At 63.2% G+C, this 55,209-nt stretch carries 56 protein-coding genes and 1 tRNA gene (2 of these 57 only partly in view); 20 read left to right on the top strand and 37 right to left on the bottom strand.

Translation table 11 applies throughout. The annotated features are described in order from the left end of the window. Positions 1-995: the 3' portion of a hypothetical protein gene (locus NMQ14_RS11625; RefSeq protein ID WP_257096334.1), read on the top strand. 40 nt of this gene lie to the left of the window's left edge; only the last 995 of its 1,035 coding nucleotides appear in the window; its start codon lies off the left edge, out of view; its stop codon occupies positions 993-995. A gap of 251 nt (positions 996-1,246) precedes the next feature. Here the strand turns inward: NMQ14_RS11625 and NMQ14_RS11620 are convergent, their stop codons facing one another. The 4 genes from NMQ14_RS11620 to NMQ14_RS11605 all read right to left on the bottom strand — a co-directional run bounded on the left by NMQ14_RS11620 (position 1,247) and on the right by NMQ14_RS11605 (position 5,307). Beyond that, positions 1,247-1,759: a four-helix bundle copper-binding protein gene (locus NMQ14_RS11620; protein WP_257096329.1), complete on the bottom strand. Its 513-nt coding sequence runs from the start codon at positions 1,757-1,759 to the stop codon at positions 1,247-1,249. 108 nt (positions 1,760-1,867) lie between these two features. Next, complete coding sequence (locus NMQ14_RS11615) at positions 1,868-3,097, bottom strand: PEP-CTERM sorting domain-containing protein (protein WP_257096326.1); 1,230 nt, start codon at positions 3,095-3,097, stop codon at positions 1,868-1,870. A gap of 521 nt (positions 3,098-3,618) precedes the next feature. Beyond that, on the bottom strand, positions 3,619-4,608 hold the full coding sequence (locus tag NMQ14_RS11610) for an Ig-like domain-containing protein (protein WP_257096324.1): 990 nt from the start codon (positions 4,606-4,608) through the stop codon (positions 3,619-3,621). A gap of 153 nt (positions 4,609-4,761) precedes the next feature. After that, entirely contained in the window at positions 4,762-5,307 is a 546-nt protein-coding gene (locus NMQ14_RS11605) for a cold shock domain-containing protein (RefSeq protein ID WP_257096322.1), read from the bottom strand. 177 nt (positions 5,308-5,484) lie between these two features. On the opposite strand from NMQ14_RS11605, the gene NMQ14_RS11600 reads away from it, so the two are divergent. The 3 genes from NMQ14_RS11600 (at position 5,485) to NMQ14_RS11590 (ending at position 7,728) form a co-directional block, all read left to right on the top strand. Further along, positions 5,485-6,165, top strand: a complete 681-nt coding sequence (locus NMQ14_RS11600) for a hypothetical protein (protein WP_257096318.1) — start codon at positions 5,485-5,487, stop codon at positions 6,163-6,165. Between the two features lie 121 nt (positions 6,166-6,286). Further along, entirely contained in the window at positions 6,287-7,099 is an 813-nt protein-coding gene (locus tag NMQ14_RS11595) for a mechanosensitive ion channel family protein (RefSeq protein ID WP_257096315.1), read from the top strand. 98 nt (positions 7,100-7,197) lie between these two features. Continuing rightward, complete coding sequence (locus NMQ14_RS11590) at positions 7,198-7,728, top strand: hypothetical protein (protein ID WP_257096312.1); 531 nt, start codon at positions 7,198-7,200, stop codon at positions 7,726-7,728. A 58-nt stretch (positions 7,729-7,786) separates the two neighbouring features. On the opposite strand, the gene NMQ14_RS11585 is transcribed toward NMQ14_RS11590, so the two are convergent. The 3 genes from NMQ14_RS11585 to NMQ14_RS11575 all read right to left on the bottom strand — a co-directional run bounded on the left by NMQ14_RS11585 (position 7,787) and on the right by NMQ14_RS11575 (position 10,052). Continuing rightward, positions 7,787-8,404 carry a hypothetical protein gene (locus NMQ14_RS11585; RefSeq protein ID WP_257096310.1) on the bottom strand — a complete coding sequence of 206 codons (618 nt, stop codon included), beginning with the start codon at positions 8,402-8,404 and terminating at the stop codon, positions 7,787-7,789. Between the two features lie 338 nt (positions 8,405-8,742). After that, complete coding sequence (locus NMQ14_RS11580) at positions 8,743-9,492, bottom strand: anti-sigma factor (RefSeq protein ID WP_257096308.1); 750 nt, start codon at positions 9,490-9,492, stop codon at positions 8,743-8,745. After that, positions 9,492-10,052, bottom strand: a complete 561-nt coding sequence (locus NMQ14_RS11575) for a sigma-70 family RNA polymerase sigma factor (RefSeq protein WP_257096306.1) — start codon at positions 10,050-10,052, stop codon at positions 9,492-9,494. The genes NMQ14_RS11580 and NMQ14_RS11575 overlap by 1 nt, the downstream gene beginning before the upstream one ends. 178 nt (positions 10,053-10,230) lie before the next feature. Between NMQ14_RS11575 and NMQ14_RS11570 the strand changes: the two genes are divergently transcribed. Beyond that, positions 10,231-11,151 carry a metallophosphoesterase gene (locus tag NMQ14_RS11570; RefSeq protein ID WP_257096303.1) on the top strand — a complete coding sequence of 307 codons (921 nt, stop codon included), beginning with the start codon at positions 10,231-10,233 and terminating at the stop codon, positions 11,149-11,151. 2 nt (positions 11,152-11,153) lie between these two features. Continuing rightward, positions 11,154-11,513, top strand: a complete 360-nt coding sequence (locus NMQ14_RS11565) for a cupredoxin domain-containing protein (protein WP_257096301.1) — start codon at positions 11,154-11,156, stop codon at positions 11,511-11,513. A 231-nt stretch (positions 11,514-11,744) separates the two neighbouring features. Here the strand turns inward: NMQ14_RS11565 and NMQ14_RS11560 are convergent, their stop codons facing one another. From NMQ14_RS11560 to NMQ14_RS11510, 11 genes are all read right to left on the bottom strand, one after another. Beyond that, positions 11,745-12,197: a cupin domain-containing protein gene (locus NMQ14_RS11560; protein ID WP_257096295.1), complete on the bottom strand. Its 453-nt coding sequence runs from the start codon at positions 12,195-12,197 to the stop codon at positions 11,745-11,747. Positions 12,198-12,284: 87 nt separating this feature from the next. Continuing rightward, positions 12,285-12,839, bottom strand: a complete 555-nt coding sequence (locus NMQ14_RS11555) for a TetR/AcrR family transcriptional regulator (protein ID WP_257096293.1) — start codon at positions 12,837-12,839, stop codon at positions 12,285-12,287. A gap of 668 nt (positions 12,840-13,507) precedes the next feature. Beyond that, positions 13,508-15,061: a hypothetical protein gene (locus NMQ14_RS11550; protein WP_257096291.1), complete on the bottom strand. Its 1,554-nt coding sequence runs from the start codon at positions 15,059-15,061 to the stop codon at positions 13,508-13,510. A gap of 314 nt (positions 15,062-15,375) precedes the next feature. Continuing rightward, positions 15,376-16,089, bottom strand: coding sequence for a transposase (locus tag NMQ14_RS11545; RefSeq protein ID WP_257096289.1), 714 nt, complete (start codon positions 16,087-16,089; stop codon positions 15,376-15,378). A gap of 463 nt (positions 16,090-16,552) precedes the next feature. Then, positions 16,553-16,741, bottom strand: coding sequence for a hypothetical protein (locus NMQ14_RS11540; RefSeq protein WP_257096286.1), 189 nt, complete (start codon positions 16,739-16,741; stop codon positions 16,553-16,555). After that, entirely contained in the window at positions 16,731-17,723 is a 993-nt protein-coding gene (locus NMQ14_RS11535; protein WP_257096284.1) for a hypothetical protein, read from the bottom strand. The genes NMQ14_RS11540 and NMQ14_RS11535 overlap by 11 nt, the downstream gene beginning before the upstream one ends. Positions 17,724-17,876: 153 nt before the next feature. Next, complete coding sequence (gene cynS / locus NMQ14_RS11530; RefSeq protein ID WP_257096278.1) at positions 17,877-18,320, bottom strand: cyanase; 444 nt, start codon at positions 18,318-18,320, stop codon at positions 17,877-17,879. Between the two features lie 30 nt (positions 18,321-18,350). Beyond that, complete coding sequence (locus NMQ14_RS11525; RefSeq protein ID WP_257096275.1) at positions 18,351-19,214, bottom strand: ABC transporter ATP-binding protein; 864 nt, start codon at positions 19,212-19,214, stop codon at positions 18,351-18,353. A gap of 16 nt (positions 19,215-19,230) precedes the next feature. Beyond that, positions 19,231-20,082 carry a nitrate ABC transporter permease gene (gene ntrB, locus NMQ14_RS11520; RefSeq protein ID WP_257096273.1) on the bottom strand — a complete coding sequence of 284 codons (852 nt, stop codon included), beginning with the start codon at positions 20,080-20,082 and terminating at the stop codon, positions 19,231-19,233. Continuing rightward, a complete protein-coding gene (locus NMQ14_RS11515) occupies positions 20,079-21,440 on the bottom strand; it encodes a CmpA/NrtA family ABC transporter substrate-binding protein (RefSeq protein ID WP_257096271.1) in 1,362 nt (453 codons plus the stop codon). Before NMQ14_RS11515 ends, ntrB begins: the two co-directional genes overlap by 4 nt. A 23-nt stretch (positions 21,441-21,463) precedes the next feature. Then, entirely contained in the window at positions 21,464-22,258 is a 795-nt protein-coding gene (locus NMQ14_RS11510) for a DJ-1/PfpI family protein (protein WP_257096269.1), read from the bottom strand. A 214-nt stretch (positions 22,259-22,472) separates the two neighbouring features. On the opposite strand from NMQ14_RS11510, the gene NMQ14_RS11505 reads away from it, so the two are divergent. Continuing rightward, positions 22,473-23,147, top strand: coding sequence for a PEP-CTERM sorting domain-containing protein (locus tag NMQ14_RS11505; RefSeq protein ID WP_257096267.1), 675 nt, complete (start codon positions 22,473-22,475; stop codon positions 23,145-23,147). Positions 23,148-23,500: 353 nt separating this feature from the next. On the opposite strand, the gene NMQ14_RS11500 is transcribed toward NMQ14_RS11505, so the two are convergent. Beyond that, positions 23,501-23,767, bottom strand: coding sequence for a hypothetical protein (locus NMQ14_RS11500; RefSeq protein WP_257096264.1), 267 nt, complete (start codon positions 23,765-23,767; stop codon positions 23,501-23,503). Between the two features lie 178 nt (positions 23,768-23,945). On the opposite strand from NMQ14_RS11500, the gene serS reads away from it, so the two are divergent. The 3 genes from serS (at position 23,946) to NMQ14_RS11485 (ending at position 26,735) form a co-directional block, all read left to right on the top strand. Further along, positions 23,946-25,226, top strand: coding sequence for a serine--tRNA ligase (gene serS / locus NMQ14_RS11495; RefSeq protein WP_257096262.1), 1,281 nt, complete (start codon positions 23,946-23,948; stop codon positions 25,224-25,226). A 100-nt stretch (positions 25,227-25,326) separates the two neighbouring features. Beyond that, positions 25,327-25,416: transfer RNA gene (locus tag NMQ14_RS11490), tRNA-Ser, on the top strand. 362 nt (positions 25,417-25,778) lie between these two features. Beyond that, positions 25,779-26,735 (top strand): methyltransferase domain-containing protein, encoded by a 957-nt coding sequence (locus tag NMQ14_RS11485; protein WP_257096260.1) that lies wholly within the window; start codon positions 25,779-25,781, stop codon positions 26,733-26,735. A gap of 34 nt (positions 26,736-26,769) precedes the next feature. On the opposite strand, the gene NMQ14_RS11480 is transcribed toward NMQ14_RS11485, so the two are convergent. Further along, on the bottom strand, positions 26,770-28,920 hold the full coding sequence (locus NMQ14_RS11480; RefSeq protein ID WP_257096258.1) for a PAS domain S-box protein: 2,151 nt from the start codon (positions 28,918-28,920) through the stop codon (positions 26,770-26,772). 288 nt (positions 28,921-29,208) lie between these two features. On the opposite strand from NMQ14_RS11480, the gene NMQ14_RS11475 reads away from it, so the two are divergent. After that, positions 29,209-29,448 (top strand): hypothetical protein, encoded by a 240-nt coding sequence (locus tag NMQ14_RS11475; RefSeq protein ID WP_257096257.1) that lies wholly within the window; start codon positions 29,209-29,211, stop codon positions 29,446-29,448. A 4-nt stretch (positions 29,449-29,452) separates the two neighbouring features. Here NMQ14_RS11475 and NMQ14_RS11470 read toward each other — a convergent pair whose 3' ends face one another. From NMQ14_RS11470 to NMQ14_RS11460, 3 genes are all read right to left on the bottom strand, one after another. Continuing rightward, positions 29,453-30,649 carry a GTP-binding protein gene (locus tag NMQ14_RS11470; RefSeq protein ID WP_257096256.1) on the bottom strand — a complete coding sequence of 399 codons (1,197 nt, stop codon included), beginning with the start codon at positions 30,647-30,649 and terminating at the stop codon, positions 29,453-29,455. A gap of 84 nt (positions 30,650-30,733) precedes the next feature. Further along, positions 30,734-31,381: a DUF1826 domain-containing protein gene (locus tag NMQ14_RS11465; RefSeq protein WP_257096255.1), complete on the bottom strand. Its 648-nt coding sequence runs from the start codon at positions 31,379-31,381 to the stop codon at positions 30,734-30,736. A 78-nt stretch (positions 31,382-31,459) separates the two neighbouring features. Next, entirely contained in the window at positions 31,460-32,299 is an 840-nt protein-coding gene (locus NMQ14_RS11460) for an all3515 family Zur-repressed PEP-CTERM protein (RefSeq protein WP_257096254.1), read from the bottom strand. 133 nt (positions 32,300-32,432) lie between these two features. Here NMQ14_RS11460 and NMQ14_RS11455 point away from each other — a divergent pair, with 133 nt between their 5' ends. Beyond that, positions 32,433-33,278 carry a PEP-CTERM sorting domain-containing protein gene (locus NMQ14_RS11455; protein ID WP_257096249.1) on the top strand — a complete coding sequence of 282 codons (846 nt, stop codon included), beginning with the start codon at positions 32,433-32,435 and terminating at the stop codon, positions 33,276-33,278. 17 nt (positions 33,279-33,295) lie between these two features. On the opposite strand, the gene NMQ14_RS11450 is transcribed toward NMQ14_RS11455, so the two are convergent. Beyond that, complete coding sequence (locus NMQ14_RS11450) at positions 33,296-35,410, bottom strand: TonB-dependent receptor (protein ID WP_257096246.1); 2,115 nt, start codon at positions 35,408-35,410, stop codon at positions 33,296-33,298. A gap of 143 nt (positions 35,411-35,553) precedes the next feature. On the opposite strand from NMQ14_RS11450, the gene NMQ14_RS11445 reads away from it, so the two are divergent. Beyond that, positions 35,554-36,270 (top strand): PEP-CTERM sorting domain-containing protein, encoded by a 717-nt coding sequence (locus tag NMQ14_RS11445; RefSeq protein ID WP_257096243.1) that lies wholly within the window; start codon positions 35,554-35,556, stop codon positions 36,268-36,270. A gap of 31 nt (positions 36,271-36,301) precedes the next feature. On the opposite strand, the gene NMQ14_RS11440 is transcribed toward NMQ14_RS11445, so the two are convergent. The 4 genes from NMQ14_RS11440 to NMQ14_RS11425 form a co-directional block, all read right to left on the bottom strand. Further along, a complete protein-coding gene (locus NMQ14_RS11440; protein WP_257096241.1) occupies positions 36,302-36,733 on the bottom strand; it encodes a Fur family transcriptional regulator in 432 nt (143 codons plus the stop codon). An 86-nt stretch (positions 36,734-36,819) separates the two neighbouring features. Beyond that, positions 36,820-37,521: an HAD family phosphatase gene (locus NMQ14_RS11435; protein WP_257096239.1), complete on the bottom strand. Its 702-nt coding sequence runs from the start codon at positions 37,519-37,521 to the stop codon at positions 36,820-36,822. A gap of 15 nt (positions 37,522-37,536) precedes the next feature. Continuing rightward, complete coding sequence (hda, locus tag NMQ14_RS11430) at positions 37,537-38,226, bottom strand: DnaA regulatory inactivator Hda (protein WP_257096397.1); 690 nt, start codon at positions 38,224-38,226, stop codon at positions 37,537-37,539. Continuing rightward, positions 38,226-39,311 carry an AI-2E family transporter gene (locus NMQ14_RS11425; protein WP_257096238.1) on the bottom strand — a complete coding sequence of 362 codons (1,086 nt, stop codon included), beginning with the start codon at positions 39,309-39,311 and terminating at the stop codon, positions 38,226-38,228. The genes hda and NMQ14_RS11425 overlap by 1 nt, the downstream gene beginning before the upstream one ends. A 172-nt stretch (positions 39,312-39,483) precedes the next feature. Here NMQ14_RS11425 and purM point away from each other — a divergent pair, with 172 nt between their 5' ends. Continuing rightward, positions 39,484-40,539 (top strand): phosphoribosylformylglycinamidine cyclo-ligase, encoded by a 1,056-nt coding sequence (purM, locus tag NMQ14_RS11420; protein ID WP_257096236.1) that lies wholly within the window; start codon positions 39,484-39,486, stop codon positions 40,537-40,539. Positions 40,540-40,678: 139 nt separating this feature from the next. On the opposite strand, the gene rpmG is transcribed toward purM, so the two are convergent. The 3 genes from rpmG to radC form a co-directional block, all read right to left on the bottom strand. After that, positions 40,679-40,846, bottom strand: a complete 168-nt coding sequence (rpmG, locus tag NMQ14_RS11415; protein WP_069037771.1) for a 50S ribosomal protein L33 — start codon at positions 40,844-40,846, stop codon at positions 40,679-40,681. Positions 40,847-40,896: 50 nt separating this feature from the next. Next, positions 40,897-41,133 (bottom strand): 50S ribosomal protein L28, encoded by a 237-nt coding sequence (rpmB, locus tag NMQ14_RS11410; protein ID WP_069037770.1) that lies wholly within the window; start codon positions 41,131-41,133, stop codon positions 40,897-40,899. A gap of 65 nt (positions 41,134-41,198) precedes the next feature. Then, positions 41,199-41,876 carry a DNA repair protein RadC gene (gene radC / locus NMQ14_RS11405; protein ID WP_257096235.1) on the bottom strand — a complete coding sequence of 226 codons (678 nt, stop codon included), beginning with the start codon at positions 41,874-41,876 and terminating at the stop codon, positions 41,199-41,201. Between the two features lie 45 nt (positions 41,877-41,921). Between radC and coaBC the strand changes: the two genes are divergently transcribed. The 3 genes from coaBC (at position 41,922) to NMQ14_RS11390 (ending at position 44,148) form a co-directional block, all read left to right on the top strand. Further along, positions 41,922-43,124, top strand: a complete 1,203-nt coding sequence (coaBC, locus tag NMQ14_RS11400) for a bifunctional phosphopantothenoylcysteine decarboxylase/phosphopantothenate--cysteine ligase CoaBC (RefSeq protein WP_257096234.1) — start codon at positions 41,922-41,924, stop codon at positions 43,122-43,124. 7 nt (positions 43,125-43,131) lie between these two features. Continuing rightward, entirely contained in the window at positions 43,132-43,581 is a 450-nt protein-coding gene (gene dut, locus NMQ14_RS11395) for a dUTP diphosphatase (RefSeq protein WP_257096233.1), read from the top strand. A 183-nt stretch (positions 43,582-43,764) separates the two neighbouring features. Beyond that, positions 43,765-44,148 carry a cytochrome c gene (locus NMQ14_RS11390; protein ID WP_257081617.1) on the top strand — a complete coding sequence of 128 codons (384 nt, stop codon included), beginning with the start codon at positions 43,765-43,767 and terminating at the stop codon, positions 44,146-44,148. Between the two features lie 135 nt (positions 44,149-44,283). Here NMQ14_RS11390 and aceB read toward each other — a convergent pair whose 3' ends face one another. Beyond that, positions 44,284-45,909, bottom strand: coding sequence for a malate synthase A (gene aceB / locus NMQ14_RS11385; RefSeq protein WP_257096229.1), 1,626 nt, complete (start codon positions 45,907-45,909; stop codon positions 44,284-44,286). 300 nt (positions 45,910-46,209) lie between these two features. Here aceB and NMQ14_RS11380 point away from each other — a divergent pair, with 300 nt between their 5' ends. Beyond that, positions 46,210-47,160, top strand: coding sequence for a LysR family transcriptional regulator (locus NMQ14_RS11380; RefSeq protein ID WP_257096223.1), 951 nt, complete (start codon positions 46,210-46,212; stop codon positions 47,158-47,160). Between the two features lie 87 nt (positions 47,161-47,247). On the opposite strand, the gene aceA is transcribed toward NMQ14_RS11380, so the two are convergent. The 4 genes from aceA to clpS all read right to left on the bottom strand — a co-directional run bounded on the left by aceA (position 47,248) and on the right by clpS (position 52,132). Then, positions 47,248-48,546, bottom strand: a complete 1,299-nt coding sequence (gene aceA / locus NMQ14_RS11375; RefSeq protein ID WP_257081620.1) for an isocitrate lyase — start codon at positions 48,544-48,546, stop codon at positions 47,248-47,250. Positions 48,547-48,955: 409 nt separating this feature from the next. Next, positions 48,956-49,552: a ribonuclease E activity regulator RraA gene (rraA, locus tag NMQ14_RS11370; protein ID WP_257096220.1), complete on the bottom strand. Its 597-nt coding sequence runs from the start codon at positions 49,550-49,552 to the stop codon at positions 48,956-48,958. After that, the gene (gene clpA / locus NMQ14_RS11365; protein WP_257096211.1) at positions 49,552-51,822 is read right to left on the bottom strand and encodes an ATP-dependent Clp protease ATP-binding subunit ClpA; all 2,271 of its coding nucleotides are present in this window, start codon (positions 51,820-51,822) and stop codon (positions 49,552-49,554) included. Before clpA ends, rraA begins: the two co-directional genes overlap by 1 nt. 1 nt (position 51,823) lies before the next feature. Further along, positions 51,824-52,132: an ATP-dependent Clp protease adapter ClpS gene (gene clpS, locus NMQ14_RS11360; protein WP_069037761.1), complete on the bottom strand. Its 309-nt coding sequence runs from the start codon at positions 52,130-52,132 to the stop codon at positions 51,824-51,826. Positions 52,133-52,517: 385 nt separating this feature from the next. Between clpS and NMQ14_RS11355 the strand changes: the two genes are divergently transcribed. Further along, positions 52,518-52,721 carry a cold-shock protein gene (locus tag NMQ14_RS11355; protein ID WP_069037760.1) on the top strand — a complete coding sequence of 68 codons (204 nt, stop codon included), beginning with the start codon at positions 52,518-52,520 and terminating at the stop codon, positions 52,719-52,721. Positions 52,722-52,828: 107 nt separating this feature from the next. Here the strand turns inward: NMQ14_RS11355 and icd are convergent, their stop codons facing one another. Continuing rightward, positions 52,829-54,073 (bottom strand): NADP-dependent isocitrate dehydrogenase, encoded by a 1,245-nt coding sequence (icd, locus tag NMQ14_RS11350; protein ID WP_257096209.1) that lies wholly within the window; start codon positions 54,071-54,073, stop codon positions 52,829-52,831. Between the two features lie 198 nt (positions 54,074-54,271). On the opposite strand from icd, the gene aceK reads away from it, so the two are divergent. After that, positions 54,272-55,209, top strand: partial view of a bifunctional isocitrate dehydrogenase kinase/phosphatase gene (gene aceK / locus NMQ14_RS11345; protein ID WP_257096207.1) — the 5' portion only. Its footprint extends 841 nt past the window's final position; only the first 938 of its 1,779 coding nucleotides appear in the window; the start codon lies at positions 54,272-54,274; its stop codon lies off the right edge, out of view.

Raw genomic sequence — 55,209 nt, 5'->3', positions numbered from 1 at the left:
GCACGGCGCGGCATTCCACCTGCCTTGCCCTGTTTCTGGTCGGCTGTTGCGCCGGTGTCGCGCACGCCGAGATCAACGTCGACGCGCTGAGGCTGAACGCCCTGGTAACGCAGGAGGTCGGTACCAGCGCGAGCAACATCACCTTCACGCGCCGGCAGAATGTCTCGTCGAGCGAGCTGGAGTTGCACCCGATGCCGGTCGATGCGCACCTCGAAGCCCCGGCCTTCACGCCGCCCGCAGGCGCACCCGGCGACACCGGGTGGGCGCCGGCCTTGCTGGACGCCTACCAGAGCGCGGAGGGTTTCAACACGACGCGGGTCAGCGGCCGCTTCGCCAACGGATCGGCCTACAACCGCATCAGTTCGCGCACCGAATGGAATCTGTCGGGTTTCGTCGTGGTACCGATCGGCCTGACCACGACCGCCCGGCTCGACTACCTGCTGTTTCCGGGGCTCGCCGGCCTCAGCAGCAACTTTTCCGGCCCTTACGGCGAGGTCGGTTTTCGCTACGAAATCACACTGTTCGCCGACGGTTCGGAACAGTTCAGGCTCGACTCGTCGGTGGTGCTGAGCCGCAGCCAGGGCTCGCTGCAGCCGGTACTCAATGCGACGGGCGTATTCGCCGGTCTGGCAAGTCAGGGTGGCGAAGTGCGCGACTCCGTGACCTATCAGACCGTGGCTACCGAGGCGTATCTGGGCAACGCTGCGCTCGGCACCTTCATCGACCAGACCGAGTTTTCGCTGACCTACATCATGGAGTCGTGGGTCACCTTGCCGGGCTATGAAAACGCAGGCTTCGCCAGCGTCGGTGACCCGTTTGCATTACGCAGCGATGCGGCAGCAGAACTGCAGCGGGTATTCCCGGGTGTCGATCCGGAGGCGATTTTCGGCGTCACGACCGCGCCGGTTCCCGAGCCCGCTCACATCGCCCTGCTGTTGCCTGGGCTTTGGGTCGTGCTGCGTGCGGCCCGACAGCGCAGAGCCACCGGCTGCTGAGTGCAACGCCGGCGGTGATGGAGGGCCTGTGGGTGCGGAGATCCACTGCCGGCCATGCAGCGCACTTTTGTGGGAGCAGCAGCCTCGCCGCGATACGCACTCTGCACAACGACGGTCGCGGCACTGATCGCGGCGAGGCCGCCGCTCCCACAGGGCCGGCAGTGGATCGCTGCGCCGACATGGGCCGCTCCACCAGACACTGCAAATCCGGAATCCGTGCCCCTGGCGGCTGCAGCCGGCCATCGATCAGCTCAGGTCAGCGCCTTGCACGCCTTGATGCAGTCCTGGCAGGCATCGAAGCAGGCCTTGCATTCTGCGTGATGATCGACGTGCGGCTTGCACGCGTCGGCGCAGCGGTTGCAGCCTTCGAGCGCCACCGTCGCGGTGGCGACCAGCAGCGGTGAATTCTGGGCCGCGAGGCTTTGCAGTGCCGTGCACAGCGCGAGCATCTGGCTGACCGCCTTGGCGCAATCGCCCATACCCTTGTCGCCCTCGGACAGCAGGCGGATGCAGTGCTCGCGGCACACTTCACCGGTCGAAATGCAGGTACTGGTGGATGCAATAAGCTTCATGTGGGGCGTCGACGCCACTGAGGCCTTGCCGCCGTGATGGTGGTGGTCGTGCGCGGGGTCGTGCTGGGCAAGCACCTTGCCCGACAGGCCCGCAGCCGTCGCGGCGCCGAGTGCGCCGATCAGTTCCCGTCTGTCCATATCAGATCCTTTTTTAATGGTATGGCCGTGCGCCGATGCCGACGGCGCACGCATCTTGACCGTCCTCGACGGCGTGCAGAGCCAACGCAGCCCGCGAAGTCGACGTCGCCCAGTCTACGTGACAGTGTCGAAGAAGGGCGCCCCTGAAAACGCCCGCAAGGCTCAGTGATGCGTCGCCTTCCTACGCCGGCGACCTGCGCAGCCGGCCATGACCGCCAGACCCGCCAGCATCATCGCCCAGGTGCCGGGTTCGGGCACCGGCGTGAGCGAGGTGGCCGCGAACTTGAGACCGCCGAGGCGCTCTGCCACGAAGATTTCCGCGCTGTCGGGGCCGCTGGTGTTGATCGTGAACGTCAGCTCGCCGGTCCGGCCGGCAAAGCTGGAAATGTCGATGTTGAGCAGGTTGATTTCGTCGGTCAGGTAGTCATCGCCGCGAAAGCTGGCCAGCGTCTGCCCGTCGAAGGCCACGTCCAGCACGGCACCGACATTGTTCTGCGTGAATGCGAGCGGCACGTCCATGGTCGGGGCGTCGGGCAGCGTCGCGGTATAGACCAGAACGCCGGGCGATGCGGTATGGACCGAAATGCCCTCGAATATCACCTCGCCCCGGATGCCCGTCCCGCCATTGCGGCTTCTCCAGAACAGCTTGCGTTCGGTTGGCGTTGCGTGCTCCCACTTTTCCTTCTGATGCTCGAGAATCGCGCGCTTGATGGCGCCTCCAATGCTGAAATCCGTGGCATTGACGTTGTCAAGCCAGCCCAGAAACCGGTCGAATGCGCTGTCGACCCGGTAATTGACGGTGTATTCGCTCTTGAGTGCCAGGGTGCCGGTCACGCTGCCCCGGACCTGCGACACGGCGAGCGGGCGGCGCGGTCCGTAGCCATACCTTGGCAACAGCGTGGCTTCGGACGAGTCCGTGAACACGATGGTACGGCTGGCATCTTCTGAAAAGATCATCTGAATACTCGACAGGTACGGCTGCGAAGTCGTCTGAGTGAATATTTCGGCGCCGCCGGTGGCACCCAGATCCGATTGCAGCACCACCGTGCCGGCCTGGGCGCTGTAGACGAGCGAGGCCGGAGGCAAGATGGCGCTGATTTCAGCAAACAGTGCGACACGTTCTGTATTCGGCGGCGCCACGGCCAGCTCGCCGCGCACGCCGAGCGCCAGGACCTTCATCGTCAGCGATGACGACAGATACCGGGCAAAGGCGTTCTCTTCGGCGATTGAGACCGAAATCAATTCCTGCCCCGGCTGAAAGTTGATCGCGTTGACGAGGCTGTAGACGCCGTTGACGCTGATGTCGATCGATGTCGCCGCGCGGGCGCTGCCGCAGACGGCCAGCATGGCTACAGCCAGCATGCCAAGTTTCAGGTTTGTTCTAGTTTTCATGGGTCGCCGGGTGCCGTTGGGAAGACGGATGGAACGTGCGCGACATGCCCCGCCGGCACGGCGCGCTGCAGGATATGCAAACGGAGCGAGGTCACGTATGGACATCGCGGTTGGGAGAACGGGGACCTCAGAGGCAGCCAACAGACTGCTCCAAAGCCGCAGGAAAACCGGGCTGCCGCGGTCGCAGCGACCGGGAAGCGAAAGAAGCGGAGTCAGGGCATGGTGTTCGCGCGACCTGAAGGGCTGACGCGCCCATGGCTTGGCATGAGGTACGGCACGCCACTTGCGGTCGCTGCCCTCCGCTCACGCTTCGTCATGGTTGCGCCCCGTTTAATATCGAAATCGCCGGATGCGCATGAGCAAGAACCACGCCCCGCGTCGGGGCTGATGAATAGCGGTGTTGAATCAACGGCGAGCCGTGGGCGGGCCATGTCGGTCAAGGCCGCCCTGTAAAGAATGCCGACACGCCACACGCGCCGCAGGGCGGCGTGGCTGAACGTTGCTCGGCCCGGGCAGCGCGCTCAGGTCGCCGCGCGGCGCCGACCCACGAATCCGACTGCAGCCAGCCCGGCCAGCATCATTGCCCAGGCGCCCGGTTCCGGTACCGCCACCACATTGATGTTGACCAGCGCCGAGCTCGAGCGGCCGAGTTCGTCGATCGAGTAGTACTGGAAGGTCGCCAGTCCGGCAAAACCCGGATCGGCGATATAGCGGAAGCTGCCGTTGGTGATCACGCTGTCCAGCGTGCCGCTGCTCGGATCGAAAAAGCTCGAAACCATGACTTCGCCAATGCCGCCCCGGTCGTTCGCCAGCAGGCCGGGTGCGAGGATGTCGAGCGTGCCCCCGCTGAGTACCGTGAAGGTGTCGTCGAACGCCACCGGAATGGACGCGGCGGTATCGATGAACACGGTGGCGCTGGCGCTGCGGCCCAGCTCGTCCTCGGTGCGGTAGCTGAAGCTTGCCACACCGGCAAAGCCATACTCCGGGGTGTAGCTGAAGCTGCCGTTGGTGACCACGCTGTTGAGCGTGCCTGAGGTGGGGTCGAAGTAGCTGGTCACGATCACCTCGCCGATGCCACCGCGGTCATTGGCCAGCAGGCCGGGCGCCGAAATGTCGAGGGTCAGGCCGCCCAGGGTGTAGTAGTCATCGCGTGCCTGGGGCAGGGTGGTGCTGGCATCGATCGTCACCGTGGCGCTCGACTGGCGGTCGTACTCGTCGACGATGAAGTAGTCGAAAGTCGTGATGCCGGCAAAGCCCCGCTCGGGTGTGTACAGGAAGGCGCCGTTGGTGACCACGTTGTTCAGCGTGCCCGACCCCGGGTTGAAGAAGCTGCTGACGCTCACGCCGGTGCCGCTGTCATTGGCCAGAATGCCGGGCGCCGAAATGCTGAGCGTGAGGCCGGTCAGTTCGAACAGATCGTCGCGCGCCACCGGTTCCGGCGGCAGCGTGACGGCGAAGGCATTGAAGGTGCTGCACGCGAGCAGGCTTGCAAGGACGGTGGTTGTTTTCATCAGTGGGCTCCCGGTGGCGCAAGAGATCGAGATGACCTCCACGAATCCCGATCATCTTTGGCAGGCATGCGGCCAGCAAGCTGGGCATGACGGGCGGCGTGAGCGAATTCGCACCGCCGGAAGGACGATGGCGCAGGCTGGACCGACTTCAGCTCAGAAGCTGCACCATTGCTCCTCGCACGGCACGCCATCATGGTCACCGTCCATCTTCGTGTCCGGACAGTTCTTGATGAAGAAGGTCGCCTCGTCGCAGGACGTCATCTGACTGCAGTGCTGGCGGCCGTCGCAGCGGAAATTCGCCGACGGAGCCGGCGGCGCGGTTCCATTGATGCGTTGCACGAGGTGCGTGTCGATCTGGCCGTAGATGAGGTAGCCGCCGAATCCGACGGCCGCGAACAGCAGCAGATAGCCAAACAGACTGGTGCCTTGTCGCTCCGGGCTGCGCGAAGAAGAGGGGCGACGCGCCTCGTACGCCGGGGAGACGACGCGGCCCGGGCGCTCGACCGAAACCGCGCGCTTGCGGCCCTGCGCATCGGTCTGCACCTCAAACAGCAGTGTTTCACCGTTCATCGGCCGGCGCCCGTCGCGCGGCAGGGCGGAGATATGCACGAACACCTCGTCGCCGCCGCGGGTCGGTTCGATGAACCCGAACCCACGGTCGTCGTTCCACTTCGCGAGCTTGCCTTCGATTCGTGCCATAACGATCCGCCGGGTTTCCGTACGCCGCTGAATGCATGAGATCGGAATTATGCTTCAAGGATCGGTCTCTGCGCCTGAGCCGTTCTGCCCGGCACGCCGGGCCGCTGCAGCGCTGCGCACCGCCTGCCCTTCGGGCATCATCTGCGGCGCCCGCCTCGCTCCGAGATCGAACCTGCCATGCATCCATTGCTGATCGTCCTTGCCGTCGCCCTCCTGGGCGTGGCGCTGGTTTTCCGCTTCCGCTATGTCGCGCTGCGCCGGGAAGCGCATATCCGCCAGGCCGAACTGCCCAAGGGCCTGTTCGAAAAGCTGCGTGCGCGTCACCCGCAGCTGTCGCTGAAGGACTGCCAGCTGGTGGCGAACGGGTTGCGGCAGTTCTTCCTCGCGCATCTGAAGAGCGGCCGCAAGTTCGTGGCCATGCCCAGTCAGGTGGTGGATGACCTGTGGCACGAATTCATTCTGTGCACGAAGAATTACGACACCTTCTGCCGCCAGGGCTTCGGCCGCTTCCTGCACCACACGCCGGCGGTGGTGCTGACCGACGACCGGCTGAAGAACGCAGGCCTGCGCCGCTGCTGGTGGTTCGCCTGCCGCGAAGAGAACATCGACCCGCGTGCGCCGGGCCGCCTGCCGCTGCTGTTCGCGCTGGACGCCAAGCTGAACATCGCCGGTGGCTTCAGCTATGTGCCGGACTGCGGCGGCGTGCGGCGCGCGGGCGCAGACAGCGGCGGCAGCACACCGTATTGCGGCAGCGACTTCGGCAGCGACGGCGTTGACGGCAGCACCGATGGCTTCGGCGACGGTGATGGCGGTTCGGACGGAGGCGGTTGCGGTGGCGGTTGCGGTGGCGGCGACTGAGCGCTGCCACTGCACACCGGATGCGGTGCGCATGAAGCCGGACCCAAGGGGATGCTAAGCTGAGCGCGCACCGCGCGTCGCGGCGAGGGGTACTTCATCTTCGGATTCAAGGGGACGCATCATGAACATGGAAGTGATCTGGACTTTCCTGAGCACCCAGGGCGCAGACTTCGCCCTGAAGATCGTCGGCGCCATCGCGGCCTGGATCATCGGCCGCTGGTTGATCAGCATCGCGGTGTCGATCGCCGGGCGGGCGCTGCAGCGCGGCCAGAAAATCGATGCCACGCTGGCGCAATACCTCAAATCGATCATTTCGGTGCTGCTGACCCTGGTCCTGGTGCTCGCCATCCTGGACATCTTCGGCATCAAGACCACCTCGTTCGCCGCGCTGCTGGCCGGTGCCGGCCTGGCCATCGGCGCCGCCTGGAGCGGCATGCTGGGCAATTTCGCGGCCGGCCTCTTCCTGCAGACGCTGCGGCCCTACAAGGTGGGTGATTTCATCAGTGTGGGCGGTGTGACCGGCACGGTGAAGGAACTGGGGCTGTTCGCCACCACGATACTGACGCCCGACAACGTGCTCACCGTGGTCGGCAACAACAAGGTGTTCTCGGACAACATCCAGAACTACAGCGCCGAGCCCTACCGCCGCGTCGATTGCGTGGCCAAGGTGGCGAACAGCGTGAACGTGCAGGACGCCATCGCCCGGCTTCGCCCGGCCATCGCGGCCATCGCCAACGTGAAGGACAGCCCGGCGCCGGACATCGAAATCGTCGAGTTCACGCCGGAAGGCCCGAAACTGTGCGTGCGGCCCTACACCCACAACGATCACTACTGGCAGGTGTATTTCGACACCCACAAAGCCATCGTCGCCACCTTCGGCGCCGCCGGCTACCCGGTACCGGAAACGCCGGTCGCCCATCGCGTGATGCCTTGAGCGATGTCGGCCGCGGTGCGCCGGACCGGCCGTCGACGGGCGCCGTGACAGCCGGTGCCGTTGTGCCCCTATCCACCTGCTTCCGAAGAAAGTCACCCATGAAATCAGCCATCGTGCTCGTTGCCAGCGTCCTTATGCTGTCGGGCTGCGGCTACGCCGTGAAGCCGTATGTCGCCTCGCCCGACAATGCCGCGGCGCTGAAAGCGCTCGACTTCCCGCCGCTGGCGGTCGGCGCCTTCGAATCGGTTCCGCCCGGCCTCAAGAGCATCAACTGCCACATCAGCAACACCGTGTCGGCGGATCCCGGTTTTGCCGCCTACGTGCGCGCGGCCCTCATCGATGAACTGAGCCGCAGCGGGCGATTCGATGCGGCGTCACCGCGGGTGCTGACCGGGCGTCTCGACGTGGCCGACTTCAACTCCAGCGTCCTGCTCGGCAAGTGGGTGCTGTCGCTCACGCTCGCCAACACGCGCGGCGACACGCTGGCGGTTTCGATCACGCACCCCTTCACCGGCAACATCAGTGCCGACAAGGGCTGCGAAAGAAGTGCCGCCGAGTTCGTGCCCGCCGTGCGCGCACTGATCGCCGAAGCGTTCCGGCACCCGAAGTTCGCCGCACTGGCGAAGTGATCCGGTCTGGCGCCCGCCTCCGTGCGACGGCGGGGCCGGCCCGGCGAAACAGGTGGCTTCAGTGGCCGGCGTCGGGCATGCAGTCGTCCATCGGATCGAGAAGCTCACCGTGCAGCAGCGCGATCGGCGATTTCCAGTACAGATCGACGTTGTGGAAGGGGTCGGTCAGTATCTTGCAGGCCCAGGCGAAGCCCCAGGACGGGCCGCGCAGCAGTGAAAGATGCACAGTGCGCAGGGCAAGACCCGCGACGCCGAGGCACAGCCAGGCGATGCCGGTGTCGTGGGCGAAGCCGGCAAAATCGCGCGCCGGCTCGATCATGCCGAACAGGTCGGGCCGCAGCTGCAGCACGACGGGAATCGACAGCCAGACGCCGATCAGCACGCTCTTGCGGTGCATGTTGTAGCCGGCCTTGATCGATTCCTTGTACGCGTAGCTCACGTCGTGGATGGCGTCGTGACCGCGCGGCTCCCAGAAGATGTGCCCGGACTGGCGCGTCACCATGCCCACCAGCCAGCCCACCAGGCCGGCCGTGGCCGGGTCGGTGAACAGCAGCGCGTAGGCGTACAGGAAGCTCACCGCGCTCACCAGATGCAGGGTCTGGTTGATGCGGCTCTGGTGGTAGTAGCGATGGTCGTCCAGGCGCAGCGTGCGCACCTTGTCCATGAATCGCGCCATGAGTACGGTCTCCCGGGAAGTCGATGACAGGCGGCACGATTGCGCCCGCCTGTTACCGTCCGGCGACCGCAGCATTGCAGAGAGTTTGCAGTCAGGCTTCGTTTGCGGCAGATCAAAGTCGGGCGACGAAGTTCGGCTGCAGCAGCGGGAATCGCGGCGAGCTGTAAACCGGGGGACAGACCCGGTGCCGTCAAGTCAGCGATTTCAGATGTTCTGTTAGGTACTGAAAAGCCATGGCGACCGACGGCCCCTGTACGCAGACCATGACCCTCCTGGGCTTAACTGAACGGCATTGGGTTTGTCCTCCATTGCCCATGATCAGATCCGCATCAAGGTCGCTATCCTCCTTGCCGCGCGATACCTGCAAAGCGTTCCAGTTCATCCAATTTAAGATCGGAAGCCGCCCAGAAATTCATTCCATGGACCGACCAACTTACGAGGTTATGGCCATTAAGGGTGAGTGATCGCGGCAGTTCCCCTCCATCGGTACCGGGCCAGACAAAGAGATTGATGGTGTGCAGCCGGTGCCGGTAGACAAGCACCGCCACGGCTTGCTTGTTGAGATAATCCAGGCGTCCGCCCACCAGCGGAAAACCCTCGGCCGTGTGATCGAGCACAGGCGGGGAAAAATCCAGTTTGCCATTGAACCAGGGCTTCACCGTGTGTTGATCCGAGGATGCGACATCCGACAGGTGATCGGCTTGCAGGGAACGAACATGGCTGTCCAGCACTTCTCCGGCAAGCTGCTGATACGGCGTGGGCACGGCGAGGTAAAGATTGACACTCCACACCACGGCCAGCAGCGAGGCGAACACCGCGCCAGCGCTTAGCCAGTTCCAGTGTTTAGTGGCTGGCGCAAGCTTTTGCTCCTTTGGCAAGGCCTCTGCAACGCGAGCCACAAGGCGAGCCGGTGCAACATGGTGAGGCGCCTTCGCCTTGATGAGGGTGCGCAGACTGTCGAGTTTTGCATGTTCCCTCCGGCAGTCGCCGCAGACATCCAGGTGATCCGCGACCGCTATGAGATCGGACACATCCAGTTCCTGATCGATGTAGGCTGGAAGCCTTTTTAATGTCTGTTTGCAGTCCATCACCGCTCCTGTTCATGCGCTGTCAATAATTGCGCAAGACGCTTGCGGCCGCGCGCAAGCCGCGACATCACCGTGCCGATAGGCAAGCCGATAATCGCGGCAATCTGCTTGTAGGTCATATCCTCCAGCTCGCGCATCACCACCACTTCGCGAAACTCCAGAGGCAAGTCCTCGATCGCCGCCCGTACCTGGCGCTGCGTCGCTTGCAGCATCAATGCCGCTTCAGGTGGATTGCCCGCGTGTCGCGCGTGTCCATCGTCATCGGCGCAATCGTGCGCTTCTTCGTCGAACGGGACGCATTGCGCCTGGGCTTGCCGGTATGCGTCGCCGCCATAAAAAGTATTGCGAACAATGGCCAACAGCCAGGCTTTGCCGTTCTCGCCCTGAAAACTGCCGAAATACTTGTACGCCCGCAGGCAGGCCTCCTGCACGATATCTTCAGCGTCCAGATCGCTGCGCGTCAGCCAGCGTGCCAAGTTGAAGGCGGCATTCAGATGAGGCATCACGAGCGCCTGAAAGCGCTTTTCCTTATCTGGCTGGTTCTTGTCTGTATCGGTCACACAGCCTTCCGGGCGAGGGGTCGTTTACAGACATACCGGTTCAGCGAGAGCTTTATTCCCGGCAGCCGTGAATGGAACACGTCTTTTTTCTCCCCGGCCGAAATCGGGAATAAACAGGAGGCGCCATCGGTACTGCATGTACTGGTCATTCGATCAGCGTCAATCATGGAGAATACCGATGAACAAGCCCATCAATCGACGTGAGTTTCTACGGCTGACCAGCCTGGGCGGCGGGGTCGTCTTTGCCTCGGCGCTAGGCGGTTGCAGCTTCGGCGGCCAAGCCCGCGCGGCAGGAACGGCCGCAGGTGCAGCCATCGATGATTTCCATTTTGTGCAGTTGTCCGATACGCATTGGGGCTTTGAGGGCGCGCCCAATCCCGATGCGCACGGCACCCTCAAGAAAGCAGTGGCGGCGGTCAACGAGCTTGCACATTCGCCGGATTTCATCATCTTTACGGGTGATCTGACGCACACGACCGATGATCCGAAGCAACGGCGTGTACGCATGGCGCAATTCCGTGAAATTGTCGCGGGGCTGAATACGCAGAAGGTGCTGTTCATTCCTGGTGAACACGATGCCTCGCTGGATCGTGGCGAAGCCTACAAGGAGTTTTTTGGCGATCTGCATTACACCTTCGACCACAAAGGCACGCACTTCATCGCGCTCGACAACGTGTCCGATCCCGGAGCCAGCCTTGGCGAAGCGCAGCTGGCATGGCTTGCCGCGGACCTCCAGCAATTGCCCAAGGACGCGAGAGTCGTGGTATTCGCCCATCGTCCCTTGTTCGACCTCTACCCCAGCTGGGACTGGGCAACGCGCGATGGCGCGAAGGCGATCGAGCTCCTGATGCCTTATTCCAATGTGACGGTGTTCTACGGCCATATCCATCAGGAGCACCATCATGTGACTGGGCATATCGCCCATCACTCGGCCAAATCGCTCATCTTCCCGCTGCCCGCGCCGGGATCGCAACCCAAGCGCACGCCGCTGCCATGGGATGCCGAGCACCCCTACCGTGGACTCGGCGTCCGTCAAGTGCGAGCCGAAAAGAAACGCGACGCGTATGCCATCACCGAGTTTCCGGTGCGGAAAGGTTGACCATGGCCATCAATCACAAACGCCGTTTGCTGATGACCGCCACGGTTGCCTTGGGCGCGGGAGCGGTCGTCGCGAAGGAGAACTCGACGCCCCGTGTCATCAGAATCGTTTCCCGGAAGTTTGAGTTCGTTCCTGACACGATCCATCTCAAGACAGGTGAAACTGTCGTGCTTGAGCTGACGGCTGAGGATGTGGTGATGGGTCTCAATGCCCCGGGCCTCAAAGTGCGCTCCGACATGATCCCCGGCATGGTCACGCACCTTCAGGTTACCCCGGAAAAAGCGGGTCGATTCGATTTCTACTGCGACGTATTCTGCGGCTCAGGTCATGAGGAAATGACTGGGGCGATCGTGGTGACCTGAACATCGGAGAATTAACGGAGAAATGACTCAACGGCATCGGGGACAGACCCGGTGCCGTCAAGTCAATCCGCAACGGCATCGGGTCGGTTCCTTATTGCGCCATCATGACTGCAGCTCCGCTGAAGGATAGGGCCGGACGCAAGCATGCGTCGCGCGCCATGGCAGGGCCATCGCCGGACCGGCGCGGCGCGTCCCGCGGTTGCGCCGGTCCGGCCTCCATCCCGAGCGCGCTCAGGCCCAGGCGGGCGCCTTTTCCGGGATGGTGGCGTCATTGACACCGTACTGCAGCAGCGAATCCGCCTTGACCTGCAGCACGATGTACACCAGGGGTTCGTCCGAGTTGTTGCGCCAGATCCGCTCGCCTGCCGGCGCGATGCGCACGATGCTGCCTTCCGACACGTTCAGCACATCGCCGTCGACCTGCAGCTGTCCACGTCCCCGGATGAAGAAGTACACCTCTTCGTTCTGGTGATGGATGTGATAGATCGGCATCGCCTCGCCCGGCTGCATCGCGTTGATCGAGATCTCGCATCCGGTCAGCCCGAGCAGTTCCTTCAGGAACAGTTTGCCGGGCAGTTCGATGCCGGGCAGCGCCACCTTGTAGTCCGGCCAATGCGCGCTGGGGCCGGTTTCCACCAGCGTGTAGTTCGTGCCCTGATGAGGGGTCTTGTTGCGGTCGATCATGGTCATACTCCTTGAATACCTACTGATAGGTAGGTTGTGGGGTCAAAAAAATGCGCCGGGAACAGGCGCAGGGTGAAACACCGGGATTCAGGCGAGCAGTGAGGACAGCGCTCCCTGTACGCTTTCCTGAAAGAAGGTTTCATCGCCGCCTGCGCGCGCGAACAGCAAGGCGCCCTGCAGCGTGGAAATCAGCATCGCGGCCTGACGGGCAGGGGTGGCGGCGCGTACGATCTCGCCACGCTGCTGCCCGCGTTCAAGCACGCCCGACAGCCAGCGCTGCTGTACCTGCAGGAAGCGCTCCAGCGCCGGCCTGAGCGAAGCGTCCAGAGTTGCCACCTCCGCAGCCAGCATGCCGCCCATGCAGGCGCGCCCCTGACAGAGGTTGCCGTGAAACAGTGCGGCGTAGCGATCGAGCAGCACATGGCTGTGGGTATCCGGCAGGCTGGCGAGGTAGTCCTCAAGCTGCTGACGATAGCGATTCAGCAAGTGAAGCACGAGGTCGGTCTTGGTCGGGAAATGATGGTGCAGACTGGCCTTGCGAATGCCCACCTCGGCCGCGATGTCGGCGTAGCTGAAGCCATTTACGCCTCGCTGCTGTATGAGCCGCTGCGCCACGTCAAGGATGTGCTCTTTCGTATCCATGGACGCATCCTAACCTATCAGTAGGTAGGTTGCAAGACCCAAAGCGTCGTACCTGAAACTGCGGCGCGGCTTGAAGCGCCTTGCGAAACCCGCCTCATCCGCACTTGGGCGTGCCCGCGACAACCCTGCCTGCGCGAATGATCTTTGCAGCCAATCGAGACAGTGCCGGTCGTCGTCAGGCGCGAAGAAGCAGGCCAGGCGGTTGTTCCCGCGCTGAACCCGATGCAGCGGTACGCCGGAAAGAGAAACACGGGCGCGGCGGGGCATTGCCGGAACCTTTGCCGAGAAATGCTCGAAGCATTAACCGGGTCACGGAAGAATGGTCTCTCTTGAGTGCTTGCGGACTGCCCGACGGCGAGGACATCGGGTAATGTTGCTGCGTCCCCTATTGTTCCACTCACCTTGTCCATGAATCGCGCCATGAGTGCTGTCTCCCGGCAAGTCCATGACAGGCGGCACGATTGCGCCCGCCTGTTACCGTCCGGCGACCGCAGCGTTGCAGCGCGTTCGCACTCAGGCTTCATTTGCGGCCGATCAAAGTCAGGCGACGAAATTTGGCTGCAGCAGCCGGAATCGCGGCGAACCGTTGCGGCATCGCTTGATGGCCCGCCGAGCCGCTTGAACCGGTGAACACCGGTAGCCTGCCGCGAGCGGGCTTCTGATGGCCGCTACAAAAAGCGTGTCGGCTTCACTCTGGCGACACGGCGCCAGACTGCCAGCACCAGAAGCCCTGCGCCCAGCATGGGCGCCTTGCCGGATTCGGGCACCGGCGTGTTGATGAAAACCAGTTCGCGATCGCCTCGCCACAGGCTGATGCCGGCCACCAGATCGGGATCGATGGCCAGTTCGGTGTCCAGTCCCGTCAGCTCGAACGTGATGTCGCTCTGCGCGTTGGTCACCTCGAAGGGCGCACTGATCTCCCAGACCTGCGCCGGCGTCGGCAGGATGCTCTGCGCAGTGCGCTGCGGCAGTTCGCGGACTTCGCTCGGGTCGGTCAGCAGTCGTGCGCTTGCCGTGAGGTCGAACCCGTTGACCAGGAAGCGCGTGTCGGCGCCCACGGCTCGCGCAAACGAAAGCTGGATCTCGTCGATGTTGCCGCCGACGTCGTCCCGGTCACCGAACATGTTGGGGTTGAAGCTGTCGCTGGAGAAGCCGCCGCCTTCGCGTTGTGCAAAGGGTGCATTTTCAGTCTGGCCGGCGTTGCCGACGGCGTTGGGGTCCACAACCAACTTCATGATGACTTTCTGGCGATCAACCACGCCGCCCTCCGAAGCGCTCGACGAGGTGACCCTGTTTGGCGCGAAGGTGGCTTCTGCGCCGTGGCCGGTGAAGTACAGCAGCAGCCGGTCGCCAGCCTTTGCTTCAGTGCCGAACTGGGAACCGTCCAGTGCGCGCTTCAGGCCGGCCGCGGAGTTGTCACCGCTGATGGCCACGCGCCCGAGGCTTTTCGGATCCGGGCGAAAAACATTCGCCGTGAGGTCGATGGCCCGGGCATTCGGTTCAAACAGCAGGGCGACCTGGTCGACCGCCGACACGTCCTGCATCGTGCGCACGACCCGTGCGGCATTGACCGCGTGACGCAGGGCCATCTTGCCGGCGTCACCGAAGATCACCGCCGCGGTGAATACACGCTCGTCCTTGCCCTGCACGGGTGAGCGCAGGTCGTTGGCGCCGCCGGGTGCCGCATCGCGCGAGCCGTATTGCGGATACTCGGGCCGGGCGGGAATGAAGGGGGGCGACAGCGACCCTGTCCAGTCGTTGGCTCGGGCAGTGTGGGCCAGTTCGCGCATGCCGGCCTTCGAGCTGGCCTTGACGGCGTCAGTCCAGGCGCGCGTGAAGTTCTGCACCGCAAGATCGTAGCCGTCGCGTTCCTGGATGGTCCAGGACACCTGGTTCCAGTGCGCCGAAGTGGTGACCGTTGCCGCCGCCTTGCCATCGCCGATGATGTCGTTGATGAAGCCGCCGCCGTAACATTGCTGCATGATCACATCCACCGCCGACCACCGTTTGCCGGTGCCGGTGTTGGCATCGATCAGCTCGCGCAGGCTCCAGTCCGTGGCAGCAACCTTGCCGTCGTAGCTGCGGACGAATGAAATGTGATTGCCCGGTTCGGCGAGCAGCTTGTCGTCCCAGGTGAAGTCCGCGGCGCAGACCGTGTGCGCCGCGATGCAGAGTGCAAGTACCGAGGCGCGGCTGAGCTTCGGACGGGTGACATGCAGCATGCCTGGCTCCTTCACGATCGTCTGCACAGAGCCCTTGCGCAAACGCAACGGCTTCAGACACTTGCATCTTCTCCGTTCAGTCGGGTCCGATCGGCTTGCTCACGGATGCAGACGTACGGGCGTAGTCGGGCGCGAACCCCGACGGCAATGCAGTCCGGACCCCGCGAGGCACGCCAGCAACAGCGGCGGGGTTTCGGGCTGCGATACGGGCGGAACATGGTTTGCTTCGAAACTACCGTAATCCCCGGGCGTTACAGGCATGTTGCGGAAAAACGGGAAAACGGGGACAGACCACGGTTTCGACCGACCTCCTTTCAGAGCAGGTCACCCGACGGAGGTGAATCGCGTCGCGGAGGTCGTCCGGGTGTCCCGGGAGAGGCGCGCCGCCCGAGTGCGCTGGCCACTTCGGCGGCAAAGCGGTCGTTGCCGAGAACGAAGTTGCCGTTCGTCGCCGTACGGATAGTGTCGGTCATTTCCTGCCCGAGTGGTTCGCTGAAAAGCGCGCGATACGCGGCCTGCCGCGATTCCGTCGTGTCACCGAGGGCAAGGTAGGTCGGGTGAGGCGTCAGCAGGGTATCCGCCACGCCGTGAGCATGGCGTGCGTAACTGGACCATCGGTAGTCGGCGGGTTGTTCGACCATGTGCGCCCGCACCGGATTCAGCTCGATGTATCGCTGGCAAGCCAGGAAGTAGTTCGAAGTCTGCACCGGGCAGGAGCGGAAGCGTCCTTCCCACAAGGTGCCGGTGCGGCGGTACGTACGATTCACGTACTGAACGTAACGCTGGCCGAGCGCTTTCATCATCCGTCCGGGTGCCTCGGCTTCATCCGCGGTCATGAGCAGATGAACGTGATTGGTCATCAACACGAAGGCATGAATGCGACAGCCTTGCCGTCGCGCATGATCCTCAAGCCAATCCAGGTAGAAGCGACAGTCGTCCGGCGAGTAGAAGCATGCCTGGCGGTTGTTCCCGCGCTGGATCAGATGCAGTGGAACGCCAGGGAGTGAGAGACGGGCGCGGCGAGGCATTGCCTTGGCCTGGTACAGAAATGCCTAAAGCATACACGGCCAGCGTGTCCGACGCCATCAACAGCGCGCCGGTCAGAGCATGAACATTGCCTGCGGCGGGGAAAACGTGGTCTGTCCCCTATTGTTCCTGCTATTGTTCGCTACTGTTCGCCGGGAAGAGAAAGACCGGCGCGGCGGGGCATCGCAGTGTTCGGTGCATGTGGATGCAAAAAACATAAACTAGGCTGCGACGGGATCGTTAATCTAGAGGAAGTTGTGCAACCAGCTGGATGTCTGGATGCCTGAGTGGCGCTCCTGGTGCCTGCGCGTGGGAAAGCTTTCGGGAAGCTCCCGCGAGGATCTCGGGAAACGTTGCTGCGTCCCCTATTGTTGCCTTCGAGTGCGACGGCCCTGGCCGCGTCCCCTGTTGTTCCGCGGTAGGGAAAACGTGGCATGTCCCTGAGGCCCCCCCTCGGTTCTTCCCTCAGCGGTTTGGCTTGTGTAGACGGCTGGCCTTGATTTCTTCTAATTCAAGTTTTTTTGACAACTTTTTAAACTGTTCCTTTGCGACAGATGGGTTTAAATCCGACATCCGAGCAACAGACTGCGACTCAAACTTAACAATCGCGTTGCCTTTTTCTACTTTTTCATAAGCCTTTGAATTATTTGCCATGACTCCTCCGGCTCCCTCTGTATCCGTTATTGAATTTAACAACCGTAGCAGACTTGTCAGTATAGGTTAGCTTGGTAAGAAGGAAAAGGGAAATCATATCCGCAAAGGTGTATAAAACATTAACGTCAATATTGCTGCACCGATCGTCTCCGAAGGGGCGTTCATCGAAATAGTGCGTGCTTTGATGGTCAATGAAAACATATCCAAGTATTGACCTATTTTCATGATTGAGGTTCAAAATGGAACTCAAGCCATTCAGAAGAAGGTGATTGTGGCTTCTAAAGGTAATTGGAATAACGATATGGGATTTGTAAAGCCTGTCTTTGGTTCCTTGCGTGGCATATTTCGCCCAATCTTTATCGTGACCAAGCTCCCAAAGTTCGCATAATGCGAGTCGCCACCGAGAAATTATTTTTTTATCTGTGTATTTGACTTTGTGGCCATTTTTTGCTTCTGTAATATTTATTCCGGCGTGTCTGTAAGAAAGGTTTTTTAATACGGTATTTGGAATGTTGTTATCCAGATATGGAATTCCGTTTTGAATGACTTCGCTAAATGCCGTGTACTCGCAATGGCGTTTTTCTGTGTTCAAATAACCTTCCGAAGGAAGTATGTTTACAATCGTATTATTTGCTGTCGTAATATGAATCCCAACTCTTGGCTCGGAGCCTCGAGTGATTGAAAAATAGTTGATTATATTTTTCTTTATGCTGTTGATAGAGTCAACCAGTCCTGATTCTGCGCATTCATTTAGCGTTGTAAGGTATTTGTTGCACTGGTTTTTTGGTAATTTATCCCTTGTGGCTTCCTTAAACTGCTGGTGTGCTTTCGAGATCGTGTAATGGTAATTAGTAAACTCAAGCTGAAATTCGCATATGGATGAACGTGAAATGGCTGAAAGTCGTTCTTTTGATGCGCCAATCACCGTTGGGTTAAGAACTCGATAGAGGGTTTTTGCAATTGTAATCGGATTGATTTCCAATTTTCCGTCCTGCTGATTAAATTAGACGCGGCTATCTGATAAGCGTTGGATGGATACATGGGCGAAAATTTAAAGGCCGCATGCCCTCGGGGGCATGCGGCCTCAATATGACCATCGCTTGCGGCGCCGGTCAAGCACTTCGCTTCAGTACGATCAATACGTCTTGTACGGCAAAAACTTCCCGCTCATCGTGATGCTCACCCGATCCCCCGCCGGGTTCGCTTCCCTAGCCAGATCCATCTTGAAGTCGATGGCGCTCATGATGCCGTCGCCGAATTCTTCGTGGATCAGGGCCTTGAAGGTGGTGCCGTACACGTTGATCAGTTCGTAGAAGCGGTAGATCAGCGGGTCGGTCGGGACGGACGTGGGCAGCGAGCCCTTGTAGGGCACGACCTGCAGTTGCGTGACGGCCTCACGCGGGAGGTCGAGCATCTTGCCGATGATGGCGGCCTGTTCGGCGGTGAAGGTCATCTGGCCGAGCAGGCCGGCGGTGACCCATTCCTTGCTGAGGCCGATGGCGCTGGCGATGTCGGCCCACTTCAGGCCCTTGGCAACCTTGGCTTCGACGATGAGGTCGGTGACGTCTTCGCGTTTCATGTGCTTCTCCTTTGGATGGTTGAGGGTGGGTCAGGCGGCCGCGCGGGCGGGGGCGCCGGGGTACACGAGGGGCGGGTTTTTCGGGTCCCAGTCGGCGCCGGGCGCGAAGGCGCGCGAGCGCTTCACGAGGAAGTCGACCAGGTGGTTGCGCAGCGGATAGAACTCGGGCTGCTGGTGCAGGGTTTCGCGGTCGCGCGGCCGGGGCATCGGGTTGACGACGATTTCGGCGATTTTCGCGCGCGGGCCGTTGGTCATCAGCACGATGCGGTCGGCCAGCAGGATGGCTTCGTCGACGTCGTGGGTGATCATGAACACGGTCTGCTGGGTGGCTTCGACGATGCCGATCAGCTCGCTCTGGATGCTGCCGCGGGTGAGCGCGTCGAGCGCGCCGAATGGCTCGTCGAGCAGCAGCATCTTGGGTTCGATCGAGAACGCGCGGGCGATGCCGACGCGCTGCTTCATGCCGCCGGACAGTTCGGCCGGCTTCTTGTCGATGGCGTGGCCCAGATGCACCATTTCGAGATACTTCACCGCGTGCGCGCGCACCTGTTCGCGGCTCCATTCGGGGTGGCGGCTGCGCACGGCGAATTCGACGTTTTTCAGCGCGCTGAGCCAGGGCATCAATGCGTGGCTCTGGAACACCACGCCGCGGTCGAGCGACGGGCCGCGCACTTCACGGCCGTCCATGATGACGTGGCCGGCGGTGGCCTCATCCAGCCCGGCGAGGATGTTCAGGATGGTCGTCTTGCCGCAGCCGGAATGGCCGAGCACGCACACGAACTGGCCGCGCTCGATGCCGAAATGCACGTCTTCGAACACCGGATCGGGATCGGGATTGCCGGCCTGCGGAAACTGCCGCTTCAGGCCTTCGATCTTCAGGAAGGGCTGGGTCACAGGGTGTCTCCCATGTTCACTCTCTCCACGAAATGGCGCGCGCGACCCAGGCCAGCAGGTGGTCGAGCAGCATGCCGACCAGCCCGATCAGCAGGATGGCGGTGATGATGTTGGTGATGGAGAGGTTGTTCCACTCGTTCCACACGAAGTAGCCGATGCCGGTGCCGCCGACCAGCATTTCGGCCGCGACGATGACCAGCCAGGCGATGCCGATGGATATGCGCATGCCGGTCAGGATGGTCGGTGCCGCCGCCGGCAGGATCACCAGGAAGGCGCGACGGATCGGCTTCACTTCGAGCGTGCGCGCCACGTTCAGCCACTCGCGGCGGACGGACGCGACGCCGAACGCGGTATTCACCAGCATCGGCCACAGCGAGCAGATGAAGATGACGAAGATGGCGGAAATGCCCGAGTCCTTGATGGTGTAGAGCGCGAGCGGCATCCAGGCCAGCGGCGAAATGGGCTTCAGGATCTGGATGAAGGGGTCGAGCGCCTTGTAGACCAGCGGCGACATGCCGATCAGGAAACCGAGCGGGATCGCGACCAGCGCGGCCAGCAGATAGCCGCCGAGCACGCGGGCAATCGAGTAGCCGATCTGGATGCCGAGGCCCTTGTCGTTGGTGCCGCGGTCGTAGAACGGGTCCAGCACATGTTCCCAGATCTTGGCCGCAACCTCGCCCGGGCCCGGCATGGCCGACTGCCCGCCGGTGGCCGCTTCCGCGCCGAGCAGCGCGGCGTACTCGGGGTCGACCGCCGGCCCGGCGACGGGCGCCGCCGTGGTCGAGGTCGCGAGGTACCACACGCCGACGAACAGCGCGAAGAAGAGGGCTGACAGCAGCGGTGCCAGCCAGGGTTTGTTGCGTGTCATGCATTCGCCTTCGAAATCTTGAAGCTCTTCAGGTATTCCTCCGGCTTGGCCGGGTCGAATTCCTTCTTCATGACCGTGAACTTCTTGGTCGTGCTGGTGGGCACCGGCAGGCCGACTTCCTTCATCAGCGCCGCGGCGTCGGTGGCGAGGAACACCTCCTTGGCGATCTTCTGGTAGTCGATGTCGCCCTTGATCTGGCCCCAGCGCTTCATCTGGGTCAGGATCCACACGGCGAAGGATTCCCACGGGAAGGGCTCGAAGCCGATGCGGCCCGGTACCTTCTGGATGCCGCCCAGACCGTCGGCGTAGGTGCCGGTGAGCACCTGTTCGACCACGGTGACCGGCTGGTTCAGGTAGTTGGCCGGCGCGATGGCTTCGGCGATCTGCTTGCGGTTGGCCGGGTTGCTGGCCGTGGCGGTGGCGCTGATGACGGCGCGCAGCAGGGCCTTGTAGGTGTTGGGCATCGTGGTCACGAATTCCTTGCTGGCCGCGAAGGCGCAGCAGGGGTGGCCTTCCCAGATGTCGCGCGTCAGCACGTGGATGAAGCCCACGCCGTCATACACCGCGCGCTGGTTCACCGGGTCGGGCGCGAGGAAGCCGTCGATGTTGCCGGCGCGCAGATTGGCCACCATTTCCGGCGGCGGCACCGAGCGGATCTGCACATCGGCGTCCGGGTCGATGCCGTGCTCGGCCAGGTAGTAGCGCAGCAGGTAGTTGTGCATCGAGTAGTCGAAGGGCACGGCGAACTTGAAGCCCTTCCATGTCTTCGGGTCGCGCTTGTCCTTGTGCTTCACCGACAGCGTGATCGCCTGGCCGTTGATGTTCTCGACCGCCGGCATGGTCCAGGGGATGGGGTTGGAGCCGGCGCCGACCGAAATCGCCAGCGGCATCGGCGACAGCATGTGGGCGGCGTCGTATTCCTTCGCCAGCGACTTGTCGCGGATCACCGCCCAGCCGGCGGTCTTCACGACTTCCACATCGAGACCCTGCTTCGAGTAGTAGCCGAGCGGGTGCGCCATGATGATGGGCGTGGCGCAGGTGATGGGAATGAAGCCCACCTTGAGCTTGGTCTTTTCCAGCGGGCCGGGTGAGGCGAAGGCGTCTTTCACGGTGCCCAGCGGCAGGAAGGTCGAGATCGCCGCCATCGCCGTGCTGGTGCCGACGGCGCGGATGAAGTTGCGACGCGTTTCGTCGTGCGGGAACAGCGCGCGCATCACCGCGCCTTCGACCACGCGGTCGAGCATGGCTTCTTCCGACAGCAGTTCCGCCTGTTCGTGTTCGGCCTGGCTGTGGTGACGTCCGCACGAGCAGCCGCTGAGTTTAACGTTGGCGTCGAACGGATTTCTGAATGTGCTCATGGACGATCTCCTCGGAAGGGGGCTTACTGGGAAAGAGGGGCGGGCTGGGAAAGCGGGACGGGCTGCGGTACTGACTGCGAAAGCGTTGATTGCGGCGAAGGCGACTCTGTCTTCGCGTGGCACGGAACCGGGTTGGGCGCGTATTCGATGTCGTGTGCGTAGGTGTCGTAGGCGGCGGTGTATTCCATGCAGCGCGCCACCTCGCGGATGAAGCCTTCGTCGTAGCCGGCGCGACGCAACAGGTGAAAGCCCAGTTCCATGCCCGAGGCGATGCCGCCGGCGGTGACGATGCGGCCGGCGTCCACCACCCGGGCGCGCGAAATGCGGCAGGCGGGCGCGATTTCGGCGAGGCGGTCGATCGGCACCTTGCCGAGGTGCGACGCTTCGAGCCGGTCCGGCTCCTTGCGGTTGGTCGCCGGAATGCCGTCGAGCAGGCCCATGTGGCCGTAGATCCACGAGCCGGTGCACACGCTGGTCAGCAGGCAGGTCGCCGGCAGGGCGTCGATGTAGTCGTGCAGCCGTGTGTTCCAGGTTTCCTGCCGCGTGCCGTAGCCGCCGGGAATCAGGAAGGCATCCATCGCCGGCTGGTCGGCGAAGCTGTAGTTGGGCAGCACGGTGAAACCCGCCTGCGCCTGCACCGGCCGCATCGCATCGGCGATCAGGAACACGTCGAGTTCCGGATCGAAGCGCCGCGCCACCGAAAACACGCCGTGCGGCGCGGTGAAGTCGACGATCTCGGCGTCCTTGAACACATAGACGCCAAGCCGGAAGCCGCGCTTGCGTTGCGACATCATCGGAAGGTTGGCCGGTCGGTTCATGGTGCCCATGCTAGGCAGCCATGTACCGGCCCGGTATCACGACAGATGTGATTGTCGTGTAGTGCGTGCACTACAGTGCATGCGGGAAGCGTGTCGCCCCGTTTTACAGTTCGCGCGCAGCATGGCGATTGAACCGTATTTATTTCAATCACTTGCGGGCTGCGGCCTGCTTTTTGCTGTCATGTCGCACCTTCAGGCCCACAAGGAGTGCTTCATGACGTGTCACCGGATTCCGACCCTGCTTGCCACGCTCGGACTGACCGCGCTGCTGGCATCCGCACCGGCTGCGGCCGCAACAGACGTGCTGCTCGATTTTTCCGGCAACATCTGCGGCGACGACGGTAACCAGGTCTGCACAAGCGGCCTGGTCATCGGCCAGAGCTACGGCGATATCGCCGGCGTGCTCGACGTATCGCATCGAACACTGCTGGCGAGCACTGGCCAAACGTCTGCACCGAGCCTGAATTTCTGGTCGGAGGGCTACGGTGGTCTGGTGGATGTTGCGTGGGGTGGTTTGAATGCTTCGCAATACAGCGCTGAATTCACCTTCACGCCGGGGAGCGGTCGCATCGTCAGGCTGAACTCGATGGATTTCGGCGATTACCTTAACCGCGATGACGGCTCATCCGCCGTCGTGCTCGATCTGCTCACCGGCGCCACGTTGTGGAGCTCCGGCGCCTTCGACGCCGGCCTGACGCCGATCAGCTTCATGCCCGGCGTGTCGAGCGCCAACGGACTCGTGCTGCGCTTTGGTCCGGACAGCTTCAATACCGGCATCGACAATATTTCGCTGACCGTCACCGCGGTGCCCGAACCGGGCGTCTGGGCCCTGTTCGCGGCCGGGCTCGCCGTGGTCGGCGGGCTGAGCCGTCGGCGTTCGCTCGGGTAACGACCCCGGGCGAAGTGCGGATCGCGACCGGGCGGTCGCTGCCATAGTGGGTCGTTGCCACAGTGGATCGCCTCACCGGCGAGTCGCCTCGACACGTCAGCCGCTGCCACAAGCCAGCCGCGGTTTTTGTGGGAGCGAGCGCCGCTCGCGATTCCGCGCGTAGAACGTGCGCCGTCACCCGGGCGAAGTGCGGATCGCGGCGAGGCCGCCGCTCCCACAGTTCGGTCGCTGCCACAGTGGGCCGCCTCAATGGTGGGTCGCCTCAACGGCAGGTCGCCTCGACACGTCAGTAGCGTCCACATGCAAGCCGCGGTTTTTATGGGCGAGCGCCGCTCGCGCGGGTGTCTGTGGACTCAGTGCAGCTCGGGACGATGCACGGTGCAGAAGCGTTCGATCGCGGCCTTGGTGCGTGCGCGCTGATCGAGGTCCAGGTGCTCGGACGCCTGCCTGTCGGCGTCCTGCAGGATGCGCAGCATCAGATCGGCACCGCCTTCGCTTTGCAGCATGGCGCCCGCCAGCGTGGCGGCGAGCATGGTCGGCAAACCGGTGTAGTCGGCGAGCACGCCGACTTCCAGTTCGCTCAGATTGCTGTGATCGAGACAGTCTCGAAGTGAAAGCATGACGATTGCGTGAGAAGGGAAAGGCTGCCTTACTATACCGTTGCAGGCGGTGGTCGCTGTTAGAATTTTGTGTTGCAACGTGTGCACGACGATCGTGCCGGAACGCCCTGCGCACGCGGTGTGTGATGGCCCGGCCCGCGTGCCCGCGCTCCGACTCCACCGCTACAGGTTCACATTCATGCTAGACGCCCAACTGCTGCGCAGCCAGCTCGCTTTCGTTCAGGAACGCCTCGCCACGCGCGGTTACACGCTCGACGCCGCCCGCTTCCAGTCGCTGGAAGAGGAACGCAAGCGCATCCAGACCGACACCCAGGACCTGCAGGCCAAGCGCAATGCCGCGTCGAAGCAGATCGGCCAGCTGAAGGCGAAGGGCGAGGACACGTCGCCGGTGATGGCCGAAGTGGCCGGGCTGGGCGATGCGCTCAAGGCCGGCGAAGAGCGCCTGGCCGTGGTGCTGGCCGACATGCAGGCCTTCGTGGCCTCGCTGCCCAATCTGCCGCACGAGTCTGTGCCGGTCGGCAAGTCCGAGGCGGACAACGTCGAGGTGCTGCGCTGGGGCACGCCGCGCAGCTTCGATTTCGAGGTGAAGGACCATGTCGACGTCGGCACGGCGCTCGGCGGCCTCGACTTCGAAACCGCGACCAAGATCAGCGGCGCGCGCTTCACGTTGCTGCGCGGCGGCATCGCCCGCCTGCACCGCTCGCTCGCCCAGTTCATGCTCGACACGCACACGCTGGAACACGGCTACACCGAGCTGTACGCGCCCTATATGGTCAACGCGGAGAGCATGTTCGGGACCGGCCAGCTGCCGAAGTTCGAAGAAGATCTGTTCGCCATACCGCGTGGCGACGGCAGCAAGTTCTACCTGATCCCGACCGCTGAAGTGCCGGTGACCAACATCGTGCGTGACACGGTGCAGTCGGCCGCCAGCCTGCCGCTCAAGTTCGTCTGCCACACGCCGTGCTTCCGCTCCGAAGCGGGTTCGTACGGGCGCGACACGCGCGGCATGATCCGCCAGCATCAGTTCGACAAGGTGGAGCTGGTGCAGATCGTCACGCCCGACCAGTCGTGGGCGGCGCTCGAAGCGCTGACCGGCCATGCGGAAACCATCCTGCAGCGGCTCGAACTGCCTTACCGCAAGATCGCGCTGTGCACCGGCGACATGGGGTTCGGCGCGGCCAAGACCTACGACCTCGAAGTGTGGCTGCCGGCGCAGAACACCTACCGCGAAATTTCGTCCTGCTCCAACTTCGAAACCTTCCAGGCCCGCCGCATGCAGGCGCGCTTCAAGAACGAACAGGGCAAGAACGAAATCCTGCACACGCTCAATGGCTCCGGCCTGGCGGTCGGCCGCACGCTGGTGGCGATCCTGGAGAACTGTCAGCAGGCCGACGGCTCGGTCGTCGTCCCGCCCGCGCTGCGTCCGTGGATGGGCGGTGTGGAACGCATCGGCGCCTGAGCGCCGATCCGGCACAAATGCGCGCGCCCGCTTTTCCGGCGCCGCGCACCCTGTGCTACACTGCGCGCCGCTTCACGACCATGAAGTGCCGCAGTACCCCGGAGAGGTGGCAGAGTGGTCGAATGTACCTGACTCGAAATCAGGCGTAGGCGCAAGTCTACCGTGGGTTCGAATCCCACCCTCTCCGCCAGACATCAAGCAATCAAGCGCCCTGCGGGGCGCTTTTTTGTTGCCCCTGCAGTGTTCCCGACTCGGATTCCCCGACGCTCTTCCCCAAATCAAGCTGCACGCCTTGCGCGCTCGGCTGCCCATCGCCGTTCGATCCTCGCACCGAGCGCGCAGCGCTGACATGCCAAACGCAGCTGGCACAGTTGCTGCAAAGGAGTGTCCGTCACCGGCCGCAACGGCCGCCGGTGGCGGCGCTCCGGTCTCCGGCGGCCAGTTTCCGGCAGATGTTGCCGGCAAACCTGATCCGACGGCAGCCTCGACCGGCAAGGGCGCGCCGATCCAGGCCGAACCAACGATTTCGTGAAGGGGCTCGACATGTCTTTGATGGAACCTGCAGTCCGATTCCTGCGCCCGCAGGCCGATTCCTCGTCAGAGGCCGTGCTGCGCGAGGAAATTGCCGAGCCGCATTACCTGGGCCAGTTCATTCCGCTGCACTACCACCACAACATGCTGATGGACGCCAACCGCATGGCCAATTTCAAGGCGGCCATCGACCACGTGGTGTTCCCGGGGGCGCGCGTGCTCGAACTCGGCGGCGGCACCGGCGTGCTGTCGTGCTTCGCCGCGGCACACGCGAGCAAGGTGTGGTGTGTCGAATACAACCCGGACATGGTGACCGAGGCGCGCCGACTGCTGGCGCACAACGCCAACGGCCACAAGGTCGAAGTGGTACATGGTGATGCCTTCGAGTACCTGCCGCCGGAACCGGTCGATGTCGTGATCTGCGAAATGATCCACGTCGGCATGCTGCGCGAGAAGCAGGTCGAGGTGATCAACGCGTTCAAGGCGCGCTACCGCGCGCGCTTCGGCGACCGACTGCCGGTGTTCATTCCGACCGCGGCCGTGATGGCGGTGCAGCCGCTGCAGCAGGCCTACGATTTCTTCGGCTTCCAGGCGCCGATCATGCAGTTCCAGCGCGTCGGCGCGGTGCATGAAGGGTCGCTGGAACTGGCCGCTCCGCAGGTCTACAGCGTGCTCGACTTCGACGACAGCGTGTCGCCCGACATCCGCTGGACCGGCTGCTTCACGATGGAGCAGGACGGCACGGTGAATGCGCTGCGCTTCGTCACCAAGAACATCCTTGCGATCCGCGCCGTCGAAGGCGACACGGTGGACTGGCTCAATGACTATCTCGTGCTGCCGCTTGATGCACCGATCAGCCTGAAGGCCGGTGAAGTGCTCGACGTGAGTTTCAGTTATCAGGCGGGCGGTTCGCTGCAATCGCTGGCGCGCACGCTGCGTGCCACGGTGGCCTGCCGCGCGGCCCGGCAGGTGGCGTGATCGCGTGCCCGTCGCCGTTCGGCCCGGACGCGGCTCAGCCGCGGGCGGGCGGGCTGCGATCCTGCGCGATCAGAACCTCATAGCGGTTGCGGCCATTGTGCTTGGCGCGGTACAGCGCATCGTCGGCACAGCGCAGGAGGGCGGAAAAATCCTTGCTGCTGGCACCGATTTCGCTGATGCCGATGCTCACCGTGTAGGGCGCAGGGGCGCCGTCGAACTCGGGTGGCGTAGCGGCGATGCATTCCATCAGCCGTTCGGCAAAGGCCTGTGCGCCATCGAGCGAGGTATGCGGAAGCAGTACGGCAAATTCCTCGCCGCCGACGCGCCCGGCCGAGTCGGAATCGCGCAGCAGGCTGGACAAGGTGATTGCGAAATGGCGCAGCACGGTGTCGCCGCCAGCGTGACCATAGCGGTCATTGATTGCCTTGAACAAGTCGAGGTCGGCCATCAGCACCGCGAGCGGTGTGTTGTAGCGCTGCGCACGCGCGAATTCCTCTTCGGCGATTTCGAGGAAGTGGCGCCGGTTTGCGAGGCCGGTCAATGCATCGGTATTGGCCAGGATACGGATGGCTTCCTCGGCCAGCTTGATGCTGGTGATGTTTTCGTGGCTGACCAGCACGCGCTCGCGCTGCGCGTCCATCGGGGTCACCTTCATCGTGAACCACTGCCGCTCAGTCGGGCAGTGGCAGGGGTAGTCCATCTGGAACAGCGGGCTGCGCCCGGCCATGACGGCCTCGATGCCGTCGCTCGCGGCTTTGGCATAGGCCTCGTCCGGGCCGGTCACATGCGCCAGCACGGCAAGGTAATTCACGCCATTGAACGACTTGCCGCGGTCGTAGCCGCCCCGCTCGGCAAACCGCCCCCAACTGGCGTTGGTTTCGACGATGACGCCCTTCCGGTCGAGCACCGCGACATGCGAAGTCATGGCATCGAGGGCCGCCGCCTTCATCTGCCGGTCGGCCAGCAGTTCCGCTTCCAGCCGCTTGCGATCGGTGATGTCGATGAACATCAGCACGATGCGCGTGAAGCGGCGTGAGGTGTCGAATTCGGGGTAGGCATGTACCAGCGCCCAGACTGGCGAGACATCGTCGGAACACTGGATGCTCATCACCAGATCGGTCAGTTCGCGGCCGGAATGCCGCACGCGCTGGATCAGGTCGTTCTCCAGTGACATCGGGCTGCCGTGCTCGTCGCGGAAGGTGCAGCCCAGCTCCGGCACGGACTTGCCGATCACGGCCTTGGGGTCGGCGCGCAGCATGCGCGAGACTTCCGGGTTGCCGTAGGTGATGCGTGCGTCAGGTGTGCAGATCAGGAGGCCGGCGTGCAGGTTGTGCATCAGCAGGCGATGGCGCAATTCGCTGTCGGCCAGCGCCGCCTGCGCCATGCGTTGATCGTGGATATCCTCGATCACGGCAATGAAATGCGAGGGCGTGCCATCCGCTTCGCGCATCAGCGAAACGGTCAGTCGTGCCCAGCGCACGCTGCCGTCGCCGCGCAGGTAGCGCTTTTCCAGCGTGTAGGTGGCGTGGTCGCCACGCAGCACGCCTTGCATCAGCTCGACATCGGCGTCAACGTCGTCCGGATGCGTGATCTGCTGGAAGGTGAGCGTGTGCAGTGCGGTAGCCGGGTAACCGAGGATGGCGCAAAGCTTGGGATTCACGCTGAGGAAGCGTCCGTCGAGATCCACCATTGCCATGCCGACCGCGGCCTGTTCGAAACTGCCGCGAAAGCGATCCTCGCTTTCGCGCAGGGCCTCCAGCGTGCGCTTGCGGTTCGAAATGTCGCGCACGATGCCCAGTACGCTGCGCTGACCGCCGAACATCAGGCGGTTGGCAGTCAGTTCGATCGGCAGCTTTCGCTGGCCGCCCTTGCACAGGAAGCGGACTTCGTAGGTGTTCGGCGGCTCATCGCCTTCACCGATGCGGGCGCGGAAGCGTTCGTTCCAGAGTTCGAGGATTTCGGGTGGGATTACGGCTGCGAAGGGCAGGCCGACGAATTCGTCATGCGTATAGCCCAGCATGCGGGGCAGGGCGGCGTTGGCAAAGACGAAGCGGTAATCCTGCGCGACGAATACGCCGTCGGGCATCTTGTCGAGCAGGGTACGAAACAGCAAGCCGTCCTGATCCGGATCGTTCGAGCCGACCGGGGGATTGTCTACTGTGCCCTTGCGAAGCTTCGTAGCCACGGCGTCCGGTGTCCTCTGGTCGTCGTGCAGCGGCCGCGTTCAGGTTACTGCGGACACCGCATGTGTCAGGTGGCATACGTACCGGGACAGTGCATCTGCCGATACGGCACCACGTTGCAGCGTCATGGTGCATCCGGATGCGCTGCAAACACAAGGGCCGCAAAGTGGATCGGGCGGCCCGGGCAGCGTGATTGGAGGCCATCACGTGCGGCAGCGTGCCGTGCGGAACACACGCGCGGGCGATTCGCGCTACGCTTGCAGCATTGCGCAATTCCCGGGAGTCGAACCATGTCGAAACACCAGAAGTCGTTCCAGCTGACGATTCACCAGATCGATCTCATCGAAGAGGCGGTGCGCGAGCGGATCGGCATCCTGGCCCATGTCGTCCTGGCCAGCGGTGATGCAAACAGCGAAGAAAGCCGCGCCAACGACGACCAGATCCGCGATCTGAACGAACTGCTCGGCAGCCTGCACAACCAGAAGATCTTCTACAGCCAGGTCAATCGCACGGGCGTGCCCGGCGGCTGACCCGTCAATGGCGGCCCGGCCCGGGGGCGTCGCCCGGGTGGTCGCCGTGCCCGCCTTCATCGTGATCTTCATGCCACGCCGGCAGCGGATCGGTGAGGTTGGCCCAGGCGTCTTCGCCAAAGGCCATCTCTTCGTCGGTCAGCAGGCATTCTTCGAAGCGGCGCCTGAGTGCGGCTTCGTCCATGCCCATGCCGATGAACACCAGGTCCTGCCGGCGATCGCCCCACTTTTCGTCCCAGCGTGAGCGGATGTGGGCGAGGTGACCCGCATCCTTCGGCCACTCCTCCTCGCGCGTGAAACACCACCAGTGCCCGCCCGAACGCAGGCGGCTGATCGCGCCGCCCTGTTCCCACTCGCCGATGTGACCGTTGCGGTTGGCCAGCCAGAAGTAGCCCTTGCTGCGCAGCACGCCGCGCCACTTTTCATGGATCAGCTGCGCAAAGCGCATCGGATGAAAGGGCCGGCGCGCCTGCCAGGTGAAGCTGCGGATAACGAAGGCGGCCGTTTCGGGAACAGGTGAGCCGCGCATCAGCTGCATCCAGCCGGCGGCGCGGGCCGTGGCGTCGGGGTCGAAACGCCCGGTACGGAGCACGCTTGCCGCGGCGACTTCGCCGTGCGTAGCCTCGATCAGGTCCGCCCGCGGATTGAGTGCGCGCAGCATGCCCAGCAGGATGCCGCGCTGCTGATCATTTACCAGATCACACTTGTTCAGCACGATCACATCGGCGAATTCGACCTGATCGAGCAGCACGTCAACCACGGCACGCCGATCGTCTCCGACCGGTGCGCCGTGGGCGGCGACCCGCTGCGCGACGGTGTCGCGGCTGAAATAGTCGCGGTAGAAGTTCCATGCGTCGATCACCGTGACCAGGGTGTCGAAGCGGGCGTGCTCGCCGAGTCCGGCGCGGAAAGTTTCCACCATGCCGGTCGGTTCTGAAAAACCCGAGGGCTCGACGATCAGCGCGTCGAAGCCGGCTTGCGCGAAGTGCGCCGCGGCGGCCTGCATGTCTTGCGGCGACAGGCAGACAAGTACGTCGTCTGGCGCCGCGCCGGTTGCCGCGTCGATGTCGACGCTGCGCAGTTCATTGACGATGAGGCCGATGCGCCGCCCGTCGGACTGTGCGCGAAGCCGCCTGAGCAGCGTGGTCTTGCCGGCGCCGGGCAGGCCGGACAGCAGGGTGACGGGAAGGATGGCGGGCATGTCGGTCGTCCGGGCAGTAGGTCGGGTGACGGCCCCGGCCATGTCCGGACATTCAGTGCGTGTCGGGCAGACCGCCGTACGATGTCAGGACACGGGGAAGAGCGCGTCGAGCGCCGCGATGATACGCAGCGGTTGCGCCGGTGTCAGCGCCGGCGAGCGGTGGATCACGCCGTGACCTGCGTTGCCCGGCCAGCCTTCGCCCTTCAGAACGAGGATGTCGCCAGCGTCGGCACGGCGCAGTGCCGACGGATCCGGCATCACGTCATCGGTGCCGAGCCGGCCGCGGTCGGCGTCGGCATCGGCCAGCCATTCGGTGGCCGGCCCGATCCAGGTGCTCAGCAGGCGCAGGCCCACGTGATCGACATGCAGGCGCGGGCACATGGCGCGTTCGAGTACTTCGATGCGTACAGCCACTTTCGGGCAATCGGTGAGATCGGCGAGCAGCGATGCGAGCTGTCGCACCTCCTCGCACAGGGCGTCGCGTCCCGGCAGATCGGGCAGGGTGTCGGCGGCCAGCGTCGCGCCGGGCAGCAGTTCGGCACGCACGCCGCTGCGCAGGGCGCCCGCCGCGTACGCCGCCTGCAGATAGCCGGTCAGTCCGGCCGGCACCGGCCGCGCAAGGCGGACCAGATTGCAGTGCGGATCGAGCACAAGCGCCAGATCCGCCGCTTCGCTGACGTCGCGCGTGACGGGACCGGGCGGCGTGACAGGGATGTACACACGTTGATTCATGGTGGGCGTGCAGGCAAAGGCATGTTGTTCAGGGAACCCTGATCCGGCGGGTGGCGCAGGCCTGCCCGCCGGTCAGGTTCAGCGGGCGCGGCGAGTGGCGGTCAGACCGATCATGAACAGGCCGCCGAGCAGCATGGCCCAGGTGCCGGGCTCGGGTACCGGTGCCGCGACGGCAAAGTCGAAATGGAACGTACCGCTGTCGCGCACGGCCAGATTGCTGCCCAGGTTGACCAGCGAGAACTGTGCGCTGTAGGTGCCGGGGGCCGCATCGGCGGCGGTCCAGAACACCGGCAGGAAGTCGAAGCTGTTGCCGGCGCCGAGCAGATAGAGGTTGCCGGTGTCGAACAGGTCGGTATCGCCGTTGGCCGCAACCTTCAGGCCCGGCGTGATCGATTCGAGCTTGAGCGCAACGCTCACGTTGTCGAGCGTGCCGTTCCAGCGGCCACTGCTGCTGTTGAACAGCACATCACGTTCGCTGCCGGCCGGATTGCCGGCCAGCGACTGGATCGATGACAGGCCGAGGTAGCTGTATTCATGCTGCAGGGCGGCTTCGGGCAACACGCTGCTGACCAGCAGACCGGCGTAGCTGCCGCTGCCCGCCGTCAGCGGCAGGGGGGCGGCCAGCGTGTAGGTTTCCGGGATGCGGTTGTTGGCGTTGGTGCCATTGACCACGGGGGCGCTGCCCGGACCGGTGTAGCTGTAGGCGCCGATGCCGTGGAAGTGATTGCCGTGGTCGAACAGGAAGGTCAGGCGTCCGTAATTCGGGTTGGCCTGTCCGGCATAGGTGCCGGACGCGATGGTCGCCAGCGAATCCACGGCAACGTAATAGCCGATGCCTTCGTCGCCGCGCAGCGGCTCGCTGGCGTGGGCGCCCAGCGACAGCACGCCGGCCAGCACCAGCAGACTTGATCTGATCATGAAACAGCTCCTTCAGGGGTGGATGGGGATGCGCGCTCACTAACGAGAACGTATTATCAAGATAGGCTGCTGTCGCACTGTTGTAAATAGCAATGCGTTATCATCAGACATCATCCTGATCGGAGTTCCCGCCATGTCCGTCCTGCCCCGCCTTGCTGTCGGCCTGCTGATGCTGCATGCCGTGTCGGCCCACGCCATCCATTTCGATGTGTCGATCAGCCTCGACAACGGCCCGGTGGCCGGCAGCAAACTGATCACTGGCGCCTTCGGCGATCTGCCCTTCAACACCCAGCCTTTCGATCATCTGACCGGCCACGCGTTGTTCCCGGGCGATTTCGGCGATTTCGAGGGCGGGCCGAAGAGCACCGACGACCCGGGTTTCCAGGCCTTTGCCGGCGCGCTGTCCGGCAGCGCCGGTACGCGTGACTACATCGGCTTCCGTGCGCTGGGCACGCTGCAGCAATGGACGCCGTCGACCGGTACCTGGACGACGGCCGACAGCGGTGTCGGTGTGCGCCTGTTCGGTGCCGTGCCACCTGCGGTGGCCAACGCCTACCTCCAGTCGCTCGTCAATCCGATGTTTGCACCGCCCGGTGCGGCTGCAGCGTTCAACCTCTATTCTGCGGGCACGTTGTTTACCGGCAGCGGTATCACCGGTCCGGTGACCGCCACCATCGATGACGCCGGCAGCAATGGGGCTTTCCATGCCCATCTCGACTGGTACATCGAAGGTGCGGCGGCGAGCGGGGCTTATATGGTGACGCTGCAGCTGACCGACGATGCGTCGATCGGCGGTCGCGGTCTGTACGTCGACTCCGACCCCTTCCAGGTGGTGTTCAACTACGGGCTGAGCGCCGCGCAGTACGAAACCGCCTTCCTTGCACGGGCGCTGGCGCCGGTGCCCGAGCCGGCCACCTGGATGGCGATGCTGGCCGGACTGTGCCTGTGCGCTGCGGCGGCGCGCCGCACGCGAGGTTGAGCGCGGGCCTCAGAAGGTCAGAAAGTCACGCTGAGGCCTACTTCGATGCTGCGCCCGGGTTCGGGCGAAAAGTTGCGCAAGAAGGATGTGGCGTTGCGCGCCTCGCGGTCGAGCAGGTTGCGGCCCCGCGCGAACAGCGTCAGCGTGCGGCCGTCGCCGAGCGGGCGCACGTGGTTCAGGTTGGCGCTGACCAGCGTATACGCGTCGGTCTCGGTTTCGTTGGCGCCCGGGCGGTCCTGTGCCGCATGGTGGGTTACCCGCACGCGGCCTGACCAGGCACCCTGACGCAGCGCAATCTGGCTACCCACGCGGAACGCCGGCAGGCGCGGCACATCCTCGTTCAGTTCGGTCAGCCGCCCGCGTGTGCGGTCGCCAAACACCGACCACTCGATGTCGCCCAGTTTCGTGGCCGTCCATTTGAGTGCGGCTTCGGCTTCGAAGCCGCGAAAGCGTGCGCGGCTCTGCGTGTATTGCACGACGGTCAGGCATTCCTCCAGGCGCACGCAGGCGAAGCGGAACTGTTCTTCATCGGTGTCGTAGAACACGGGCAGCGTGCGCTGGAACATGTAGTCGTCGATGTCATTGGCGAACAGGTTCGCCGACAGCCTGAGCCGGTCCGACTCGTACAGCCCGCCCACTTCGACCGAACGCGCGGTTTCCGGTTTCAGGTCCGGGGCGCCGATGTCGTAGGTGCGCGTCGCGAAGTGCGGACCGAGCGAATACAGCTCGTGGATGTCGGGCGCGCGGCGCGCGTTGGAGCCGGTCAGCGTCAGCGACAGCGCCTCGCTCAGCTGCCAGCTCAGCGCGGCCGACGTGCTCTGCGTGTTGAAGCGGCGCGCCGGAAAGCTCACCGCGAAGCCGCCGGCGAGCGCGCGATCGCCGGCCTGTACGCGGGTGATTTCACCGCGCCAGCCCAGATCCAGCGTCCAGTCTGTCCACTTGAGCCGTTGCACCGCATAGACCGCCGAACTGCGCAGCCCGGTCTGCGGGATGAAGGCTTCGGCGCCGAGCGCCGAGAAATCGCGTCGCAGGTGATGCACGCCCAGCGTGCCGCTCAGATGTTCGCCGAAGGCATGCTCCAGTTCCAGCCGCTGTTCGATCGCCTTGTTGCGGAAGGTGGTGGCCACCACGCCGTCGTCGACCTCATCGTGCCGGTAGTCGATGTGGCCGCCGGTGTAGCGCAGCGCACGAAGCCAGCCTTCGCCCAGCCACTCGGCGCGGGTGTCGACCCGCCGGTTGTCCATGCGGATGCGCACCCGGTCGTCGCCGCCGTGACTGTGCCCGGGCGCCGGCGGAATGCCGTACTCGTTCGACGCGTTGTTTACGGCTGCACCGAGCAGTGCATTGCCGATGAAAACGCTGCCGCCCAGCGTGCCGGATGCGGATTGCGCATCGCTGTTGTACAGCCGGCCGCAGCTGTTGCGCGTGTTGATCAGCCCGAATTGTTGTTCGACCGCTGCGTCGTCGATGGCGCAGCCGGCGATGCGGCTGTCGCCGCGGTCGCGGCTGAGCGCGCTGCCGTGCAGCGCAAACAGTGAATTTCCGCCGTCGAGCCGCAGCGCATGCACGCGCTCGGCGCCGTTGCGGTTGAAGCTCGTATCCAGCGTGCCGCTGAACGGGCGGGCCGGTACCCGGGTCGGAATGCGTTCGTCGCTGACGTCGACCACGCCGCCGATGGCGCCGCCGCCATACCGGATGGTGGCCGGGCCACGCAGGATTCGGATGCTTTCGGCCAGCGTCGCATCGGCGGTCGAAGCGTGGTCCGGACTGAAGGTGGTGGCGTCATGCGTGCCGCCACCGTTGTTCAGCACCTTCACCCGTGCGCCACCCAGCCCGCGGATCACCGGCAGGCCGACACCGGTGCCGAAGGAGGCGTTGTGCACGCCGGCCTCTTCGCTCAGGGTTTCGCCCAGCGTACCCGCCTTGCGGTCACGCAGCGCCTCGCCGCGCAGCGTACTGGCGCGCCCGGCCGGTTCGGTCGGCGTGTCGGGCAGACGTTCGCCCTCAATGGTCACGTCGGGCAGTTCGGCCTGAGCGGCGGCCTGCGGACTGGGCAGGCAGACCAGAGGGAGGTGGGCGAACAGCGCCCAGCGCAGGCGCACGCGGCGCGATGGAACAGCTTTTCTGGGCATGGTGGAGCGGAAGGGGGTGCGCGGCGACGAAAGTATGATAATAATAACTCGGTATCAACAAAGAGCGTGTGCGGACTGCTGTCGAGCACTGTCCTCGCCCGCTCGGGCACCTCTTTCCTTTCATTCCTGCCGGGAGTTTCACCATGCCTCTGCCACTCGCCCCCCTGTTTCGTGCCGTCGGTTTATCGGCGGCGCTGTTCCTGACCGCCGGTGCCGCCCAGGCCCAGCATCTGCACGCCGGTGACATCGAGCTCGGCACGGCCAACGGCGTCATCGTCGTCGATCCGGAAGGCCTGGCCGAGCGCGCCGCCAACGGTTATGCGTTGTTCGAAGGCGACTTCCGCGACTTCGCCGGCGGCCTGTTCTCCACTGACGACCCGGGCTTTATTTCGGAACAGGATGCATTGCCGGTCGGCGCCATCATTCGCTACCGTGGCCTCGGCGTGCTGCAGGCGTGGGATGGTTCCGCATGGTCGACCGCCGCATCCGGCGTGACGCTGGGCATTCTCGATGTGCTGGGCACGAACACGCTGTTCAGCTCGACCGGCGTGACCGATCCGGTCGGCGCGATCGCCCAGGTATCGGGTGCGGGCGACATCCACTCCCACCTTGATTTCACGATTTCCGGTGACGGCGCCGCCACGGCAGCCGCTTATCTGATCACGCTGGAGATCGGCGCGCCGGACGCCGCGGGCTACTCGACGCCGTTCTACCTGGCGTTCAACAGCGGTCTGGATGAAGAGGTGTTCGAAGGTGCGGTCGGCGCGCTGCAGGCACCGGTGCCGGAACCGGGCACGTGGGCGATGCTGGCCGCCGGTCTGGGGCTGATCGGCGTGATGCGCCGCCGTCAGCTGGGCTGATCGTGCGGGCGGGGCGGCGTGTGCCGGCCCGTCAGTCGTGCGTATGACCGGGGTGATGCACGTGCGCGGGCATGGCATCACCCTCTTTTTGTTCACCACTGCACTGGTCGCAGCGGCCGAACAGCGTCACGTCATGCGCTTCGACCGAAAAGCCGGGCGGGGCGAGCCGGTTCCAGTCGGTGGCACATTCCACGATGTCGAACACGCGATCGCACTGACGACACTTGAAGTGGTGGTGGTGACCCAGATTGGCGAGTTCGTAGCGCGGCGGTTCACCGGGCAGGTCGACTTCGCGCAGGCGGCCATCGTCGATCAGCGTGCGGATGTTGCGATAAACGGTCGCCAGCCCGAGCGCCGGAATGTCGGTCCGTGCCAGCTCGTGGATTTCCGCCGGCGACAGCGGCCGGGCAGCGGTTTCGATCGATCCCAGTATGGCGCTGCGCTGGCGCGTATTGCGTTCCATGGCAATGATCCGGTCGTGGTAAGTGAAGTATAGCGGCCGCCTCGGCAGTCGCCCGGCGGTCCGCTCGGTCGTCGCTCAGTCGTCGGTCAGTCGTCGTTTTCGGTGCTGTCGTCCGTCGCGCCCGCCGTGTGCAGATGCATGATCGGCCAGCCTTTCGCGCGCGCGTGGGCTTCCAGTGTCGGGTCCGGATCGACCGCAACCGGGTGGTTGACCAGGCTCAGCAGCGGCAGGTCGTTCAGCGAATCGCTGTAGAAAGAGGTGCGGCGGAAACTGCCCATGTAGAGCCCCAGTTCTTCCAGCCAGCGTTCGACGCGTTCGACCTTGCCTTCGCGAAAGGCCGGCGTGCCGCGCGGCTGGCCCGTGAATTCGCCATTCACCTGCGCCGGAATGGTGGCGATCAGATGCGGGATGTCGAGCTCGCGTGCGATCGGCCCGGTGATGAAACTGTTCGTCGCGGTGACGATGGCGCACAGCGCTCCGGTTTCGAGATGCCCATTGACCAGGCCGCGTGCGCCGTCGGTTAGCCGCGGGCGAATCTGCTGTGCCATGAATTCCGCGTGCCAGGCGTCGAGTTCCTCGCGCCGGTGGCGTGCCAGCGGGGCCAGCTGGAAGTTCAGGAATTCGTGGATGTCCAGCGTGCCGGCCTTGTACTGTTCGAAGAATGTGGCATTGCGCGCTTCGTACAGCTCGCGGTCGAGCACGCCTCTGGAGATCAGGAATTGCGCCCACTCGAAGTCGGAATCTCCGGCGAGCAATGTGTTGTCGAGGTCGAATAGCACCAGTTCCATGGCGGTAAGTCCGGTTCAGAGAAGTCGGGTCTGCATGATTTCGCGCAGCAGCGGCAAGGTCACCGGCCGCTGGCGGGTCAGCGAATGTTCGTCCAGCAGGTCGAGGATGCCCAGCAGCGAGCGGATGTCGCGTCGGCCGTGGCGCATCAGATAATCGAATACGTCGACATCGACTTTCATGCCGCGTGCCGCGGCATGCGCCTGCAGCAGTTCCAGGCGTTCCTCATCCTGCAGCGGCTGGATGCGGAAGGCCAGCATCTGGCCGATGCGCGTGCGCAGGTCTTCGCGCAGCGGCAAATCGCGCGGCGCGTCATCGGCCGCGGCCACCACGGTGATGCCGCGCGCGGCGGCCAGATTGATCGCCCGGAACAGCGCGCCCTGGGCCAGAGGCTCCAGCAGCCGGATGTCGTCGAACAGCCACACGCCGGCGCGGGTGGCCTGCAGTGCGGCAATCAGCGTGTCGGCTGCGGTGTTGTTTACCTGGTCGGCATCGAGGTACAGACCACGCGCCGAGGCTTCGGCGGCCAGCGCGCGCAGCAGGTGGGTGCGGCCGCTGCCGGTCTCGCCCCACAGATAGATCGACGGCCCCGGCTCGCCGGCGGCCGTGCCGCGCAGCCGGGCCAGCAGTTCGCGATTGGCCCCCGCGACGAAGTTGTTCAGGCTGGGCGCGGCGATCGGGCGGATGTCGAGCAGGAGCTGGCGCATCACTCGATGATTTTCGGCGAGTCGCCCTGGTAAAGCTGGCTGGCCAGATAGTGCCGGCGCACTTCGCGCAGACCGACCAGCAGCGCAGCCGATGCCGGCAGCGCCACCAGCACGCCGACGAAGCCGAACAACTGGCCGAATGCCATCAGCGCGAAGATGACGGCCAGCGGATGCAGGCCGATGCGTTCGCCGACCAGCCAGGGCGTCAGCAGGAAGCTTTCCAGCACCTGGCCGACGCCATAGACGATGGCTACGCCGATCACCGGCGGCCAGCCCTGGAACTGCAATGCGGCGACCATCAGCGACAGCAGCAGCCCGGTAGAGAAACCGACGTAGGGAATGAAGCCGAGCAGGCCCGACAGCAAGCCGAGCGGCAGCGCGTAGTCGACGCCGGCCAGCCACAGACCGATGCCGTAAAAGGCGGCCAGCGCGGCCATCACCGACAGCTGGCCGCGCAGGAATTCGGCCAGCACGACATCGATTTCGTCGGCCATCCGCAACGTGCGCTCTAGCCACGGCCGCGGGATGAAGCTGCTGACACGCTCGCGCAGGCTGTACCAGTCGCGCATCAGGTAGAACATGACGACCGGCGTCAGCAGCACGTTGGCGAGTACGCCGACGATGACTGCGCCCTGGCTGGTCACGGATTCGAGCGCCACCATCGCGAAATCCTGTGCGCTCGTCCAGTTCTTCGTGATGAAGCTGCGCAGGCTCTTCACATCGAGCTGAAGCGTGATGCCCAGATGCTCCTTCACCCACGGCACCAGCTGGTCATGCGCGGCCGTCAGGTAGGTGGGCAGACGTTCGAGCAGCATGCGCACTTCCTGCTGGATGACCGGTATCAGGATGAGGATGAGGCCGATCACCAGACCGATCACCAACAGGATGACCAGCACCACGGCCAGCGTGCGCGGCACGCCGCGCCGGCACAGCCGCTCGACCAGCGGTTCGAAGATGTAGGCCAGCACAAGGCCCAGCATGAAGGGCGACAGTACCGGGCCGAGCAGCCACAGCAGCGCCACGATGGACAGGCCCACGCCGGCCCACAGCAGGGTTTGTTTGCGGTCGATGCCAGGAGAGGTCATGAGGTGGTGCGGTCAGGGGTAGAATGCGCACCCTTGAAGAGCGTGCGCCGACGCAGAACGAACGCTGTCGAAAAAAATTCGATTGGCGACGAAATCGGCCACGAGTGTAGCAAGTTTCGCTTTACGTCCCGTCCCGTCCTCATCTTTTCCGGCGCTGTGCGCCCCGCATGTCATGACAGCTTCCAAGGATTCCCGCCCCCCTCTGAGCTACGCCGCCGCCGGTGTGGATATCGACGCAGGTGATGCGCTGGTCGAACGCATCAAGCCGCTGGCGAAACGCACGATGCGACCGGAGGTGCTGGGTGGCATCGGCGGCTTCGGTGCGCTGTTCGAGGTGTCGAAGAGCTACAAGGAACCGGTGCTGGTGTCCGGCACCGATGGCGTCGGGACCAAGCTCAGGCTTGCGTTCCAGCTCGACGGTCACGACACGGTCGGCCAGGATCTGGTAGCGATGAGCGTGAACGACATCCTGGTGCAGGGCGCCGAACCGGTGTTCTTCCTCGACTATTTCGCCTGCGGCAAGCTCGATGTCGATACCGCGGCGCGCGTGGTGGGCGGCATCGCCCGCGGTTGCGAATTGGCCGGCTGCGCATTGATCGGTGGCGAAACCGCCGAAATGCCGGGCATGTATCCGGCCGGCGAATACGATCTGGCGGGTTTCGCGGTCGGCATCGCCGAGAAGTCGGCGCTGATCACCGGCGAAACCATTGCCGAGGGCGACGTGGTACTCGGGTTGGCGTCGAGCGGTGCGCATTCGAATGGCTATTCGCTGCTGCGCAAGATTCTCGAGCGCGACGCACCGGATCTCGGCGCCGACTTCCACGGCCGCAGCCTGCGCGATACCGTGCTCGAACCGACGCGCATCTACGTCAAGCCGCTGCTGGCGCTGATGAAGGAGGCGCCCGGCCTGGTGAAGGGCATGGCCCACATCACCGGTGGCGGCCTGCTCGACAACGTGCCGCGCGTGCTGCCGGCCGGGCTGTCCGCGCACATCGACGCGTCGTCCTGGACGCTGCCGCCGCTGTTCGCCTGGCTGCGCGAGGCCGGCAACGTGGCCGAACAGGAAATGTATCGCGTGTTCAACTGCGGCATCGGCATGGTGGTCATCGTGGCCGCGGCCGACGCCGATCGTGCCGTGGCATCGCTGTCCGGCGCCGGTGAAACCGTATATCGCATCGGCCACATCGCGCGCTGCGGCGACGGTCAAGCGCAGACAGTTGTGAGCTGATTTCGACTGTTGGCGGCTTCGGCCTTCGGTGTCCGATTGTCCGTCAGCACATGACACACAATAAAAAACCCGCTTGAAGCGGGTTTTTTATTGTGTTCGGACTGGCGCTGGCTGCAATGGCCTCGCGCCGACTCAAGCCTTACTTCAGCTTGGTTTCCTTGTAGATCACGTGCTTGCGCGCCTTCGGATCGAACTTCATGATTTCCATCTTCTCCGGCTTGGTGCGCTTGTTCTTCGTGGTCGTGTAGAAATGACCGGTGCCGGCAGTGGATTCCAGCTTGATCTTGTCGCGTCCGCCCTTGGCCATGACGTATTCCCTTCGTGTCGAGTCCGGCGCGGCCGGAACTGAATGCGTGGTTAGATTTTCTCGCCGCGTGCGCGGATTTCGGCGAGTACTGTTTCGATGCCCTTCTTGTCTATCGTCCTGAGACCCTTCGTGCTGACACGCAGGCTGACGAAACGACCTTCGGACTCCAGCCAGAAACGGCGTTGCTGGAGATTGGGCAGGAAGCGGCGCTTGGTTCTGTTGTTGGCATGGGAAACGTGGTTACCCACCATCGGCGACTTCCCGGTAACTTGGCAAACGCGGGACATGTTCTGGCTCCAGAAGCGGAAAAGCTCGCGATTATAGCGGACTGTTCAATTCCTGCTCAAGTATTTCACAGCACCCCTCGTTCCGCGAACGAGAAGGTTGCGCCGCCGCCGATGATCACATGGTCCAGTACACGCACGTCTACGAGCGCCAGCGCCTGTTTGAGCGACTGCGTCAGAAAGTCATCGGCACGGGATGGTTCGGCAACGCCGGACGGATGGTTGTGAGCAAGGATGACGCCGGCCGCGTTGTGCGCCAGCGCCAGTTTGACCACCTCACGCGGATATACGCTGGTTTGCGTCAGCGTGCCGCGGAACAGTTCGACGGCCTGCACCAGACGGTTCTGTGCGTCGAGCAGCAGCACCATGAACACTTCGTGGCCAAGCCCGCCGAGGCGCAGCTTCAGCCAGTTGCGCACGGCATCAGGCGAATTCAGTGCGTCGCGCGCCTTCATCTGTTCGGACAGCGCGCGGCGCGCCAGTTCGAGTGTGGCTTTGAATTGCACCGACTTCGCCGGGCCCATGCCCTTGACGCGGCACAGCTCTTCGAGTGGTGCGGCGCTCAGCGCGAGCACGCTGTTGTCGAAGTGATCGAGCAGATCGCGCGCCAGATCGACCGCCGACTTGCCGGCCACGCCGACGCGCAGGAAGATGGCCAGCAGTTCGGCCGGCGACAGTGATTCCGCGCCGTGTGCCAGCAGGCGCTCGCGCGGACGCTGGTCCTCGCTCCAGTCCTTGATCGCCATCGCGTTACAATCCCGAGTTCAACCGGATCAGGATACTACATCGTCATGAAATCCGTCTCCGAACTGTCGGGGCGTACTGTGGTGCTCGGCGTCAGCGGTGGTGTGGCGGCCTACAAGTCAGCCGAGCTGGCGCGGCTGCTTGTAAAGGCCGGTGCGGACGTGCGTGTCGTGATGACCGAGTCCGCCCGGCATTTCGTCGGACCAGCCACCTTCCAGGCCATCACCGGCCAGGCCGTATGGTCCGATCCGTGGGATGCGCGCATGCCCAACGGCATGGCGCACATCGATCTGACGCGCGACGCGCAACTGATACTGATTGCGCCTGCGACGGCAGACTGCATCGCACGACTGGCGCAGGGCAGGGCGGACGATCTGCTGAGCACCTTGTGCCTCGCCCGTGACGAAGGTTGTGCGCTGATGGTTGCACCCGCGATGAACCGCCAGATGTGGGAACACCCGGCGACCCGCCGCAATGTTGCAACGCTGGTGGGCGACGGTACATATATGGAGGGCCCGGCGGCCGGCGAACAGGCCTGTGGCGAAATCGGTGCCGGCCGCATGGTCGAGCCGGCGGATCTGCTGGAGGCCGTGCTGTCGCATTTCACGCCAAAGTCACTCGCCGGCAGGCAGGTCCTGATCACTGCAGGGCCGACGTCCGAAGCGATTGACCCGGTGCGTGTCATCACCAACCTGAGTTCCGGGCGCATGGGGTATGCGCTTGCGCAGGCGGCTGTGCGGGCGGGGGCCCGTGTCATGCTGGTCAGTGGCCCGACGGCGCTCGCCTTGCCCCGTGGCGTTCGTCGCATCGATGTCGCGAGTGCCCGTGACATGCGCGACGCGGTGCTGAACAACCTGTCCGGTACGGACGTTTTCGTTTCGGTGGCTGCGGTGGCCGATTACCGGCCGGCCAGCCCGAGCGGACGCAAGATCAAGAAGTCTGCCGATTCGATGTCACTGGAACTGGTGCGCAATCCCGACATCCTTGCCGAAGTGGCGGCGCGCGCCGATGCGCCGTTCTGCGTCGGCTTTGCCGCGGAAAGCCACGATCTCGACAGTTACGCGCAGGACAAGCGGCGCAGCAAGCGGCTGCCGCTCGTCGTCGGCAATCTGGTGTCGGACGGCCTCGGCAGCGAAGACAATCTGGTTGTCCTGTATGACGACGAAGGCCGCCACCCGCTGGAACGCGCGCCCAAGCCGGCGGTGGCGCGCGCCATCCTCGAACACATTTCCCGACTGCTGAAGGGCTGAAACCGCAATGTCCGTGCTCGACTACAAGATCCTTGACCCACGCCTGAACGACGCGCTGCCGGCTTATGCGACGCCCGGCTCGGCCGGCCTCGACCTGCGTGCCTGCATCGAGGCGACGACCACCGTCCATCCCGGCGACACGCTGCTGGTGCCGAGCGGCATCGCCATTCATCTGGCCGATCCCGGCCTGGCGGCGATCGTGCTGCCGCGTTCCGGTCTGGGTCACAAGCACGGCATCGTGCTGGGCAATCTGGTCGGGCTGATCGATTCGGACTACCAGGGGCAGATTTTCGTGTCGCTGTGGAACCGGGGCGACACGCCGTTTGTCCTTCAACCGATGGAACGCATTGCGCAGCTTGTGGTTGTACCGGTCGTACAGGTTCAACTGCGCCGCGTCGAGACGTTTGACGCGTCGTCGCGCGGTGAAGGCGGCTTCGGTTCGACCGGAAGCCTTTGATTATTTGAAAGTCTGTGCCATCCCTTTTTTTCACGGGAGTCACGCGATAGTATTATGAGTTAGATGGGTTAAAGCCATAAGCAGATACTTGTCCCTTGTTTATCGCAGGTCATGTAATCCTTTTGACCCGAACATTCGTTTTCCCCAACTGCACCATCACATATTATTCGAGGAGAGTTGATCGTGATTCGCAAACATCTGGTAGGTATCGTGCTCGCTGCAATGGCGACTACAGCCATGGCGCAGGACGCAGCCCCCTACACCGTTGCCGAAGGCAACAAGGTGGACGCCAAGACGATGACCGGCTGGCGTACCTGGCGTGCAGCGGCGTGTGAGCGCTGTCACGGTGCCAACCAGGAAGGCATGGTCGGTCCGTCGCTGATCGAAGGACTGAAGAAATACACGAAGGCGGAATTCATCGGCATCGTGGTCGATGGATCGCACGCCGATCGCGGCATGCCCCCGCACCCCTTCCTGAAGGGCGAGAAGGCCGACGGCCTGTACGCCTATCTCAAGGGCCGTTCCGACGGCAAGATCGCTCCGGGCAAGGTTTTCCCGATGGAGTAAGTGCGCGCAGACGCACCGCAGGAATGTCAAAGGCCCGGTTTCCGGGCCTTTTTGTTTCCGCTCCCGATGTCTGGAGCTGAAAAGAAAAACGGCACCCTTGTGGGGTGCCGTCAGTGATGCTGCGGTGGGTAAGGCTCACTCCATGCGTTCGTAAGCCGGCAGCGTCAGAAAGTCGGCCAGTTCCGTGGCCACGCACATGTCGCCGAACAGGTTGGCGGCGCGCATGTAGGTGTCCTTGTAGCCGGCGCCGAGCAGCGCCTTGATCTTGTCCAGTTCCTGCGGGATCAGCGCGCGCACCATGTCTGCCGTGACCTTGCGGCCGTCGTCCAGGATGCCCTTGGGGCTGCGGATCCAGGACCACACTTGTGCCCGGCTGATTTCGGCCGTCGCGGCATCTTCCATCAGGCCGTGGATGGGCACACATCCGTTGCCGTCCATCCAGGCGCCGAGATAGTGGATGCCGACGTTGATGTTGGTACGCAGGCCGGCTTCCGTGATCGGGCCTTCGGGACGGAAGTCGAGCAGGTCCGCTGCACCGTAATTGACATCCGGCAACTGCTTGTCGAACTGGTTCGGCCGGTCGCCCAGCACGGCAACGAATTCCGCCAGCGCCGGTGCGACCAGACCCGGGTGGGCCACCCAGCCGCCGTCGTAACCGTCGGTCACGTCGCGATGCTTGTCGGCGCGGATGCCGGCAAGCGCCTTTTCGTTGGCTTCCGGATCCTTCTTGTTCGGAATCAGCGCGCTCATGCCGCCGATCGCCGGTGCGCCGCGCTTGTGGCAGGTCTTGATCAGCGACAGCGCATACGCACGCATGAACGGCACGGTCATCAGGATCTTGCTGCGGTCAGCCAGACAGAAGTCACGGTTGTTGCGCATCGCCTTGATGCAGGAAAAGATGTAATCCCAGCGTCCGGCATTCAGGCCCGCACTGTGATCGCGCAGTTCGTACAGGATTTCGTCCATTTCGAACGCGGCATGCAACGTTTCGATCAGCACCGTGGCCTTGATCGTGCCACGCGGGATGCCGAGTGCGTCCTGGGCGGCGACGAACACGTCGTTCCACAGCCGCGCTTCGCGATGGCTCTGCAACTTTGGCAGATAGAAGAACGGGCCGGCGCCACGAGCGATCAATTCCTTCGCGTTGTGGAAGAAATAGAGCGTGAAATCGAACAGACCGCCGGACACGCGCTGACCATCGATCAGCACATGCTTCTCGTCGAGATGCCAGCCGCGCGGACGCACCTGGAGCACGGCCACTTCATCGTTCAGCGCGTAGGTCTTGCCATCCTTCTCGACGCTGATGGTGCGGCGGATGGCGTCACGCAGGTTGATCTGCCCGGTGATCTGGTTGTCCCACGACGGCGAATTCGAATCTTCGAAATCGCTCATGTAGCTGTCCGCGCCGGCATTCAGCGCGTTGATCACCATCTTGCGCTCGGTCGGCCCGGTGATTTCGATGCGCCGGCGCTGGAGCGCCTGGGGCAGCGGTGCGATCTTCCAGTTGCCTTCGCGGATGTGCAGCGTGTCGGGCAGGAAGTCCATCGGCGTACCGGCGTCGAGTTCGGCCGCGCGCTTGACACGGGCGGCGAGCGCTTCACGACGGCGGGGCTCGAACTGACGGTGGAGCTCGGCGAGCAGCACAAGGGCTTCGTGCGTCAGGATGGTGCGGTACTCGGCACTGACCGGCGCGGTGATGATCACGCCTTCCGGCAGTTCCGCTGTGCGGTCGAGCTTCTGGGTCGATTCAGCAATAGTCATAAGCGTGCGCTCCGATGGCAGTTCGCGAGCCGGTGTGACGTGAGCGGAAGTGCTACGTGCTCCGGACCAGAGGTGGCCGTCCCTCACATCCAGCCGATCAGCGGTGGTGCCGTCGCCGGAAGGATGTGCCGCAGAAGTCGGGTTGCGCCATCTGCAGACGGGAGGACCGAGGTCTAACGTCCGATGCATCAGACCGGCTTGTGCCCGGCGTGAATTGCTGCATCTGCACAAATACTAGACTTTCCTTATGTAATAGTTAAGCTCCGCTTAAGTACATTTATCTTTTACTAAAAGTACAAAATGGACCGCTTCAAAGAGATCGAATCCTTCGTTTCGGTTGCCGCGCAGGGCAGCCTGTCGGCAGTAGCCAAGCTCGAAGGGGTGCAGCCAGCGGTGATCGGAAGACGCATTGACTCGCTGGAAGAGCGGCTTGGCGTTAAATTGATGCTGCGCACGACCCGCAAGCTCACACTGACCCATGAAGGCACGGCCTACCTTGAGGATTGCCAGCGCATCCTGAACGAGATGGCCAGCGCCGATGCGGCTGTGGGTGCCGGCGGGGCGCGTGCCACGGGTCTGCTGCGCGTCAGCGCACCTGCCGGCTTCGGTCGCCGTCATGTCGCGCCGCTGGTGAAACGCTTCATGGGCCTCAATCCGGAGGTCAAGATTTCGCTGGATCTGACTGATCGCATGGTCGATCTGGTAAACGAGAACGTGGACTGCGCAGTCCGGATCGGCAGCCTTCCGGATTCCAGCATGATCAGTATCAAATTGGGCGAGACGCGTCGCGTCGTCGTCGCGAGCCCGGAATACCTGCAGCGCTTCGGCAAGCCGGGCCATCCCTACGACCTCCTGCAGCACCGCTGCCTTGGACTCGGGCCGAACCGCGCGCAGTCGCGCGGCTGGAATTTCATGGCACATGGCGAGCCGCTGACCTTGCGCATCACGCATCTGGTCGAATGCAATGATGGCGCCGTGCTGCGCGACTGGGCGGTCAGCGGACTCGGGCTGGCCTGGCGGTCATATTGGGAGGTGCGCGAGGACCTGGCCTCGGGCGCGCTGGCGGAGGTGCTGCACGACTTCGCCGCGCCGCCGATGGGCATCTTTGCGCTGTTTCCACAGCGCCGCCATCTGCCGCTGCGTGTCCGCCTGTTCGTCGATTTGCTGAAACTGACGTACGGAGACCTGGCTTACTGGGAGTCCGGCGGTACCCACATGCCGGAATTGCCTCAGCCGGGTGACGATGAGTAATCGCGGGCAAACTTCTGCGAACGCATGAAAAAAGCCGCCGGATCTGCATCCGGCGGCTTTCTGTCTCCGCTTGCGCGGGGACCGGACTCAGTGGAACTGTTCTTCTTCGGTCGAACCGGTCAGCGCGGTCACCGACGAAGCACCACCCTGGATCGTGGTGGTCACGTCGTCGAAGTAGCCGGTGCCGACTTCCTGCTGGTGCGACACGAAGGTGTAGCCGCGGTCGCGTGCAGCGAATTCCGGCTCCTGCACCTTTTCGACGTAGGCCGACATGCCGCGGGCGACGTAGTCCTGCGCCAGATCGAACATGTGGTACCACATGTTGTGGATGCCGGCGAGCGTGATGAACTGGTACTTGTAGCCCATGGCGCCCAGTTCGCGCTGGAACTTGGCGATGGTCGCATCGTCCAGATTCTTCTTCCAGTTGAACGACGGCGAGCAGTTGTAGGCCAGCAGCTTGCCCGGGAACTTGGCGTGGATCGCATCAGCGAAAGCCTTGGCAAATGCCAGGTCCGGCGTGCCGGTTTCGCACCAGATCAGATCGGCATACGGTGCGTAGGCGAGGCCGCGCGAGATGGCCTGGTCGAGACCCTTGTTGGTCTTGTAGAAGCCTTCGGCCGTACGCTCGCCGGTGACGAAGGGCTTGTCGTTGGCGTCGCAATCACTGGTCAGCAGGTCAGCGGCTTCCGCATCAGTACGGGCCAGAATCAGCGTCGGCACGCCGTAGACGTCGGCAGCCAGACGGGCAGCGATCAGCTTCTGCACGGCTTCCTGCGTCGGCACGAGCACCTTGCCACCCATGTGACCGCACTTCTTGACGGACGCCAGCTGGTCTTCGAAATGCACGCCGCCTGCGCCAGCGCGGATCATCGCCTTCATCAGTTCGTGGGCATTGAGCACGCCACCGAAACCGGCTTCCGCGTCTGCCACGATCGGGGCGAAGTAGTCGATGTAGCCCTTGTCGCCTTCGTAGATGCCCTTGGCGTGCTGGATTTCGTCAGCGCGCTTGAAGCTGTTGTTGATGCGGCTCACGACCGTCGGCACCGAATCAACCGGGTACAGCGACTGGTCGGGGTACATCGCTTCGTACGAATTGTTGTCCGCGGCAACTTGCCAGCCCGACAGGTAGATCGCCTTCACGCCGGCCTTCACCTGCTGCATGGCCTGACCGCCGGTCAGTGCGCCGAGGCAGTTGATGAACGGCTCGTTGTTGACCAGATCCCACAGCTTTTCAGCGCCGCGGCGGGCCAGCGAGTACTCGACCGGGAACGAGCCGCGCAGGCGATAGACGTCGGCTGCGGTGTAGCCGCGCTTGATGCCCTTCCAGCGGGGGTTCTCGTCCCAGTCCTTCTGAATCTTGGCGATTTCCTGATCTTTCGTGCTCATTGCTCATCCTCGGAGAAAAAACAAAAAACGGTCGCTTAGCGCATGTGCACTGCGCGGCCTGCATCTGAATCTGAAGCGGCTTGACGCCCCTGTCCGGTTGCGTTGTCCGGACATGCTTTCGGCCATCGAGTGCTGGTGCGGGCCGAACCACGAAATCCGCGTTGGCATGATGTCATGGGTGGTGACATGCAGGCCGGGCGCCCGGAAGCCGACTGACAGTAACGTCAGGCGACGATCGTGACAGGCGAAGTATAAAGACCCTTGGGCAAAGCAACAAGAGGTCTTCTATAAGATATAAGAAATACCTAATTGTTTAAAAACAATAGCTTGACGTTTTTCTGAACCACAAGGTGTGAAATAAATCCGGAAAATGCACAGATTATGGTGCGCTGCGACACCCGGATTTACTTCAGATCAGTGCGCGTGTGCTTACGAGGACTCCGTCGCCATCCGCATACAGATAATGTCCGGGAACGAAGTCGATGCCGCCGAAGCTGATCGTGATGTCGCTCTGACCTTCATTGCGTTTCACGGTTTTGAGCGGATGGGTGCCGAGCGCCATCACCCCGATGTTCATCTGCGAAATGGCAGCCGAGTCGCGGATGCAGCCATAGACGACGATGCCTGCCCAGCCGTTTTTCACTGCCAGTGCAGCGATCTGGTCGCCGACCAGCGCCCGTCGCATCGATCCGCCGCCATCGACTACCAGTACCTTGCCGTTGCCAGGCGTCTCGAGTGCCTTGCGCACCAACCCGTTGTCTTCGAACAGCTTCAATGTGCTGATCGGACCGCCGAAGGCGCTGTGCCCGCCGAAACTGCGGAACATGGGCGTGCAGACCTGCAGTTCGGCTTCGAATTGATCGCACAGATCTGCTGTTTGTATCGTCATGATGTGTCCTTTCCCATTGGAAACACGGTAGAAGTCTGGGCAAGAAAAATGGAGTAAGAAAACCGGGGCAAAAAAAGAGGCGGCCCGTGGGCCGCCCTCTGCGGTCATTGCCGGCATCACGCCGGTGCGACAGCTTCCTCTTCGTCGAATACCAGCTTCACCTTCTTGTCGGCATCGATGTCGATGGTCACCTTGCCGCCATTCGTCAGGCGACCAAACAGCAACTCGTCGGCCAGCGCCGAGCGGATCGTGTCCTGGATCAGACGCGACATCGGGCGTGCACCCATGAGCGGGTCGAATCCGGACTCGGCGAGCCAGGCGCGCAGTGTGTCCGAGAACACCACTTCGACCTTCTTTTCCTGCAGCTGACCTTCCAGTTGCATCAGGAACTTGTCGACCACGCGAAGGATGATTTCGCGATCGAGTGGCTTGAAGGAAATGATGGCATCAAGACGGTTGCGGAACTCCGGCGTGAACAGGCGCTTGATGTCGACCATTTCGTCGCCCGGCTTGCGGTCGTCGGTGAAGCCGATCACCGATTTCTGCAATGTTTCCTGGCCGGCGTTGGTCGTCATGATGATGACCACATTGCGGAAGTCGGCCTGACGCCCGTTGTTGTCGGTCAAGGTGCCGTGGTCCATCACCTGGAGCAGGATGTTGTAGATGTCCGGGTGCGCCTTTTCGATCTCGTCGAGCAGCAGCACGCAATGCGGCTTCTTCGTGACGGCCTCGGTCAGCAGGCCGCCCTGGTCGAAGCCGACATAGCCCGGCGGTGCGCCGATCAGCCGGCTGACTGCGTGGCGTTCCATGTATTCCGACATGTCGAAACGGACCAGTTCGATGCCCATGCAGTAGGCAAGCTGTCGGGCGACTTCCGTCTTGCCGACGCCGGTCGGGCCGCTGAACAGGAAACTGCCGATCGGCTTCTGCGGATTGCCCAGGCCGGATCTCGACATCTTGATCGCCGTTGCCAGCGCGTCGATGGCCTTGTCCTGACCGAACACCACGTTCCGCAGATCGCGGTCGAGGTTGCGCAGCGCAGAGCGATCATCGTTGGACACGTGTTGCGAAGGAACACGCGCGATCTTCGCGACGATCTCTTCGATCTCGGTCTTGCCGATCACCTTCTTCTGCTTCGACTTGGGCAATACGCGCTGGGCTGCACCCGCTTCGTCGATCACGTCGATCGCCTTGTCGGGCAGATGACGGTCGTTGATGTAGCGCGCCGAAAGCTCCGCCGCCGAGGACAGCGCGGTCGACGAATACTTGACGCCGTGATGCTGTTCGAAGCGCGATTTCAGGCCCTTCAGGATCGACACGGTTTCCTGGACGCTCGGCTCATTGACGTCGATCTTCTGGAACCGGCGCGACAGCGCGTGATCCTTCTCGAAAACGCCACGGTACTCGGTATAGGTCGTCGCACCAATGCACTTCAGCTGGCCGGAAGACAGCGCCGGCTTCAACAGGTTGGACGCGTCGAGCGTGCCGCCGGACGCAGCGCCTGCGCCGATCAGCGTGTGGATTTCATCGATGAACAGGATCGCGTTCGCGTTGTCGAGCAGTTGCTTCAGCACCGACTTCAGACGCTGCTCGAAGTCACCGCGATATTTCGTGCCGGCGAGCAGCGCACCCATGTCGAGCGCGTAGATCGTCGCATCGGCAAGGATGTCGGGCACTCGACCTTCGATGATGCGGCGCGCGAGACCTTCGGCAATGGCGGTCTTGCCAACGCCGGCTTCGCCCACCAGCAGCGGGTTGTTCTTGCGCCGGCGGCACAGCGTCTGGATGACGCGTTCGAGTTCGTCATCGCGACCGATCAGCGGATCGATCTTGCCCATCAGCGCCTGCGCGTTCAGGTTCTGCGTGAAGCTGTCGAGCGCACCGCCTGCCTGGTTGCCTTCCGGCTCCTGCTCCGACTGCTCGGCCTCGGGCTTGCTCGCTGCCGCAGGTTGCGCCGACTTGGTGATGCCGTGCGAAATGAAATTGACGATATCCAGTCGCGTCACGCCCTGTCGCTGCAGGAAATACACTGCGTGCGAATCCTTTTCGCCGAAGATCGCGACCAGCACGTTTGCGCCGGTGACTTCCTTCTTGCCGGACGACTGGACGTGCAGGATGGCGCGCTGGATCACGCGCTGGAATCCGAGCGTCGGCTGCGTGTCGATCTCTTCACTGCCATCGACCACGGGCGTGTGCTCGTTGATGAAGGCGGACAACTCCTTGCGCAGGTCGTCGATATTGACGGCGCAGGCACGAAGAACCTCGGCGGCTGAAGGATTGTCGAGCAGCGCGAGCAACAGGTGCTCGACCGTGATGAATTCATGGCGCTTCTGCCGTGCTTCCACGAATGCCATGTGAAGACTGACTTCCAACTCCTGCGCGATCATTTCAATTTTCCTCCATGACACACGCCAGCGGATGTTGATGCTGGCGGGCAAAGGTACACACCTGTTCGACCTTGGACGCTGCTACGTCCCTGGGGTAAATGCCGCAAACTCCGGCGCCCTCCGTATGTACCTTGAGCATCACGCGGGTAGCCTGTTCCCTGCTCATGGCAAAAAACCTCTGGAGCACTCCAACCACGAAGTCCATCGGGGTGTAATCGTCATTCAACACCATGACCTTGAAGAGAGGTGGGGGCTCAGCCCTGTTCTTTTCAAGCTCAAGAAGCGTTTCTTCCTGCTTGCGCGTAACCATGGCCTCATTCTAATCACAATCAACCGCTCTGCAACACGGGAATTCTACGGCTTTCAGGGGTCTTTTCCTGAGCGCCGACATGCGCCCGATCCGCTCGGCTGGTGCTCATTCCGGACGGAACCCGAGCGATGCCTTCATCGCGAACCGGGCCCGGATGGTGGCCATGATGATGTGCCGTACTGCACAACGAAAACGTCTTGACCGTTCAGGACATCTGGGCTAAAAGCCGATTTGTACTTGGTTCAAGCTCTTGCGTGATCGGATTCTCAGTCCGTTGCGGAGTTCCCGCAGGGTCGGTAGTTCCCGGAGTCAGAGCATCAGAACTTGAAGTGCACACACAAAACGGGGATTTCGGGTCATTCGAGCAGCTGAGAGGAAGACAACAATGGCAACTGGCACTGTGAAGTGGTTCAACGATTCCAAAGGTTACGGCTTCATCACTCCTGACGACGGCAGCGAGGATCTGTTTGCGCATTTCTCCGCGATCCAGATGGGAGGCTTCAAGACGCTCAAGGAAGGTCAGAAGGTGAGTTTCGAAGTGACGCAGGGCCCGAAAGGCAAGCAGGCGGCGAACATTCAGGCTGCTTGATCGCGATACACGCGTTACCCAACAAAAAACCCGGTCCAGGACCGGGTTTTTTGTTGGGTACTGTCGTGCGCCCGATACTTCGCTCCGGACGCACGGTATGTGCCGGACTACATGCGTGCAATCATGGCGCGGCCGAATTCCGAGCACGACACTTCATTCGCGCCTTCCATCAGACGGGCAAAGTCGTAGGTCACCTGCCGATCGCCGATCGCTCGTTCCATCGACGCGATGATCAGGTCGGCCGCTTCGATCCAACCCATGTGGCGCAGCATCATTTCGGCCGACAGGATCAGCGAACCCGGATTCACCTTGTCCAGCCCGGCGTACTTCGGCGCCGTGCCATGCGTGGCTTCGAATACCGCGTACTGATCGGAAATGTTGGCGCCCGGTGCAATGCCGATGCCGCCGACCTGTGCGGCCAGCGCGTCGGAGATGTAGTCGCCATTCAGATTCAGCGTGGCGATCACGTCGTAATCAGCCGGGCGCAGCAGGATCTGCTGCAGGAAGGCGTCGGCGATCGCATCCTTGACGATGATGTCGCGTCCGGTCTTCGGGTTCTTGAACTTGCACCACGGGCCGCCATCGATCGGCTCGGCACCGAATTCGTTCTGCGCCAGCCCGTAGCCGAAGTCGCGGAAGCCGCCTTCCGTGAACTTCATGATGTTGCCCTTGTGCACGAAGGTGACCGACTTGCGATCGTTGTCCACCGCGTACTGCAGCGCCTTGCGGATCAGACGTTCCGAGCCTTCGCGTGACACCGGCTTGATGCCGATCGCCGATGTTTCGGGGAAGCGGATCTTCTTGACACCCATTTCATCGCGCAGGAACTTGATCACCTTGCGTGCGCCGTCCGACTCGGCCTGCCACTCGATGCCGGCGTAAATGTCTTCCGTGTTCTCGCGGAAGATCACCATATTGATCTGCTCGGGGTGCTTGACCGGGCTGGGGACGCCCTGGAAGTAGCACACGGGGCGCAGGCAGACATAGAGATCAAGCTCCTGACGCAGCGCGACGTTCAGCGAGCGGATGCCGCCACCGACCGGCGTCGTCATCGGGCCCTTGATCGACACCACGTATTCTTTCAGCGCTGCCAGCGTGTCTTCGGGCAGCCATACGTCAGGGCCGTACATCCGGGTGGCCTTTTCGCCTGCATACACCTCCATCCAGGTGATCTTGCGCTTGCCGCCGTAGGCCTTCGCCACCGCTGCATCCACGACGTCCTTCATGACCGGCGTGATGTCCACGCCGATGCCGTCGCCTTCGATGAACGGGATGATGGGGTTGTCCGGGACCGGTTTGCCCGCGACGATCTTTGTCCCCTCGGCGGGAATCTTGATGTGAGTTGTACTCATGCCATCCAGCTCCTTGGTGTGTTGTCTGGTTATAGTCCCTGCGGCGGGGTTGCCGCCAGCAGGCCAGCGCGATTATCCCCCAATCGCGATTTGATGCGACACCTGCTGCGCCTGCCGGGCGCGATTGTGCGGCGCGGGTGCCCGTCAGGCGGCCTCCCGCAATAGAATCCAGACCTTCACAGACAGGGCGGACAGCACATGAATCTTCCGGCAGGCCAGAACCGGGTCGCCCAGGCCATTGCGCAGGCGCTGATCGACGGCTTCGACAAGCACTATCGCCTTTTCCGCATGGTCAGCGGTAACGCCAAGGAGCGTTTCGAACAGGCGGACTGGCAGGGCCAGCACCGCTGCATCCGCGAGCGCATCCAGTATTACGACGACCGTGTGCGCGAGTGCGTCGATCGGCTGCACAACGAGTTTCATGCCGATTCGCTGGACGACAACACCTGGCAGCAGGCCAAGCTGCTGTACATCGGTCTGCTCGTGAATCACCAGCAGCCGGAACTGGCCGAAACCTTCTTCAATTCGGTCACGACCAAGATCCTGCACCGGCAGTATTTCCACAACGACTTCATCTTCGTCCGGCCGGCCATTTCGACCGAACTGATCGAAAGTTCGCCGCCGACCTGGCGCAGCTACTACCCGAACCAGTCAGGCCTGCGGGTGGCGATGAAAACCATCTTCAGCGATTTTGGCTGGAAACGGCCCTACACCGACCTCGACCGCGACGTCGACTACGTGATGCGCGCCGTGCAGTCGCATCTGGGTGGCGAATGGCCGCAGCGGGAAGCCAACTTCCAGTTGCAGGTGCTCAGTTCGGCCTTCTACCGCAACAAGGCGGCCTATGTGATCGGCAAGGCGATCAACGGCCACCAGGAGTATCCGTTCATGGTGTCGGTGCTGCATGACCGCAAGGGCGGGCTGTTTCTCGACGCCATCCTGCTCGAACCCTGGCGGGTCAGCGTCATGTTCTCGCTGTCGCGTGCCTACTTCATGGCCGACATGCAGGTGCCGTCGGCCAATGTGCATTTCCTGCGCGCCCTGATGCCGAAGAAGCCGCGCTCCGAGATCTACACGATGCTCGGGCTGGGCAAGCAGGGGAAGACCATGTTCTTCCGCGACCTGATCAATCACCT

This window comes from Methyloversatilis sp. XJ19-13, assembly GCF_024580155.1.
Classification (GTDB): Bacteria; Pseudomonadota; Gammaproteobacteria; order Burkholderiales; family Rhodocyclaceae; genus Methyloversatilis.
The sequence above is the reverse complement of the archived record's forward strand: the minus strand, read 5'-3'. Positions and strand labels throughout refer to the sequence as shown.

Excerpts from the sequence above, each read along its gene's own strand:
- NMQ14_RS11380 (WP_257096223.1), top strand. The coding sequence starts at position 46,210 with ATGGACCGCTTCAAAGAGATCGAATCCTTCGTTTCGGTTGCCGCGCAG.
- rpmG (WP_069037771.1), bottom strand. The coding sequence starts at position 40,846 with ATGGCCAAGGGCGGACGCGACAAGATCAAGCTGGAATCCACTGCCGGC.
- cynS (WP_257096278.1), bottom strand. The coding sequence starts at position 18,320 with ATGAAACGCGAAGACGTCACCGACCTCATCGTCGAAGCCAAGGTTGCC.
- NMQ14_RS11460 (WP_257096254.1), bottom strand. The coding sequence starts at position 32,299 with ATGATCAGATCAAGTCTGCTGGTGCTGGCCGGCGTGCTGTCGCTGGGC.
- rpmB (WP_069037770.1), bottom strand. The coding sequence starts at position 41,133 with ATGTCCCGCGTTTGCCAAGTTACCGGGAAGTCGCCGATGGTGGGTAAC.
- NMQ14_RS11540 (WP_257096286.1), bottom strand. The coding sequence starts at position 16,741 with ATGGCAAATAATTCAAAGGCTTATGAAAAAGTAGAAAAAGGCAACGCG.
- NMQ14_RS11435 (WP_257096239.1), bottom strand. The coding sequence starts at position 37,521 with ATGGAACTGGTGCTATTCGACCTCGACAACACATTGCTCGCCGGAGAT.
- NMQ14_RS11595 (WP_257096315.1), top strand. The coding sequence starts at position 6,287 with ATGAACATGGAAGTGATCTGGACTTTCCTGAGCACCCAGGGCGCAGAC.
- NMQ14_RS11600 (WP_257096318.1), top strand. The coding sequence starts at position 5,485 with ATGCATCCATTGCTGATCGTCCTTGCCGTCGCCCTCCTGGGCGTGGCG.
- NMQ14_RS11570 (WP_257096303.1), top strand. The coding sequence starts at position 10,231 with ATGAACAAGCCCATCAATCGACGTGAGTTTCTACGGCTGACCAGCCTG.
- NMQ14_RS11455 (WP_257096249.1), top strand. The coding sequence starts at position 32,433 with ATGTCCGTCCTGCCCCGCCTTGCTGTCGGCCTGCTGATGCTGCATGCC.
- dut (WP_257096233.1), top strand. The coding sequence starts at position 43,132 with ATGTCCGTGCTCGACTACAAGATCCTTGACCCACGCCTGAACGACGCG.
- NMQ14_RS11485 (WP_257096260.1), top strand. The coding sequence starts at position 25,779 with ATGGAACCTGCAGTCCGATTCCTGCGCCCGCAGGCCGATTCCTCGTCA.
- ntrB (WP_257096273.1), bottom strand. The coding sequence starts at position 20,082 with ATGACACGCAACAAACCCTGGCTGGCACCGCTGCTGTCAGCCCTCTTC.
- NMQ14_RS11560 (WP_257096295.1), bottom strand. The coding sequence starts at position 12,197 with ATGATCGACCGCAACAAGACCCCTCATCAGGGCACGAACTACACGCTG.
- NMQ14_RS11355 (WP_069037760.1), top strand. The coding sequence starts at position 52,518 with ATGGCAACTGGCACTGTGAAGTGGTTCAACGATTCCAAAGGTTACGGC.
- serS (WP_257096262.1), top strand. The coding sequence starts at position 23,946 with ATGCTAGACGCCCAACTGCTGCGCAGCCAGCTCGCTTTCGTTCAGGAA.
- NMQ14_RS11565 (WP_257096301.1), top strand. The coding sequence starts at position 11,154 with ATGGCCATCAATCACAAACGCCGTTTGCTGATGACCGCCACGGTTGCC.
- clpA (WP_257096211.1), bottom strand. The coding sequence starts at position 51,822 with ATGATCGCGCAGGAGTTGGAAGTCAGTCTTCACATGGCATTCGTGGAA.
- NMQ14_RS11610 (WP_257096324.1), bottom strand. The coding sequence starts at position 4,608 with ATGAAAACAACCACCGTCCTTGCAAGCCTGCTCGCGTGCAGCACCTTC.
- NMQ14_RS11555 (WP_257096293.1), bottom strand. The coding sequence starts at position 12,839 with ATGGATACGAAAGAGCACATCCTTGACGTGGCGCAGCGGCTCATACAG.
- NMQ14_RS11550 (WP_257096291.1), bottom strand. The coding sequence starts at position 15,061 with ATGCTGCATGTCACCCGTCCGAAGCTCAGCCGCGCCTCGGTACTTGCA.
- NMQ14_RS11425 (WP_257096238.1), bottom strand. The coding sequence starts at position 39,311 with ATGACCTCTCCTGGCATCGACCGCAAACAAACCCTGCTGTGGGCCGGC.
- NMQ14_RS11500 (WP_257096264.1), bottom strand. The coding sequence starts at position 23,767 with ATGCTTTCACTTCGAGACTGTCTCGATCACAGCAATCTGAGCGAACTG.
- NMQ14_RS11470 (WP_257096256.1), bottom strand. The coding sequence starts at position 30,649 with ATGCCCGCCATCCTTCCCGTCACCCTGCTGTCCGGCCTGCCCGGCGCC.
- NMQ14_RS11475 (WP_257096257.1), top strand. The coding sequence starts at position 29,209 with ATGTCGAAACACCAGAAGTCGTTCCAGCTGACGATTCACCAGATCGAT.
- NMQ14_RS11605 (WP_257096322.1), bottom strand. The coding sequence starts at position 5,307 with ATGGCACGAATCGAAGGCAAGCTCGCGAAGTGGAACGACGACCGTGGG.
- NMQ14_RS11440 (WP_257096241.1), bottom strand. The coding sequence starts at position 36,733 with ATGGAACGCAATACGCGCCAGCGCAGCGCCATACTGGGATCGATCGAA.
- NMQ14_RS11545 (WP_257096289.1), bottom strand. The coding sequence starts at position 16,089 with ATGCCTCGCCGCGCCCGTCTCTCACTCCCTGGCGTTCCACTGCATCTG.
- aceA (WP_257081620.1), bottom strand. The coding sequence starts at position 48,546 with ATGAGCACGAAAGATCAGGAAATCGCCAAGATTCAGAAGGACTGGGAC.
- NMQ14_RS11515 (WP_257096271.1), bottom strand. The coding sequence starts at position 21,440 with ATGAGCACATTCAGAAATCCGTTCGACGCCAACGTTAAACTCAGCGGC.
- NMQ14_RS11620 (WP_257096329.1), bottom strand. The coding sequence starts at position 1,759 with ATGCGTGCGCCGTCGGCATCGGCGCACGGCCATACCATTAAAAAAGGA.
- NMQ14_RS11580 (WP_257096308.1), bottom strand. The coding sequence starts at position 9,492 with ATGGACTGCAAACAGACATTAAAAAGGCTTCCAGCCTACATCGATCAG.
- NMQ14_RS11510 (WP_257096269.1), bottom strand. The coding sequence starts at position 22,258 with ATGAACCGACCGGCCAACCTTCCGATGATGTCGCAACGCAAGCGCGGC.
- NMQ14_RS11445 (WP_257096243.1), top strand. The coding sequence starts at position 35,554 with ATGCCTCTGCCACTCGCCCCCCTGTTTCGTGCCGTCGGTTTATCGGCG.
- NMQ14_RS11465 (WP_257096255.1), bottom strand. The coding sequence starts at position 31,381 with ATGAATCAACGTGTGTACATCCCTGTCACGCCGCCCGGTCCCGTCACG.
- NMQ14_RS11590 (WP_257096312.1), top strand. The coding sequence starts at position 7,198 with ATGAAATCAGCCATCGTGCTCGTTGCCAGCGTCCTTATGCTGTCGGGC.
- hda (WP_257096397.1), bottom strand. The coding sequence starts at position 38,226 with ATGCGCCAGCTCCTGCTCGACATCCGCCCGATCGCCGCGCCCAGCCTG.
- NMQ14_RS11585 (WP_257096310.1), bottom strand. The coding sequence starts at position 8,404 with ATGGCGCGATTCATGGACAAGGTGCGCACGCTGCGCCTGGACGACCAT.
- NMQ14_RS11505 (WP_257096267.1), top strand. The coding sequence starts at position 22,473 with ATGACGTGTCACCGGATTCCGACCCTGCTTGCCACGCTCGGACTGACC.
- NMQ14_RS11615 (WP_257096326.1), bottom strand. The coding sequence starts at position 3,097 with ATGAAAACTAGAACAAACCTGAAACTTGGCATGCTGGCTGTAGCCATG.
- clpS (WP_069037761.1), bottom strand. The coding sequence starts at position 52,132 with ATGGTTACGCGCAAGCAGGAAGAAACGCTTCTTGAGCTTGAAAAGAAC.
- rraA (WP_257096220.1), bottom strand. The coding sequence starts at position 49,552 with ATGCCGGCAATGACCGCAGAGGGCGGCCCACGGGCCGCCTCTTTTTTT.
- purM (WP_257096236.1), top strand. The coding sequence starts at position 39,484 with ATGACAGCTTCCAAGGATTCCCGCCCCCCTCTGAGCTACGCCGCCGCC.
- NMQ14_RS11450 (WP_257096246.1), bottom strand. The coding sequence starts at position 35,410 with ATGCCCAGAAAAGCTGTTCCATCGCGCCGCGTGCGCCTGCGCTGGGCG.
- aceB (WP_257096229.1), bottom strand. The coding sequence starts at position 45,909 with ATGACTATTGCTGAATCGACCCAGAAGCTCGACCGCACAGCGGAACTG.
- coaBC (WP_257096234.1), top strand. The coding sequence starts at position 41,922 with ATGAAATCCGTCTCCGAACTGTCGGGGCGTACTGTGGTGCTCGGCGTC.
- icd (WP_257096209.1), bottom strand. The coding sequence starts at position 54,073 with ATGAGTACAACTCACATCAAGATTCCCGCCGAGGGGACAAAGATCGTC.
- radC (WP_257096235.1), bottom strand. The coding sequence starts at position 41,876 with ATGGCGATCAAGGACTGGAGCGAGGACCAGCGTCCGCGCGAGCGCCTG.